The following is a 53,551-nucleotide window of genomic DNA, read 5'->3' on the forward strand; positions in this document are numbered from 1 at the left end:
CATAAACTGCAGGAGGATCAGGGACGCTATCTCAAGCTGTTCAGCGGCGTGGTGATTCTGTTACTCGGACTGATTCTGATCATCAAACCGTCGCTGCTGCTGTGATGCTTGAACGCAGCCAAGCGCTATTTAAGAGCCTGTGTTCTTAGTGATCTCTTTCACGAGTGAGACCGTTTCCGTTTCTGCCGAATGATTGCGGGCAAAGTCCCGCTTCTGAAAGACATTCAGCATGCGGCGGTTATCAGCTGCTGTTTCCGCGACAACCCGTTTGATGCCCCAGCGGCAACAGACTTCGAGACAGTAATCGGTCAGTATTGAGCCGAGACCCTGCCCGTGCCATTCGTCGCTGACGAGTACCGCATACTCGGCTTCCTGATGGTCGGCGTCGGCAATGAGACGCCCCACTCCGAGGATTCGAGATTCGCCTTCTACTTCGAGTTCCGCCACGATGGCGATCTCGCGGTCATAGTCGATAAAGCAGAAGCGGGCCGCCATATCGTGTGTTGTTCCATGAAACGAATAACGGAAGCGGGAACGAATTGTTTCGGGCGAGCAGCTGTTGAGCAGCCCGTGCCACATATCTTCGTCTTCAGGCTTAATTGGTCGGAGCAGCACCTGGGTACCGTCTTTAAGGGTGACAGTTCTGCTGAACTCTTCGGGATAAGGACGAATCGCCAGATGCGAATAAGGACGACTGGTGCCTGGTTGCGTTTCCAGATCGACAATGATGCGGGCATCGAGGGCGACGACCTGATCAGGAGAGACCAGCAGCGGATTGACATCCAGTTCGAGGATCTCGGGAAAATCGGCGACGAAGTAAGAGAGACGAATCAGAACTTCGATCAGTCGGTCCATGTCGACGGGAGCGTGACCCCGATAGCCATTCAACAGGGGCCAGGAACGCAGTGATTCCAAGGCTCTGCGGGCCAGCCGTTCATTGAGGGGCGGCAATTCGAGGGAACGATCCTGGTAAAGTTCGGCGGTGGTCCCCCCTGCACCGATCAGCAGAACGACGCCGAAGACCGGATCCCGCTTGGCACCGACGATCAGTTCGTGGCCTTCGGCTTCGGCGTACATCGGTTGTACGGTGACTCCCTGAACGTGCGCTTCGGGCCGCCGTTCTGCGACGCGCTGCATCATCCGCGCGTAAGCTTCGTGCACTTTCTGATGACTGGCGATCCCAAGTTCTACGCCGCCGACATCGGATTTATGAGTGATATCATCCGAGTAGATTTTGAGCACCACCGGATACCCAAGTTCATCTGCGCGGGCGGCGGCTTCCTCCGGGGAACAGGCAACGACCGTCTGGCTGACAGGGATGCCGTACGCTTCGAGTAGCTGTTTGGACATGCGTTCCGAAAGCGTGGATTTTCCCTGCTGGAGGGCGACCTGGGCGAGTTCCTGCAGACGGGCCCGGTCCAGGGTGAGATTCATGGGCACGGCCCGGGGGGTTTCATTCAGAAACTGCAGGTTGCGGGCGTAGGTGACCAGATACATGAAAGCCCGCACTGCCTGCTCGGGTGTGGTGTAGGTAGGTATTCCGGCCTGATTCAAACGCGCGATCCCTTCCTGGACCTTTCCGCCCCCCATCCAGGCAGTGAGCACCGGTTTGGGAGAGGTCCGGGCCGCTGCGATAACGGCTTCGGCGGCACCGGTGGGATCGGTCATCGCCTGGGGCGAGAGTGCGACCAGCACGCCATCCACCTGGGGATCTTTGAGGACGATCTCGACCGTTCTGCCGAACCGTTCCGGGGTCGCGTCTCCAATGACATCCAGCGGATTACCGTGCGACCAGGCAACGGGGAGGAATTCGTTGAGTTGTTCAATCGTCTCCTGCGAGATCTCGGCCATGACGCCTTTGCGTTCCAGCAGAGCATCGGTTGCCATCACGCCGGGACCGCCGGCATTGGTAACGATGGCCAGTCGATCCCCCTTGGGAGGCTTGTGTCGCGCCAGCAGTTCCGCGCAGTCGAACAGATCATCGAGATCGAAGACGCGGACGATGCCGGCCCGTGCGAAGGCAGCTTCGTATACGGCGTCAACGCCTGCCATCGCGCCGGTATGCGAAGTCGCTGCTTTCGCGGAAGCGGTGAAGCGGCCTGCTTTATAGGCGATGATCGGTTTTTTCTGGGTAAAGGCACGGGCAGCCGACATGAAGAGTCGCGCCTGGGTAATGGATTCCACATACAGAATGATGGAACTCGTATGAGGATCGAGGGCGAAATAATCGATCAGGTCGGCCATGCCGACATCCAGCGTATTGCCGACGGAGACGAAGTGCGAGAAACCAATGCGTTCCTGCAGCGACCAGTCGAGAATGGAGGTGCAAAGCGCCCCGGACTGCGAGATGAAGGCCACATTTCCAGCCAGCGGCATGTCGGTGGCGAAGCTGGCATTCAGTTTCGTATAAGGTGCCATGATGCCCAGGCAGTTCGGACCGATAATCCGCATGCCGGAGTACTGGTGCGCCCGTCTGCGGACTTCGAGTTCCAGTTCTTTCCCTTCGGGTCCGGTCTCCCGGAAACCGGCGGAAAGAATGACAATCCCCCGAATGCCGGCCTGGCCACACTGGTCGATGAGGTCGGGAATCGTGACTGCGGGGGTACAGATCACCGCCAGGTCGACTTTGCCCGGGAGGTCGGCGACCTGGGTGTAACAGGTGTGGTCCCCCAGCCGCTCATGCTTGGGATTGACGGGATAAACGGGTCCCTCGAAACCGCCTGCCAGCAGATTATGAAAGACGGTATGTCCGACACTCAGCGGTCGTTGACTCGCGCCGATAACGGAAACTGAACGGGGATGAAAGATTTTATCGAGATTGCGAATGGGCATGGTTGGGCCTTTGTCGTGCTCCTTTTGACTGCGGCTTCAGTTTGAGACCAGCTCCAGAAGATGATGTTCAATACACTCTGCCAGTGCCTGGGGATTGTAGCCCCCTTCGAGCAGGCTGACGACACGCTGTTCTGCATGAACGTCGGCCAGATCGAGCACCACCCGGGTCAGTCGCGCGAAGTCTTCGCTTTCCAGCCCCAGTGATCCCACCGGGTCATCCTTGTGTGCATCGAATCCCGCACTGATCAGAATTAACTGAGGTCTGATTTTTTCAGCCAGCTGTTCTGCGGCAGCGGTGAACTGGCTGAGATATTCTTCGCGCGAGATACCATATTCTAACGGAAGGTTGACGGTCGTTCCAAGTCCGGCTCCCGCGCCGGTTTCGTCTGCAAAGCCTGACTTCACACAGAACGAAGACCGATGCACGGACAGGAAACCGACCTGCCCGTCTTCCCAGAAGAGTTCCTGGGTGCCATCGCCGTGATGCACGTCCCAGTCGATGATCATGACCCGTTCCAGTCCGAACTCGTCGATGGCCAGCCGCGCCGCGATGGCCACGTTATTAAAGAGGCAAAACCCCATAGCCTGCTCGCGTGATGCGTGATGTCCGGGGGGACGAATCAGACAGAAAGCCCGGTCGGAGTGTCCCTTGAGCACCTGCTCGACGGCATCGCAGGCGGCACCAGCGGCCATGCGGGCGACCTCCCAGGATGCGGGGCAGACGGTGGTATCGGGGCTGATAAAACCGCCCCCCTGTTCACAGAAATTTCGCACATACTTCACATAGTGATCCGAGTGTACGCGTTCGAGTCGTGCCTCACTGACCTCGCTGAAGGATCGCTGACGACAATGTGCGTGAAGTGCAACCTGAGTCGCCCGGCGGACAGCAGGCACGATCCGCGCCGGATTTTCCGGGAGACCGCCTGTTTCATGTTTGAGAAAGATGGGATCCGAATAGAGTAGTGCCATGTTTTGTTCCGCAGGTTAACGCTCCGCGGCGCCAGTCGCGTCGCTGTTGATAAAGAAAGCATACACGATTCGATGAGTGGACGGAATCGACTGAGGACCGGTCCTGTCCGGAGACTTAAGATTCTTTCTAAAGTCCTCGTTTCTGCCGGTGTGGATTGGTAGAATTGAGGACTCATCACGTCGAAGCTGGCCTGTTGTCTTGTGCTCACTGGAAAGGTCTCCCATGGTTCGTTTTCTGTCCGTGCTGTTGTTGCTGGTCGTAACTGGCCTGCCCTCTGTGTCTGCTGCTGAGCAGCGTCCGAATGTCGTGCTGTTCCTGGTGGATGACATGGGCTGGATGGACAGCGAGCCTTATGGTTCTAAGTTCTATGAAACGCCAAACATGACGCGACTGTCTCAGCAGTCAATGCGGTTTACGAATGCCTACGCGGTTCCCCTTTGTTCGCCGACGCGGGCGTCAATTCTAACGGGACAGTATTCGTCCCGGCACGGGATCACCAGTGCCAGCGGCCATCAGCCGCCGCGTCCTGCCGATTTTGAATATCTACCCAAGACGGCGAAGCCGAATCAGAAGCTACGGATGCCGATCAGCAAGAATTACCTCGATCTGGAACAATATACGCTGGCAGAGGCGCTGCGGGACGCCGGTTATCGGACGGGGCACTTCGGAAAATGGCATCTGGGGCTCACGGCGGCGCACCGCCCGGACAAACAGGGATTTGAAACCGTCTGGCATTGTGCTCCTGATCCGGGGCCGCCCAGCTATTTTTCGCCGTATGGTGTATTCCCGGATGGTAAGCCCACGGGTCGACATCATGTGGGGAATATTACCGACGGGCCCGAGGGGGAACACATAACCGACCGACTGACTGATGAAGCGCTGAAGTTCATCGACGCCCACCAGGATGAGCCGTTCTATTTGAATCTCTGGCATTACTCGGTACATGGGCCGTGGCAGCATAAAGAAGCCTATACGGCTGAGTTCGCGAAAAAGAAAGATCCACGCGGTGAGCAGAAGAATCCGGTGATGGCTTCGATGCTGCGTAACGTGGATGAGAGTCTGGGACGGATTCTGGACAAGCTGGACCAGCTCAAGCTGTCTGAGAACACTCTGCTCATCTTCTATTCGGATAATGGCGGAAACGCGCACAGCTGGAGCAGCGAAGATCCCAAGATTCAGAAGATCAATGAAAAGCACCCCAAGTATGCAACGATCAAGAGCTATCGCAAGTGGGCGGGTGGTGAACCGCCGACGAATAACGCCCCTCTGCGGGAAGGGAAAGGCCGGATCTATGAAGGGGGACAGCGGGTGCCCCTGATGGTCCGCTGGCCGGGGCACATTCAACCGGGGAGTACCAGCGACGCAATTGTCGGACCGATCGACGTGTACCCCACGATTCTGGATGCCGTGAAAGTGAAACGGAATCCTGAGCAGATCATCGATGGCGAGTCGATCCTGCCCGTACTGGAGCAGACGGGCGAGATGCAGCGGACCGCCTGGTTCACCTGGTTTCCACATCTGATCCCAGCGGTGTCGGTCCGCCAGGGAGACTGGAAGCTGATCCGCCGGTTTGAGCCCCACCCGAAATATCCCGAAGTCCGCGAACTATATAATCTGAAAGCGGACATCGGTGAGACACAGAATCTGGCGGCGACGCATCCCGAGAAAGTCAAAGCACTCGATGCACTGATTGATGAGTTCGTCAAAGAGACCGGCGCGCTGTATCCACAGCCCAACCCGTCTTACAACCCCCGTTCCCGGGAAGGGGCTCCTCAGCGAGGTCCCCTGCACGGGCTGGTTCCGAAGTTTTCCAAACTGACACTGGTCGATGGGGGCGCCCGGTTGGTAGCCGACGGCCGGTCTCCGTTCCTGGGAACAGCCCAGGTCAAACATCGTGGACCGGTGACACTCAAGTTACGTGTTAAAAGTCCGCAAGGTGGGACTGGAAAGGTCGTCTGGAAGACAGCTGCGCAGGAGGGCTTCCCAAAGTCAGGTCAAACCGTGGAATTCGCATGCAAGGCCAGTCCGAACTGGCAGGAAGTGGAAGTCACGCTGCCTGTGGAAGGCATGAGTGGCATTTTTCGTTTGTACCTGCCGGTCTCTGAGGGAGCTCTGGTGATTGGACTGATAGAATTTCGTTCGGCAAAGACAAACCGCCCGGTGCGTGTGTGGGATTTCAGTAAGGGCAACGGTTGAACGGAATCCGGCCAGGTATAACGGCCAGATCCAGCGATACAGAAGCCATTCTCAGTGGTTCACAATCAGAGGCCGCATGCGCTGGAAGAGGGCTTCGAATGCTGCCTGGTCTGGTGTGGCGAAGGGACAGAGTCGGGTGGTGTTGCGCAGGATTTCGAAGACATCTGCTACAAGTTCCTCATCACCGCCGCGCAGAGTGCAGCCGGCCAGTACCTGAAAGTAGCCGTCACTGTTTTCGATTTCCTCAAAATACTGCGCGGGCCGGTCGTCGGTAATGATGACCAGGATCGACTCATGAATCGGATGCTCTAACTTCACCGCCTGAAATGCTTCCAGTAAAGGCAGGAAGTCAGGGCGAATCCGTCTCATCGCTTTTGAAAATGCCCGATTGCGGGCAGCACTACTGAATCTAAGCTGCATGGCCAGTCCTTGAAATGGCTTCATACAAATTACGTCTCCTGTGATGTAAGCGTGCGAAGATCCTGCTTCGAACTGATTAACGGCCCTTTTCGGCCAGACAGCGGGTGCACTTATGGAGCAGGCGAACTGCCAGGAACGTCATACCCGTTAATGCTAACAGCCAGGGCCAGAAAGATTCCAGTGCAACCTGCCCTTCGACGTGCCAGTGCTCCAGCAGTTCGAGGGTGACAAAGACGAGCATCGCTCCCACAAAGGTCAGATACTCGCGGCGGATCATCGTACGGACCGAGAACCGGAGTTCCGGCTTCTTCCATTTGTGGAGCTGGGGAATGAAGGCCGGCGTCTGCGCGGCCCAGGTGCGGAATACATCGCCGAATTTTTCACGCAGGAAGGATTCTTCGGTCATCATGATCCGTTCGTAATACAGCCAGAAGGCCATACAGAACACGGCGATCAGCCAGCCATCGTGGTAAAACATGGCCCAGCCAAGGGCGACCAGAAAGTTCCCCAGGTAGAGGGGATGTCGGCAGACGGAATAAATGCCCGTGGTATTCAGACTGTCGGCCACCTGTTTCTTTGTGTTACGTCCGGACGTTCCGCCGGGGACAAAACCGGCCACCAGCACGCGGACTGTCAGTCCCAGCAGTGTGACTGCGATGCAGAAGAGTTCCCAGAATTCCTGAACGTCGTGCCTGCCCCAGGGGCGTTCGAAGTTGGACGCCGCGAAGATCAGCGGGAGCAGCAGAACTGCGGGCAGGTAGCTCCGCCAGCGAAACAGCCATTGCCCACTCGTCTCAAAATGATTCTTAAGTTCCATGATCGTATTCCTGCTCCGTGATGTGTCTGGTTTCGTTTTTTGACGTGATAGAGGCTGCCTGCCGGGAACTCCGAAGGCTTTAGTAGTTCACTGCGGCGTTTTTTACTAAGACTCTAGTATTTAGTCAAGAGGTGATCTGGAAAAGAATTAGACGTACTTTTGCGGCCGGCAACCGTGGGATTTTTTGTAAAGAGATATCGAACACAGCCAACATTTTGATTTCGGCTCAATCAGCCTGAGATAGCCGCGAAATGCTCGATCAACAATGGATACGAATCACAACCAGAATGTGGTTTTCCTGCGAGTCCAGCAGTTCGTGCCAGCCGACGCGTTCCGGTTTCTGTCTGGAGGCGGTGTAGAGATCATGAAACTGCCTGTCGGGAGTGATCACCCCTGCCGCCAAATCGGGGTCCGGGAATTCTGAGGGATAGTAAACGCAATCCCGCCAGGAATGAACTTCTTCCCTCATCTGTGGATTCCAGTAGTACCAGAAATCCCAATAGTGCCAGCCCCCCTGCTGTTCCGTATCTTCCTGACGGCGCCAGGGTTCCGGTAGAGACTCAAGCATGAGGTTTATCTCCGGCGTGTCTTCCGGAATCACTAAATAAATCGTGGCTTGCATTTCAATTGACCTACCGGGTCCTCTTCCCCCGTTCGAGTTGGCTTCCTTAGGGTGGTTTTCTGATCGACTGTAAGACCTCTTCACTGGAGAGATCCTGGTGCCACCAGTGCCGACACTGCGCATAACAGAATACCCGGCGACGCTGATCCGCAATTTTGAATAAAGCGATCATCAAACGAAAGAGCTTCAGATACTCGTTTGATGGAAGCTGAAGTGCCTTCGCGCTGGCTTCCCGCAGTTTACTACGCTGTAACATGACACAAGGTGTATAAATCGATTTCAGGCCAGCATGTTCAATGGCTGGTAAGACGTCTGCTGTTGTAGGTCCCGCCTGCTGGCAGATAAAATTCAACAGATAGAGAACGGACTTTTGCTCTGCCGCCTCCAGAGCAGCGAACCACGCCTGGCCCTCGGCGTCAGGAATGACTCCCTGGCGTATCTGGTTGAGCTTGATTTCATTCTCGCGCGTGCTCATAACTGCTCTGTGTTGTACTTCACGATAATTCGAGTTTCATTCACTTTCAGCTTGTTTCGATTCGTTCTCTATCTCCCAAAATGATTACATCCGACTCACCAACTATCTACAACTCTACCACCGTTATTCTTACTCAGTTCCAACATACCATCATGGGTCGATGGGTGACACCTAATCGCAGAAAACCATGATTCCTGCTCCCTGATTCAAAGCATCGCGGAACATCCGCTCCAGCGCAAAGACAGGCAAGCTGCTATTAAAGTTCGGAATCTCGAATCCTGGTACAAGAGCGGGAAGTGATTCCTGGATCAGTTTCAAAGTACGTTCTACCTCAAAAGTATCGAGGTGCGAATCTTCGAAGAAGGGCAGACTGATCCCCTGCTCTTCTAAAATCGTCCACAGCGCAGCAAGTGACTTCCATTCCTGGAGAGACAGAGCCCCCAGTGCCGTTTCCTCCGGAAATTCCGACGGTTCGTCTGCATCAGCAATCAGGTAAAAATCCAGCATTATAAACGCTCCTGCCTGTAATCGTTTCCCCCCGAACTCATCCATTGCACTAATCGCGTTGATCATCCAGTAAATCAATTATGGTTTCGATGATGTTCCGTTGCCCGGTATCCCAGCAGTCCGCAGCGGTATTACCCCACGGATCTTTCCAGGCAGGGTCAATCAACTCATAGAATTAGTAAGTTGCCGCTTCCCACTTGAGCCAGAACCAGAAGATCAGTACTCTTCTGACAACCACTCCTGGTATCCGGATTGATTCAGAATCTCACGCAGCCTGTGTGCTGTGTTATCTGATGCCAGATCGACGGACATTGCCCGATCGACCAGGGGAAGAAAATCAACGGCCGGCCGGTTCTGCCATTCCGCTGCGACTTGAGTTATCGTTCGAATTGACATCTCGCCTTCCTGATACAACAGGGCAAACAATGAGACCAGATCGCCTTCGTCAATCCCGTTGGGGAAAGCGCGTTTCAGTAAACGATACGTCGAATCTAATTCTGGTGGCAACATTATGATACGACCTGTTTCAGGCTTCGATCAATCCCTGCTGAATACCGGGATCTAACGACTCCAGCATTCGCTTCTCACTATATGACAGCTGATAAAAACAGAGATGTTGATCTACATTTGAGGCTGACATCAGAAGTTATTCGCCTCTCGTAAAACCAGTTCGATATCGTCGTAGGACGCATTCATTAGCTAACCTGTTTCAACAGTATTGAGTCCATTTCTTCGATCCTGGTTCGGCGAGACCTCAATAGAACAGAACGCTCTCCCTTGAGGAGGCCTGAACTGGATTGATATGAGTACCAGCATAACGTAATCCAATCGCAGTTGTCAGTTTCTTTTTTTGAAACTAAAACCGGGGTTAACGCCCTGCAGCTGATTTGTCAGGACTGCAGACAGCGTGCCTGAAATCCGGGTCCCCAGACTGTGTGCAAATCGGTACGAACTAGTATTTTGATTTGCGCTCGTACTGACTGGCGTGGGCGTGGCCGTATTTGAGCAGGGAGACAAAGATCACGCCGCCCAAGGCATTTCCGGCAGTGGTCCAGAGCAGAAAGTGACCATAATCCGCCAGAGTCGTACCGGGATCGGCGAAGACTCCCGCCAGCACTTCGACACTGCCGACAATACAGTGATGCAAGTGTCCCAGACCAATGACTGACGTGATCAGAAAGACGATCAGAATCTGGCTGATCGTATCACGACCGGCATAGACCAGCCAGGACAATAAGCCCATCAGCCAGCCGGCGAGCATGCCACTTAACAGGATCACCCAGCCGGGATGGTCGACGATTGAACGGCTTAACTCGCCAAAGACTTTGACATCAATCACGCCCAGGGCTGGCCCGATGATGACAACCAGCACGGCAAACAGCATCGCCCCGATGAGGTTGGCGAGATAGACAATTCCCCACAGCCGGATCACCATTTTGAAAGATGCCTGGCGGGAAAGCAGTGGGAGAATCGCGAGGCTGGTCTGCTCGGTAAACAGTTCCGAACGTCCTACGACGACCAGGATGAAACCGAATGAATACATCATGCCGACCAGAATTTTGAGCACTGGTTCAGAGAGACTCCCCTGCCCCAGGGTTTGCACGACGGCCACCAGAAACAGACTGAAGCCGATATCCAGTCCCGCGGAGAGCCCCGACAGAAACAGACGGAGTGAGGATCGCGTCAGTGCATCCATGGCTTCGACGAGTTCGGCCTGCAGGATCTGCCCGGGGGCTTTCTTCGCCTCTTCGAGGCCATCAGATTGTAAATCGGTTGCAGCGTTCATTATCCTGAATCCAGAGTGAGAGCGCCTCCCTGTCTATCGTGGGCGGTGACGACTGTCTCCGACTGCATGGTCGCACCGCAGTCGGTCACTGTCAATGCCTGTTCTGAGCGTGGAGCGTCAGTCATGGATTCACCTGCACGACCGCTTTTCCCATCTTGTTCCCCTGAAACAGATCGAGAAACGCGGCGGGGGTGTTTTCGAGTCCCGTAGTCACGGTCTCTTCCCAGTGAACTTTGCCGGCTTTAACCCATTCTCCCATCTGCTGCTGGAACTCGGCCTGCATGTCAATGTGATCAAACACGAGAAAACCCTGCATGCGGAGCCGTTTGGTAATGATTTTAAACAGGTTCGCCGGGCCGGGCTGTGGTGTTTTGTCGTTATAGGTTGAGATCATTCCACAGCAGACAATGCGGCCATGGTCATTCATATTATCCAGGGCTGCCTGCAGGTGATCGCCGCCCACATTGTCGAAATAGAGATCAATGCCTTCCGGTGCGTGTTGCTGCAACGCCGCGGAAACATCGTCAACTTCCCGGTAATTGAATGCGGCATCGATACCGGCTTTGTCTTTAAGCCAGTCGATCTTGGCCTGTGAACCGGCACTTCCCACGACATAACAGCCCTTGATTTTCGCGATCTGACAGACGATCGAACCGACGGCACCCGAGGCAGCGGAGACAAACACACGATCTCCGGGCTGGAGTCCGCCGATCTTCAGTGTCCCCACATAAGCGGTCATACCTGTCATTCCCATGATGCTCAGATAAGCCGACAATGGTGCTGCTTGGGGATCGACTTTCGTCACGCCTGTGCCATCCGAAATCCAAGTATCCCGCCAACCCTGGTTGCCTAACACATAATCGCCTGCGGAAAACTCCCCATGCTTTGAAGCGATGACTTTCCCGACACAGGCCCCTTCCATCGGCGCCCCGATCTGAAAAGGTGCGACATAGCTGTCCCCTTCCCGCATGCGTCCCCGCATGTAGGGATCGACGGAGAGCCATTCGTTTTGGACGAGGAATTCATTTTCTCCAGGATCGCTGAGTTCGGTTTCGACCAGTTCGAAATTGTCGAGCGTGGGTTCTCCATCGGGATAGGCTGTTAACTGGAAACGACGTGAGAGCATTGTCATCGGACCTTTTTCATATAAGCGACTGTTATTGTCAGAGAAGCGTCTAATGCAACTGGACGGCCCACCGTTCAAGGCACGGCTGGAGATCCTAATTGCATTGGTACGTAGTATTTATTATCCGCATTTCATATACCAAAGCCGGAGAGAATGATATTTCCTGACCAACAAATCAATGATACCTGATCTGTGGCGTCGTTGGACCTGCTGGAAGGCTCCGATCCGTCAATCAGAATGACTTCAATTTCATTACCGAGGCTCTCCCCTGATGACAGTGTGACTGACATTGGGTGCAGAGCGACCAGGTTGCGCGATTGGGTGTCACCTTCACTGTCCGATTGATCGCTGAACGACCTGCTGAACGGGGCGATCAAACGACAACCTGAGGGATTGCACTGGGAGCCCGATTAATTTCACACATGAAATACCGAGCTTCTGATCTGGTCGGTACTTGTGGTTGAAGTAAAGTCTCAATGCCTGTCACGATCTGGCACAATTCGTGCTAAGAGGGATGGTCTCACCAATCTGATTGGCTACCACTTTTACCCTCACTATGACTCAGGACTACCCCATGCTGAAACTGCAGGAAGCGATACTGCCTGAAGAAGGCCTCACTCACCGCATTAAACATACAATTCATCAACTGGGCTATCCACAGTTGAGACAGATTCGCTGTGAATCAATGGGTTCGACGCTGATCCTGCAGGGAGAGCTCTCTTCCTGGTATGAACTACAGTTGATTCTGAAAATTGCCGTCAACGAGCCGGAGGTGGAGCGGGTGGAGAATCAGATTCGGGTCCACTCAGGGAATCAGTTCTCCCTGGTGGCTGACTGATGCGTCAGACTGTCGGGACAGCTGCGGATTAAAGTAACTGGAATTCAATCTACACACTCTCACTGATACCCTAGGGATACTTCTCTGTCGATTGTTCAGCTGCGCGGTCTGCTGGCATTCTGGTATGATCGTGTTTTGTGAGATTCATCCTGTGATTTCCCTGTCTCCGGAGATGACCTGGATTCCTGCAAGCGAACACCGACATCGTTCAGGGACATCATGCTCAGTGGCGCCGGGGTGTCAAGTGCGATGCAGGGATGAAATCTTCTGAATGTGCAGTGAAAGGGGTGTGAGTATGCGACGAAATACGTTGAGTGTGCTGCGAAATGATTTGAAATCTTACGAGACAGAGGGAACCAATGCCTGTTGTTCCGGTGAAAAGCGGGAAAATTCGACGTGGATTCAGGTGAACCTGGCGCGGCTGTGGTCGCTGTTCCGGTGCACGCATCGCTCGCCTCGCGCGCGAAGCACAATTTCACAAGATATGATTCCGCCAGGTGCGGATCAAGTTCGGTTTGTGCAGTGAATTCAGGTGAAGATCAGTGCTGATAATAATGAAGTCGGATCTGGTCAGGAGCGGCACCGGAATCGGGAACAGAAAATGCTGCAGCGGAGCGCAACAAAAAACGCTGAACCGGCGAAAGCGATTCAGCGTTTTAAAGATTCAGATGCAAAGCGGAGAGGGAGGGATTCGAACCCTCGGTACCTTGCGGCACGCCGGTTTTCAAGACCGGTGCATTCGGCCACTCTGCCACCTCTCCAGAAGCCCGAAATAGCTGTAAGGCATGGGCTTCGGTCGAAGTATATATTGTGTAAGTCTGCTTGTAAAGTCACATTTATCGCCCCGAGACGGGATGCAGGCGGGATGAGGAACATTGATTCCTGCTGTAACGGTTTTTTCAATTCTGTTTTGGTGATCCTGAGGTGAAAACCCTGTTTTCAAGCTGTTCTGACTCTCTGTTCCGACTAAAACGGGCTATGATCTTCCCAGAAAATCAGTACGCTGGAGCGTGTTTTTCCCAAGACCATCAACAGAAATTAAGGATTACTACCATGGCGGCACGCGGTAAAGTGCACCTGAATATGATCGTCACCAAAACGGGGGACGCGGGAGAAACGTATATCAACGATGGCTCGCGGGTGCCCAAGACATCGAAGCGGATCCAGGCACTGGCGGTGGTGGAACAGATTGCTGTTAAACTGGGTTATTTCATTTTCGCCTGCGACCAGGATGTGCTGCATCTTCCATTGGCGGAAGATGTGACGTGTCAGCTGAACCTGACTGAACTGGCACACTCATTTCAACAGGAGATGTATGATCTGGGTTCGGATTTGAGCACTCCGTTCAAGGAGGGCGAGACCGCAGGCCGCTTTCCACAGGCGAAGGTAGAAGAAATCACCGCGCTGATCGGAGAACTGACGCCGATTCTGGAACCGCTGGATTCATTTATTCTGCCACAGGGAAGCCTGCGGGTGTTGATCTCGCATGATATCCGCACCATGGTCCGAGAAGCGGAGCTCAAAGTCTGGGAAATCGAAGAGCCCGTGAACCCGGCTGTGTGTCAGTACCTGAATCGACTCTCCGATTTCTGGTTTGTGTTCAGCCGAATTCTGCAGTACGAAGAACAGCGGTCAGACGAGATTGAAATCAAGCTCTGGGAACCGAATCAGCAGCATCCACGCGGCGTGACGATTCGCAAAGCGTGATCAGTTTCCGTTCTCATCCAAGAGGACGGGACGCAGCCAGCGGGAGAGTTCGTCGTGAGACATCTGCTTCCGTTCGGCCAGCGATTCCAGCTGGTCCCTGTCGATCTTGCCGACATGGAAATAGCGTGATTCCGGATAAGAGAGATACCAGCCCGAAACCGCGGCAGCCGGGCTCATCGCGAAGTGATCTGTGAGGCTCACGCCGATTTCAGGTGTGGCATTGAGCATCTTGAACAGCGTGTCCTTTTCGGTATGATCGGGACAGGCCGGATAGCCGGGAGCGGGACGGATCCCCGTGTACTGCTCCTTGATCAACGCTTCATTGTCGAGCGTTTCTGAAGCGGCATAACCCCAGAACTCTTTGCGGACCCGTTCGTGCAGATGCTCTGCAAACGCTTCTGCCAGACGGTCAGCGAGGGCCTTGACCATGATGCTGTTGTAGTCATCGTGGTCTTCCTGATACTTCCGGGCGATTTCTTCGGCCCCGATACCGGCGGTGACGACGAAGCCGCCGATATAGTCGATTTTCCCACTCTCTTTCGGGGCGACGAAGTCCGCGAGCGACATCAGCGGTGCTTCTTCCTGTCCCCGCTTGCGGATCTGCTGGCGGATGTGATGCAGGCGGGCAACCGTGTGCTCGCGGTCGGTGTTATCGTAGACTTCGATGTCATCGCCGTTGACGCGGTTGGCGGGCCAGAAGCCGATAACGGCGCGCGCGGTGAGCAGTTTTTCGTCGATAATCTTCTGCAGCATCGCCTGTGCGTTCTTAAACAGGTCGCGGGCAGCTTCGCCGATGATTTCGTCTTCCAGAATCCGCGGATACTTGCCGACCAGATCCCAGCTGATGAAGAAAGGAGTCCAGTCGATGTATTTCACCAGATCTTCCAGCGGGTAATTGTCGAGCACCTGAGTGCCTGTAAAGCCGGGGGTGGGTGGCATGTAGTTATCCCAGTCGATCTGGAGGCCCTGTTTAACGGCTTCCGCATAAGGGACGGGTGCGCCCTGCGGTTTACGATTGGCGACCCGCTCGCGAACCACAGCATACTCCTCTTTAATCCCTTTGACATACTTGGCGTGATGTTCATCCGAGAGAAGCGAACTGGCGACACCGACGGCCCGGGAAGCGTCAGGCACGTAGACCACCTGATTGCGTTTGTACTGCGGTTCAATCTTGACCGCGGTATGTGCCTTGGACGTGGTGGCACCACCGATCAGCAGGGGGAGATCCATCTCCAGACGTTCCATTTCACAGGCCACGGTGACCATTTCGTCGAGAGACGGAGTAATCAGGCCGGACAGGCCGATGATGTCACACTCTTTTTCACGGGCCGTCTGCAGAATTTTTTCACAGGGGACCATCACGCCGAGATCGATGACTTCGAAGTTATTGCACTGCAGTACCACGCCGACGATATTCTTGCCGATATCGTGGACGTCCCCCTTCACGGTTGCCATCAGGATGCGACCGTTGGTCTTACTGGATTCCGTTTTTTCCTCTTCGATGTAAGGCTGCAGATAGGCGACGGCCTGCTTCATCACACGGGCCGATTTCACCACCTGCGGGAGAAACATCTTCCCTGCCCCGAAGAGATCGCCGACGACATTCATGCCATCCATCAGCGGACCTTCGATGACATCCAGCGGACGGGGCAACTGCTGACGGGCTTCTTCGGAATCTTCGATGATGTAGGTCGAGATCCCCTTCACCAGTGCATGCGCGATGCGCTCGGTCACGGGCAGTTCGCGCCAGGTAAGGTCTTCAGTGGATGTCCCCCCTGTTTTCCCATCACCACGGTATTTTTCGGCGATTTCCAGCAGGGCCTCGGTGGCGTTGGAATTCCGGTTCAGGATCACATCCTCAACCTTCTCCTTGAGCTCCGCGGGCAGATCGTCGTAAACGGCCAGCTGGCTGGCATTCACGATCCCCATATTCATGCCGACCTGAATGGCGTGATAGAGAAAGACCGAGTGAATGGCTTCACGAACCGGGTTATTTCCCCGGAAAGAGAATGAAACGTTGGAAACACCTCCGGAGATACTCACGTGAGGCAGGTTTTTATGAATCCAGTCGGTCGCTTCGATGAAGTCGACGGCGTAGTTATTGTGCTCATCGATCCCGGTGGCCACGGCGAAGATATTCGGGTCGAAAATGATGTCTTGCGGTGCGAAATCGAGCTTGTCCAACAACAGGCGATACGAGCGTTCGCAGATTTCAATCTTACGCTGTTTTGTATCGGCCTGCCCGTCTTCGTCGAAGGCCATGATAACCACGGCGGCCCCGTAGCGCTGACAGAGGCGCGCCTTGTCCAGAAACTCTGCTTCCCCTTCTTTGAGGCTGATCGAGTTGACAATCGGTTTACCCTGAATGCATTTCAGACCGGCTTCGATGACTTCCCACTTGGAAGAGTCGACCATGACGGGAACCCGGGCGATTTCCGGTTCGGTCGCGACCAGATTCAGAAAGGAGGTCATCGCAGCCACGGCATCAAGCATGCCTTCGTCCATGTTGACATCCATGATGTCAGCGCCGTTCTGAACCTGCTGCAGAGCGACTTCCAAAGCCGTATCGTAATCAGACTCCTTGATCAGTCGCTTGAACCGGGCCGAACCGGTGACGTTGCAGCGTTCGCCCACATTTGTGAACAGACTCTCTTTGGTGATGTTCAACGGCTCCAGTCCGGAAAGCCGGAGTGCAGGTTCGATTTCGGGAATCTTGCGAGGCGGTTTACCTTCCATCGCCTGCGCAATGGCTTTGATGTGAGCCGGCGTCGTACCACAACAACCACCGAGAATGTTCAGGAAGCCGCTGGTAGCGAATTCGTCGACAATGGCAGCCATCTCGGAGGCGCTCTGATCGTACTCACCGAATTCATTCGGCAAACCGGCATTGGGGTGCGCTGAAACGTAAGTATCCGCGACGCGCGACAGCTCTTTCACGTACTGCCTGAGCTCCTGTGCTCCCAGCGCACAGTTCAGACCGATCGAGAACGGGCGGGCATGTGCCAGCGAGTTCCAGAAGGCTTCGGTCGTCTGCCCCGATAATGTCCGTCCTGAGGCATCCGTGATTGTCCCGGAAATCATGATGGGGAGTTCAATGTTTTCCCGCTCGAAGTAAGTGTGAACGGCAAAGACGGCGGCTTTCGCATTCAGTGTATCGAAGATGGTCTCGATGAGGAGCAGGTCGGTGCCCCCTTTGACCAGCCCATCGATTGATTCAAGGTAGTTCTCGACCAGTTCATCGTAGGTGACATTGCGGGCGCCTGGATCGTTCACATCGGGAGAAATCGAACAGGTGCGGCTGGTGGGTCCCAGAATACCCGCGACCCAGCGTGGTTTCTCCGGATTGGCGGCTGTGAATTCGTCAGCCACTTCGCGGGCCAGTTTCGCTGATTCATAGTTCAGCTCGTAGACCAGTTCCTCCATCTCGTAGTCGCTCTGCGAGAGACGGGTCGCGTTAAATGTATTGGCCTCAATGATGTCCGCGCCGGCCTCAAGGTATTCACGGTGGATTTCACGGATGATGTCCGGCTGAGTCAACGAGAGCAGGTCGTTGTTTCCCGCGATATCCATGTGGTAATCAGCAAACCGTTTGCCCCGATAATCGGCTTCCTTGAGCTTATGGTTCTGGATCATCGTCCCCATCGCCCCGTCCAGAATCAGAATTCGTTGCTGGACAGCGGCATAAAGGGCTTCGATACGAGCGGCACGGTCGGACATACTTCTAAAAACCTGTACTTTTCACTGATGTTGGGAATGCGACGTGAGAGATCGCGGTTTCCGGCAGCATCCATCGCCGGAATACGCTGTAAATTACGACACCCCGCACCTCATTGACACAAAATCAGGGGTTCAGGGTGCGCAATGACAGCCGGCATTCTAACAGATCAGTACAAAAGAAATACAGCAGGCCCGCGGCTTATTTCGCGGTCCCTTTTAAATCTTTTGTCGGCTCGGCACCAATCGTACCTTTCAGCTCTTCGAGGTAAGCAGGGGAACTGACGTGAGCCAGTTGCTCCTCGACCCACTTACGCCGTTCAGGGATCTGCAAACGCACGAGTTCCCGGTCGTAACCAGGCTGCACGCTGAACTGATCCAGGTATTCCAAGTGCCGTTTGAGCAAGTCAGATTCCCGCTCCTGGCGCGCGGCCAGTCGCTCCTGGTACCAGTCGCTCTGCAGCAGGTTCTCCCGGGTAAACAGATCGCGGACTTCCTTATCATGGATGGTATGCCCCTGCCAGTTGCCGTGCGCCATGATTGACAGAATCGCCTGCAACGGAGGACAGGCCTCTTCGTAGCCACCATCTTCGAAGTACTGCAGAGCCACACGCTGCTGGGCTTCGGCGATGTGCTGGATACCATCGACGAAGGATTCCAGATCCTGCTTTTCCGGTTTGAGAATCGTTTCATCAAATACGGAGGCAGGGTTGTCAAAGACACGACCAAAGAAGCGGAGCAGGAACTTGTAAGTAATGCGGTAGCCAAGCCGGCTGGCAGGGATCTGCACACCTTCATGTTCAAAGTCTTTAATCGGTTCCAGCAGTCCTTCCCGAATGAGGAATTCAGGCGAACGTTCTTCTGGTGACATGCGACACCAGATTTCCGGAATAAGCAGACTGATGTCATGGTCGACCCGCACATTGGGACCGATGTGACCTGCTGCCGTAGAGAAGCCGGAATAGCCCGTCAGGATGTAGCCCACCAGGGCACTGTTGAGGTCTGCGGAAGGACGCAGTGCATTGAACGGCCCCTTGGTTAATGCCCCTTCACTACCTGCTCCGGTTGTGGAAGGACTCTTTCCGGTCAGAGAGCAGACAAAGTCCATGAACAGTTCAGGAAGTTCCTGATAATGAATGGGCGAGTAAACGGCCAGACTGCGAATGCCCTTCTCTTTTTCCGGAGGATTATTCCGGCGACCGACCATGACCGCATTTACCGGGTTATGTACCGGCTGATCTGCCGGGATCGCGCGGAAGAGGCGTGTTGCCATTTTGGCCACGTAGGTATTGAACGGTTTGACCAGGTCGGGACGCGTCTGCAGATACCGTGGGTTTTTGGTCGGCTTACCATCGATCTGTCGCGGATTGGCCGAACAGACGACGTAACTGCTGTTGGATTCTTCCGCGGAACGCAACATGTCCTGCATGGGCGGGCTGAACGCGTCAAAATCGACGACGTACTTGCTCATCTCACGAACCTGGTCGATACTCAGCGGTTCGAAGTTGGAGATGAAATTCCCTGGCTTGCTGAGATCCAGTTCGGTCTGTTTGTCGAGACCACGCACAATCGCGTCGTCGGGCCGCTGGAACAGTCGGTATTCACTGTTGATCACAAACTTGCAGCTCTCGCTGTTCTCCCCTTCCGCCAGATAAGGTAGATCGCGTGACGGTACAATGACCGAAGCACTGATATCGTCTTCCGTCTGAATTTTGAGAGATGCGATAAAGTCCTGGCGTACCTTGAATGTCCGCCAGCCTGTCAGCGAAAACAGACCGACGCGCAGATAAGTTCCGACCAGTTTTCGCTCGCGGTATTTCAGTTCATGACCGTGAGAGCCGTTGACAATGTCCACGCCGAAGTGGTTGTCCCAGTCTTCTCCCCAACTGGACCAGTAAATTCGCTTGATGATGAAGACCAAAGCCAGAATATGATCGGGAATGGAATTCAGCCACTCGTTGAATTCGGGAGTATAAGCTGGCGAAGGAGTGAGCAGTTTGATCACACTTCCCAGAGAGCGATTCAGATCGAGGATGCCCCGGCTCGGCTTCAAATCAGGATGTCCTTCCGGTAGTGGCTCGAGCCAGCGATCAGAATAATCCTTCTCAATGATTTCGCGAACGGCTTCCATGTCTTTCTCGTAATTAGAGACAAACACGGGACCATAGAGCATGTAATCCTGAATCGATTTACTGATTTCACTTTTTCCACCGCCGGACACCGTACACGGTTTGTGACAGAAGATCCCTTCCCCGGTGGTTCCCACGATTCTCCAGGAGGGAGCCGCAGGGTGCTTTTCCATCCGCAGGTGATAGCCGGATGGCGCCATATAGACCTGACCGGGCAGCAGCGGAATGGAATGTTCTTTTCCTCCCCGGGTCCAGCGAATGCACTGTTCCGGCAGACTGGCGTAGGCATCTTCCGGGATGTAGACCAGTTCCGGATAGACACTGTCAATGCCGTATCCCTCAGGCTGTCCTTCGATATGATCGCCGTAATCCTGGATGACATCGTCAAAAGTGCGACCATTGTAGCGTACGCTGTTAACCTGGAAGCCTTCACCCAGGTTGTAGCTGGGATACGCCATGGTTCCGCCCGCGTGTTCTTCCTCAGCATTCCCGAACAGATTGGCCGAGTAGCTGATCTGTGTTTTGACCTCTTTCTTACAGTAACCAAAATAGTTATCTGCAATCAGAGTTACGATCACGCCTTCTTCGGTACGGCAGGTCAGTTTAAACGCCATGCCGTCATTGTAGAATTCGTCTTCGGTTTTCCAGCACATACTGTCGCGCTGCTGTCGCTCAGTAGCTTCGTCCCAGTGAGGCAGACCGAGCTCTTTCTTGGTGAGTGTAATCAGATGCGGAGCAAGAATCACGGCACCGGTATGTCCGGTCCAGTGCATCACATCCAGTCCCGAGTCGTTGATGGGGACGAACGGATCGCCGGCGTTTCCGAAGATTGATTCCACAAAATCCAGATTGCTGACCAGTGTCCCGGGAGCAAAGAACCGGACTTCCATCCGTTTTTCAGGGGTGACACCTTTGACCTCAGGGCAGACAATCGGACGCAGCAGCAGCGATGCCCAGCCCGAAGCCGGCTCTGCCTGCTCGGAAGTAAACGGGAACAGTTTCAGATCGTCCGGGGGATTCATTGCATGCTGAAACATTTTGACGAAAGTTTCCCGCGGAACGGACCGTTTATCCCCAGGTACCGGTAAGCCCCCCTCGGTCACATGAAACGTCCCTACCGTTGTGCGTCGGTCATGTTTGGGATTATGCAGCACGCCGTTCTTGACCCGGTACGACTGCACCAGGTCGCTATGGTATTCATCGCCTTCAATGGGAATCGACAATTCCCGTGCGAGACCGAAACGATCCAGAATCAGCGTACGCGCAGGAAGCTTCAGCTCGGCTCCTTCCGGTACATCGCTGAAATGTGACTGTAGAAAGTTCTCAATGCGCTGATCGACCGGACAGCGTTGATTGACCAGCAGGCGATTTTTCTGTCGATGATTTTCCAGTAGTCCCTGCGCAATATCTGCAAAGTTGCGATCCGCGTCTGTCAGGGCAGCAGGATAACCGTTGGCGATGAGTTGCAGATTCAGATACCGAAGAATTTCATCGCGATCCTCATTGCAGGTGGCGTTGCCCTCGTGATCGAGGCCCAATGCCTGCCGAAACTGTTCGCTGGAATCTTGCGTACCGACTTTGAGAGACCTGGGTGGTTTATCCCAGGATACATCGCTATTTAACATATTGAATTTGCTTCTGGTAAAATGAAGAAATGTCGAAAAATCGCTGATCTTCTTTTGAGCGCACTGAGGGCGGGTGATAATTGATTTGGGCGCGAGATCATGAACCTCAGTCAGGGAACCAGTATATTCTAATTTACTGAAAGGTCAACGGTTCAGATTCACAGTGCTTCCGATCTTGAGCGATCACCAGGATTCGCTAAGTGACTTAAAATAGAATACTTAGATATCCTGTTAGAACCAGACCAGGAAGGGAAACAGGCCGACTGAATTGTATACAGAACTCAGTCGCATCTGTTATCAATACAGTTCCGGAATCGGAAATCGATTGTCGTCAACCAGATAACGAGGGCGTCCCGAGAGATCGGTAATCTGGGCCGTCGCCAGATCAACGCCCACATTCCGATAGAGGGTCGCAAAGATCTCCTGAACATGCACCGGACGGTCTGCGGGAACACCTCCCACCCGATCGGTTTGCCCGATGATACGGCCTCCCTGAATTCCACCTCCCGCCATGAGAACGGACTGTGTCCCGGGCCAGTGGTCGCGGCCCCCTTTGGCGTTGATACGGGGAGTCCGCCCGAATTCTCCCCAGACGATGACCGTCGTCTGTTCCAGCAAACCACGTTCATCCAGGTCCTGCAGGAAGACCGCCAGTGACTGATCAAACAGCGGCAGGTATTTCTTCGACAGGTATTCAATAGAACCTTCGCGGTTGGCATGCCAGTCCCAGGCACCAAAAGCGACGGTCACGCAGCGGACACCGGCCTCGACCAGTCGACGCGCCAGTAACAGATGCTGTGGACTCTGTGGTGCGCCACCAAAGCTGGGATCGGTTTTCTGCAAGGCACCGTAACGCTCGCGGACTGACTGTGGTTCCCGCTCAAGATCCATGGCTTCAGCAAAGCGACCGGAGGTCAACATTTCAAAAGCCTGATTCTGAAAATTGTCCAAACCTTCTCCGTCGATCTGCTGCTGACTGCGCTTCACAGACTGCAACAGGGATTTCCGCTGGTTCAAGCGTGTCAGGTCGATCCCATGCAGCACCAGGTCTGATTTCACTTCCCCTTCCAGCGTAAACGGAATGTGTTTGAAGCCGGTGAATCCAGGCCAGGAAGGATTCCCCTGCAGATGACTCCCGTTATTGTTATACGGTCCATAGCTCATTTTCGGAGCCGCATCGACATAGGGAATCATCCCGTTTGCGCCGGGGCCCAGCAGTTGAGAGATCACCGAACCAAAGGCTGGCCAGCCGCCTGCAGGCTCACCATCTTCTGTTCTCCCCCCAGCGCGACCGGTGTAGCACTGAAACGATTCATGCCGGTTTTCCATGCCAACCAGAGTCCGGATCACAGAAAAACGATCAGCAATTGAGGAGAGGCGAGGCAGGAGTTCACAGAACTGAACTCCCGGTACTTTGGTCTGGGTCGGGAGAAAGGAGCCCCTGATCTCAACAGGAGACTCGGGCTTGGGATCAAACGTTTCAAACTGGGTCGGCCCACCGGGAAGGTAGATCATCACCACTGATTTCTGCCCCGGATTCAGTTTCAAGCCCGCACCCGCATTGATCCCCCGTCCCGATACCCAGCCGGCAGAGATACCCAGAGCGCTGGACTTCAGGAAAGTCCGTCGAGAAACAGATTTGCTCATGCGGCCAGTACTCATAAAACCTCTCCTATGTGTTTTTCAAAAAGTACCAGACACGTGCGCAATCCACAACCCCAGAACGGCTTAGGGATGAATCAACCATCGACGCCAGAATCAGCGCTGCGCTGATGTGGCGATTCAGACCCTCATGTGAATTTCACGAAATTAATATGGTTTATCCGGGAGTGAGTTTTCATTTGTCTAGTGGAATCATAAAATTCAGGCAGCAGACGGGAGCAGTCTCACTCATTTCCGGGCCCTGTTAAATCTCAGGATTAGATTTAATGATTCATCACGAGTACGTGGAGCGACTTGTTAACTTACTCGCTCCAGAGGCAAACCTGCTTTTCAATATGACTTTTGAAGAAGCCACGCAACGTGTGGGCAGTGGTTCTCCTGAACAGATCAGGGAGATCGATGGGCAGTTTGCCCTGGTCCACAAGGAGGGAACACGTGTCCGCATGGCACGCTCCATCGGCAGACCCATGCGTTTCTTCCTGGCTAAACGGGCGGAAGGCCCCTGTCTGGTAATCGCCGAACGTATTGATGAGATCTATGAATTCCTCAAGAGTGAAGGCCTCGACAACCAGTTCCATCCCTCCTACACACGGATGGTTCCCGCTCACTATCTGATCGAATTACAGTTGATCGGCTGTCCGGACCCGAATCCACAGGCAACACGCTACTTTACTCCCGAGCGAAACCGACTGTCGAATAAGCTGGATGATATCGGCAAAGCGTATATCAGCGCCGTCTCGCAGGAAATACATCGCTGGCTGGACACCATTCCTCAGCAGGAGCCAATCGGAGTTCTATTCTCGGGAGGAATTGACAGTGGTGCGATCTTCCTGCTGCTGTATCACGCATTGATCGCGCGGGGGGAATCCCCGTCCCGCCTCAAAGCGTTTTCACTTTCCATTGATGGTGAGGGCAGTGACTGCAGACAGGCTTTCGAATTTCTGGACCAGTTAAATTTGAGCCTGTTCCTGGAAATCATGCAGGTCCCAGTAGATGCGCTGAACTATAAAGAAACAATCAAAGTTGTCGAAGACTATAAAGAGTTGGACGTGCAGGCGGCGATGATGACGCATGCCCTGTGCAAAAAGATTCGTGAGCAGTATCCCCACTGGAAGCACCTCATCGACGGCGATGGCGGCGATGAAAACCTGAAGGACTATCCGATCGAAGCCAATCCGGAACTGACGATTCGCAGCGTGCTGAATAACCTGATGCTCTACCAGGAGGGCTGGGGAGTGGAAGCCGTCAAGCACTCATTGACCTATTCGGGCGGACAGAGTCGCGGTCATGTCCGCACGTATGCCCCTGCCCGCTCGCTGGGCTTCCAGGGTTTCAGTCCCTATGCACTGCCGAACGTAATCGAAGTCGCTGAGGGGATTCCCTTTATCGAACTGACCGACTGGGATCCCCGTAAACTGTATGCTCTCAAAGGGGACATCGTTTGCCGGGGAATCAAACAGGTCACCGGACTCTCCATGCCCGTTTATCCGAAACGGCGTTTTCAGGAAGGGAGCCTGAATGGCGACTCTTATGAAAATGTCTTTGCTGAATCAGAGACCGTCTATCGTGAGACGCTGCTTTCGCTGTTCCAGCAGCCTTCCTGATTCTGAGGATCGCCGCCGCATACCATGAGTTTGCCTGTTCGACAATTTCACGATCAGGAGATCCTGCAGGCCCGGGGTCCGAAAAACGAACTCTCGCAGTCCCGCCCCTATGCATTTTTGAATGAACGAGAGGCGTCCGCTGCTGGTTATCCGGTAGAGATTTCGACGATCTTCCTGACGAACCGTGAATGTCCTTTTCGCTGCCTGATGTGCGACCTCTGGAAAAACACGACAGATGATCGCGTTTCCCCGGGCGCCATTCCTGAGCAGATCCGCTATGCCCTGAAACGGCTTCCCCCAGCCAGCCAGATCAAGCTTTACAACAGTGGTAATTTCTTCGACGCCAAAGCGATTCCCCCTGAGGACCTGCCTGAAATCGCGAAACTGATTCAGCCCTTTGAACGTGTGATCGTCGAGAATCATCCCCTGCTCTGCAATCAGGCCTGCCCGGAGTTCCAACAACAGATCCCCGGTCAACTGGAAATCGCGCTGGGACTGGAGACGATTCATCCCGAAGTACTGCCGGCTCTCAACAAACGCATGACATTAGACGACTATGCCCGAGCTGTTTCTTTCCTGAGAGAGCACGCTATTGAAGTCCGCGCGTTCATTCTGCTGAAACCTCCGTTTCTGGAGGAGGCGGAGGGTGTTGAATGGGCGATTCGCTCTGTCGAGTATGCGTTTTCACTCGGCGTCGATTGTTGTGCCATCATTCCCACTCGACCGGGGAACGGCATGCTTGAGCGCCTGCAGTCCACAGGCGAGTTCTCTATTCCTCAACTTTCTTCAGTTGAAAGTGTGCTGGAACACTGCCTGCAATTACGTCAGGGGCGGGTGCTGATGGATCTCTGGGATCTGGAGTCACTATATGCTGATGAATTCAATCTAACGCAACGGCTGGATCGATTGTCTCAGATGAATCTGACGCAGACTGTCGTGCCTTCAGTCTGACACCTTAGTCCTCACCCAGTAGCGTCAGAAATTCATCTTCCGAAAGAACAGGCACTTCCAGCGACTGTGCTTTCGTCAGCTTACTGCCGGCATTCTCCCCCGCCACCAGGTAATCAGTTTTCGAAGATACCGATCCCGAGGCCTTACCACCGTGCTTCTCGATGAACTCCTTAGCTTGATCACGGGTAAATCGCGATAGGGTGCCGGTGACGACCACCGTTTTACCTTCAAGCGCGCCTGAGGGCTTTTCCTTTTTGGAAACCGGAGTCCCCATATTCAGCCCCTCTTCCTTAAGATCTGCAATCAGCTTTTGACCGAAATCGGAGTGGAAGAAGTTATACACAGAGGCTGCAATCACGGGACCAATCTCATTCACATCCGCCAGGTCGTCCTCGCTCTGTTTCGCAATCTCGTCGATGGTTCCGAATTCCCGTTCGAGAATCCGGGCATTACTGGCCCCCACATGCCTGATGTTCAGCCCCGTGAGTAACCGCCAGAGCGGCTGCTGCTTGGAACTCTCGATGCCTGACAGCAGATTATCGATCGACTTTTCTCCCTGGCGTTCGAGGTTAATCAGATCTTCGTAATGTTCGTCGAGACGATAGATGTCAGCCAGCCCCTTGAGTAATCCGGATTCCAGCAACTGTTCGATCATCTTGATGCCCATGCCTTCGATGTCCATCGCCTGGCGCGAAGCGTAATAGCGGAGGGTCTCGCGAACCGTAGCGGGGCATTCCGGATTAGGACAGCGAATGTAAACGCCCCCTTCATCCTGAACCAGTTCCGTATTACATTCAGGGCAATGCGTGGGGAATTCGAGTTCCTGCTGAGAGCCATCCCGGCGATGCTCTTCCACACGCACCATGTGTGGAATGATTTTTCCTGCTTTTTCTACGACGACCCAGTCGCCGATCTGAATCCCCAGCCGCTGCATTTCATCTCGATTGTGCAGGCTGGTTCGGGAAACCGTGGTACCTGCGATCTGGACCGGTTCCAGGTTAGCTACCGGAGTCACCGTCCCGGTTTTACCGACCTGGAAGACGATCGACTCCGCCCGGGTGACCGCTTCATATCGCTCCCATTTATACGCCACGACCCACCGGGGGCTCTTGGACGTATTACCCAGTTGATCGCGTTGATCAAAGCGATTGACCTTGAGCACAATCCCGTCAACCTCGAAGTCGAGCGAGTGCAGGTCATCCATCATGGTCTGGGCGTGTTCCATAGTCTTTTCCAGGTTCGGAAAAGACTTAACATTGGGTGTCGCCGGGATCCCCATCTCTTGAATCGCATCGAGATATTTAACGTGTGACTGAAAATCGACACCCTCGACTGCTCCGATGCCGTGAGCAAAGAAACGGATTTTCCGTTTTGCACACAGTTTCGGGTCCAGCAGTTTCAAACCGCCTGCTGTCGTGTTGCGCGGGTTGGCAAACGGCTCTTTCCCCTGCTCCTGCATTTCAACATTGAGCACCTGGAAATCGGAATTACTAATGTAGGCTTCGCCCCGAATTTCCAGCAGTGCGGGAGGCTTCTTTGCATTCAGGCGCAGAGGAACTCCACCAATGGTGCGGACGTTGTGGGTGATGTCATCCCCAGACTGGCCATCGCCGCGGGTCACCCCCTGTACAAGGTGCCCGTTTTCATAGACCAGGGAGACTGCGACACCATCAATTTTATACTCGGCTGTCAGTTCGACCTGCTCTTCCCCAAGCAGTTTGCAGATGCGGGTTTCAAAATCCTTGAGGCCATCCAGTTCAAAGATGTTATCGATCGAGAGCATCGGCAGACGATGCGCGATCGTCTGGAACCCCTCTATCGGTGCCCCACCCACTTTTTTAGTAGGGCTGTCGGGGGAGTCATACTCCGGATGCGCTTCCTCCAACTGCTCCAGCCGCTTCATCATCTTATCGAATTCGCGGTCGGATATTTCCGGCTTCGCCTGAATGTAATACAGCCGGTTATGATGCTCGAGCTGCTGGCGCAGTTCTTCGATTTCTTTTTGAACGCTCATGGAAATATCCGCAATGAATCAGGGAAAGCGCAGGCAGGTCAGGAGTCAGATTCTTTGAGCAGTTTTTCCTGTTCCGCCTGTTTGAGGTCGGCTTCGACCATCAGGCGTGCGAGTTCTTCAAAGGTGACTTTGGGTTCCCATTTAAGCTTTTCACGGGCTTTGGTGGGGTCCGCACAGAGCAGCTCGACTTCTGCAGGTCGATAAAACTGCGGATCGATTTCAACATATTTTCGCCAGTCGAGTCCGACAGAACCGAAGGCGGCTTCCAGAAATTCACGAACCGAATGCGTTTCGCCGGTTCCGATCACAAAGTCATCAGGTTTCTCCTGCTGGAGAATCAGCCACATCGCTTCGACATAATCGCCGGCGAAACCCCAGTCCCGCTTCGCGTCGATATTTCCCAGATAAAGTTTGTCCTGCATCCCGAGTTTGATACGTGCGATCGCCTTGGTAATCTTGCGGGTTACGAAGGCTTCCCCCCGTCGCGGCGATTCGTGATTAAACAGGATGCCGTTACAGGCAAACATGTTGTACGATTCGCGATAGTTAATCGTCAACCAGTAGGAGAAGACCTTGGCACAGGCGTACGGGCTGCGGGGATGGAACGGCGTGGTCTCGCTCTGAGGGGTCTCAACGACCTTACCGAACATCTCGCTGGAAGATGCCTGGTAGAAACGAACCTGCTTGCCCTTCTGCTGTTCATAATACCGGATTGCATCCAGCAGACGCAGAGTGCCGACACCTGTGACTTCCGCGGTGTATACTGGAATGTCAAACGAGAGACGAACGTGACTCTGAGCGGCCAGGTGATAGACTTCGTCGGGCTTGACCCGATCCAGAATTTCATTCAGATTCGAGCCTTCTGCGAAATCACAGTAATAGCAATTATGAGGGGGTTCACCGATCCCCGGCTTACTGCAGGATGTGATTCCATGGACTTCATAGTCTTTACTTTCCAGGAACCGGGAAAGGTAATATCCATCCTGGCCATTAATTCCAGTGATCAGGGCAACTCGACTCACGACACGAATCCTCTATGTAAACACTTTGATGGTAGTAAAAAAGGCTGGATCTTCCGCCAGCATCTGCAAGTTTAGTGGTTTTCCCCCAAATCGCAACGGTTGAATGACAGCCTGATGAAAGCGATCTATTTACCATCCTGATTCTGGGCCGACCGGTGCCCCTTGATGTAGTATTTCAGAATTTCCCACCGTCTGATGACCCCCAGCATACGATGCGGCTGTTCGCGTGAAACGACCGGCAGACAATCGTAGGAACCTTCGCGAAATTTGCTCCAGACCCGTGCCAGGGAATCGTCGGGATAAACAACGGTTTCCAGATTATTCGCCAGGTCAGCCGCGCGGACCAGGGAACCAATCTTGGGGTCAAACAGGGTATTACTCAGATCCTGATAGCGAATGACGCCCACGACCTCTTCATTTGGACCAATCACGGGGAATGTATTGTCGTGGCTGTGTTCGATAAACGATATCACTTCATTGAACGTCGCTGTCTGGGCAATGCCCTTGACGTTCTTACGATATAGCTGTTCGACCAGAATCTGATCGGGAGGTTGATCGATTTCGGACAACAGGCCGAAGGAGACCAGAAAGCGGCGGATCATCGACTGGAATTCGCTGATCGGATCGCCGGCGGTATGATGAATCGCATGGATCAGCGGGACTTCCCCTGCCCGCAGGACAGACTGGCGAATCATGATGGGACCGACAATTTCGAAGAAGACCACCGATCCCAGAATGATGGTCTGCAGGTGACCGCCCAGCACGGGATCCCGGCTGACGGCGATTGCCGATAGTGCGATCGCAGCACCCGCCTGGGCAAACAGGGCTGTTCCCAGCCAGAGTGAGACTTCGGGTTCTTCTCCCCGCATCCGGGCCGGTATGAAAATACCGATGTATTTTCCGACCAGACGCAGCACGATGTAGCTGCCCCCAATCAAACCGGCTTCAATAAACTGCTGTGGTTTGAGTTCCGCTCCGTGAATGATAAAAAACAGTACACAGAGGAAACCGGTCAGCGGGTACAGCTCGGCTTCGACCTTCGGGACATCCTCTTCAGCCAGCGAGTTCGCGACTGTGAAACCCATCGCCAGAAACGTCAGCATATAGGGTACGCCAGTTGTCCGACATAAGCCGAGTGCCAGCGCAATCAGACCGACAAACATGATCAGACGACGGCTGCCTTTGATGATGGAGCTACCGTAGCTGATCATCAGGCCGCCGAAGACGCCGATGAAGACGGACCCGAAAATATCAAGCAGCAGGTGCCCCAGTTGAGGCAGAACAGAGGCATGCGCACTGTCCCCCTGCAGAAAGAAGACTGCGACAAATATGACTTCGAATGCGATGATGGAAATCAGGTTGTTGAGGGCCACCAGGATACCGGTGTATTCTGAGATCGGCCCCTCGGACTGCATTTCTTTCAACACGAGAATCGTCGTCGCCGGTGCAGTGGCGATCGCGAGCGCCCCGAGCAGGATCGCCGCTCCTGGAGATTCCCCCACCAGCAGCAAACCCACGAATACTATGAAAAAAGTGCCGAGGACCTCTCCGACCGAAAGCGGTAAGACTCGTTTAAACAGGCGACGCAGACGAGAGAGTGTGAAGTGATTCCCCAACCCAAACAGAACCAGTGCCATAGCCAGGTCTGTCAGCGGCTTGAGCTCTTCCAGGTGTTCATGGGGAATCAAATCCAGAATCGCTGGCCCCAGAATCACTCCGATCAACAGATAGGCGGTCACTTTGGGCAGGCGAAAGAGCTCTCCCAGGGTACCTGCCAGCAAGCCAGCTGCTAGAAAGATTCCCAGAGTAAAGATGATATGCCATGAGCCCATTCGAACGTCCTGTTCTGGAGGTGATGAAATTGATTACGGGCCGATTATAGCAGATCAAGGTGAGCGGTCGATCCTGAACCCGGCTCTCCGGCCTTAAAAAAATGATAGTAAAGTATTATCAGATATCAAGTTCGAGCTAACGCTATTTCACCCCTTATTCATCGAGACGTCGTCCGGGCCTGAAGAGACGATCAGTCCAGATTCATGGTCACCGTCTTCAATTCCGTATAGTTGGCAAGTCCGGCCGCACCCAACTCACGACCGATGCCACTCCGTTTGAATCCACCAAAGGGAGCGGCGGCATCAAATACATCGTAGCAGTTCACCCAGACGGTTCCGGCCTTGATACTCTGGGCCATAAGATGTGCTTTCTTTACATCACTGGTCCAGACTGCAGCCGCCAGTCCAAACTGAGTGTTGTTGGCTCGCGTAACGACTTCATCCAGGCTTTTAAATGGAAGAATGCTCAATACAGGTCCGAATATTTCATCGGTGGCAATCGGCATATCATCGGTCACCTGATCGAAGACCGTCGGTTCTACGAAGTAGCCTTTCTCGCCAAACCGGGATCCACCGGTTACGCATTTTGCCCCGGCTTCAGTCCCTTTTTGGATGTAGCTCAGAATCTTCTCCATCTGTGCCTGATCTACCTGTGGCCCCTGAGTGGTCTCGGGATTGAGAGGATCTCCCAGCTTACGGGCCGAGGCTCTCTCGACAATCTTAGCCACGAATTCCTCATGAACGGCTTCTTCTACGAACAGTCGACTGCCGGCACAACAGCACTGCCCCTGGTTAAAGAACAAACCAAACTCAGCTCCCGCGACAGCAGCGTCCAGATCGCAGTCGGCGAATACGACATTCGGACTTTTTCCCCCCAGTTCAAATGTCAGGCGCTTGAGGGTCTGGGCTGCATCAGCCATGATGATTTTGGCGGTCGCATCTTCCCCTGTGAAGGCAATCTTATCGACATCCGGATGTTTGACTAAAGCGGCCCCTGCGGTGGGACCATAACCTGGCACTACGTTGATGACCCCGGGTGGATAACCGGCTTCCATCGCCAGTTCCGCCAGACGCAGGCAGGAAAGCGGTGTCTGTTCTGCCGGTTTCATGACGATTGTGCAACCGGCCGCCAGTGCAGGTGCCCATTTCCAGGCAACCATCAGCAAGGGAAAGTTCCAGGGAATGATCTGACCGGCGACACCGATGGGTTCACGTCGGGTGTAGCAGAAATGGTTTCCGCGGATCGGTATCGTCGTGCCTTCAATCTTGTCTGCCCAGCCGGCATAGTACCGCAGGCAGTCAATCACCAGAGGCAGGTCTGCAGCACGACTGTCACGAATCGGTTTGCCGTTATCCAGAGACTCCAGTGCAGACAGCTCTTCAATGTTTTCTTCAATCAGGTCGGCCAGACGATACATCAGCCGCCCGCGATCCCGGGCATCCATCTTCGACCAGGGGCCTGTTTCAAAAGCAGCCCTGGCAGCTTTAACGGCCAGATCGATGTCAGCTGCATCCCCTTCCGCTACTTCTGCGATGATTTCTTCTGTAGCCGGATTGACTGTCGCAAAGGTTTTCCCGCTGACCGCATCACACCATTCACCATCAATCAATAACTGAGTTCTGCGAATCTGGGGAGCAACTGCTACGGTATCTAAAGCGTCTGTGGCCATGACGTGATCTCCTGAGGTTCTAGCGCGCGAAATTGGATCAGGAACAAAGGTTGTCCATCAACAGACACTAAATACAGGTCTGCTCTACCCTTTCATTCTGATGTTTTTTGCTCTGCTTCTCAAGAGGGATGTGGGACTGCGCGCAGAATTCACGCAGTGGGAGTCATTTTTAGCAGAAGTGACTGGCTTAGATGGCCCGCAGAATCGCAGCTGCACTCTGACCAAAGGCGGTTCGGCTGACCGACATCGTCGTTGGTGTAATGAGCGGCCGCACTTCACCGTGCACGATATCCAGGTTACACATTGGATCCGGCGTTTCGTAGTTCAACGTGGCTGGAGTCGCACCATGCCGCAGCGACAGAATACTGGCTGCGAGTTCAACAGCTCCAGAGCCGGCATCGAAGTGACCGAAGTAGCTCTTCAGTGCTGTAATCGGGATCTTAACCGCATCATCACCGAACAGACGGTGGTAAGCACGTGCTTCGACCTGATCATCGATTTTCGTGCTCTTACCGTGGGCATTGATGTGGCCCAGTTCGGAAGGTCTGATTCCTGCCTGACGGACAGCCGATTCAACAGCCCGCATCAGGCCGGTATCGTTCTGCTCATCGGAGCTGCCATCACAGCCGGCACCGAGTCCGATCACTTCCGCATAGATCTCCGCACCACGGCGAACAGCGTGATCGTAGTTTTCGACAACGAAAGCTGCAGCACCTTCACCCAGAATTGTACCGTTGCGGTCACGATCGAATGGACGACAGGCACGTTTGGGATCTTCATCGCGTGAAAGCAGGTCGATGAGGTTTTTGCGGGACAGATCGACGGGGTTGATGTTGGAAGTACAGGCTCCGACAACCATGCAGTCGACTGCACCACGCTTGATCCAACGCATCGCTTCAGCCAGAGCCAGTAAGGCAGAAGAGTCCTGGCTGGTAATCGTGTTATTCGGTCCCTGAGCGTTATGCTCAATCGAAATATGGCAGGCTGGCATGTTGGGGAGCTGTCGCAGCATCCACAGGGGGGTAATCTGTCCCAGAACGTCTTCACCCCAGCGGGTAATTTCGAAGGAATCATCGGCAGCACAGCGGTTGACGGCTTCGACCAGTTCATCGGGAGTCGTCGGAATGTGACCGGCACCAAAGGAGACACCAAAACGCTCAGGATCGACGGTTCCCCGCTTGATACCCGCGTTTTTCACAGCATCTGAAGCAGCAGACACCCCAAGCTGAATGTCGCGTGACATAACTTTGATGAATTTTTTGTTGTAGAGGTGTTCGTCCGGATTGAAGTCTTTGACCTCTGCAGCCAGTTTGGACGGAAGATTCTCGATCGGGATTGATTGCAGACGATCAATCCCCGAAACACCTGAACTTATATTGCGCCAAAAACTGTCTATACCGATACCAATTGGAGATACAACTCCAATTCCGGAAATGACCACGCGCGTTTGATTTGACCCAGCCATCTTAGCCTGACCCTTAATTTCCTACAGAGAAACAGCTCCAGTCCCTTTTGCGAACTGTTTCAGCCTATAGTTATAAGATCTACGTAACTCTCGACTTAACACATTCTGTGTCAAGCAAGTGGAGAATTACCACTGCAGCTTATCTCGAGTTCCTTCTCCTGTATTTATTATCGGAAAAAGGCAACCCAAAATCTGAGAGTGATCTCAAACCCTGCTTAATATCCCTTAAAGTAGTCAGATTTAACAAGTTATATCGCTATAACCGGTTAGCAGGCCAGTTGGCAAAAAGGTGAGACTTAATTCCGGACTGCGCCCGCAGAACTCAAGGAAGGTGCTGTAAAAGCAAGGTGGAATGAGAGATAAAACTCCCGTTTCAGGTTGGAAATCCTTTTCACAGTTTTGAGTGAAATCCAGCCAGAACTAATAATATAATTGAGGTCCCCTTCAATCATACCTGGTTTCTGGTAGATACCAATCAAGGTGCATTACACACTTACCAGACGAATTTGTCAAGCGAATTCACAGAAAAGCTGCCCTGAACGGTACTTTCAGCCTGACTGCCAGAGTTTGACACTTGAGCAGCCAGGCCGTCTATTAGGCATCGATAATTTCGAAAATCGCTTCCACTTCAACTGCCACACCCGTAGGCAGCGCTGCAAAACCGAGTGCACTGCGGGCATGATAGCCATCGCCGGCCTTGCCGTAGAGTTCGTGGAACAGATCAGAAGCACCATTAATCACCAGGTGCTGATCGGTAAAATCAGGAGTGGAATTGACACAGCCGAGCAGCTTGATGACCCGCAGTCCATCGAGTGTTCCGTGCTCATCGCGAACTGACCGCAGAATCTTGACGGCACAATCGCGGGCCGCAGCAATCCCTTCTTCGAGGCTTACGTTTTCACCCAGACGTCCCTTCTGATCACTCACATGACCTGAAGTCATCAACAGGTTACCGGTACGAATACAGAGATTGAGATACCCAGGTTCAATGGGCTCAAAATTCAGCCCCAGTTCAGCAGCTTTCTGCTCAGCGGACATAGTCGACTCCTCCAGGAAAGAACATTTAGTAATTCATTCCGCGTACTTTAGAAGGATTGCCACCGATTTACAATCGAGGTGACTCAGATAAAGAACTGGAAGTCCCCCGCCGAAGGGAAGGCATTTTGAAAATGCTGAATTTCTGGCCGCTTCTGCTCTGCCTGCCAGAGAATGGAGATCACATCGAACCGTGCGGAATGCTTCAGCAGGCCATGCTTTTTAAGAAAGACGCCTGCCAGACGGGTCAGCTGTTTCTGCTTCTGTCCTGTTACGGACTCGAAGGGCTGACCTTTCGCTGTCGATTTCCTGGTTTTGACTTCGACAAAGACGACCGTTCCCTGATCGAGGGCGATAATGTCGATTTCGCCGAGTTCAGTGCGATACTGGCGAGCAAGGATCTGATAACGGTGTCGTTTCAGATAACGGACGGCGGCACGCTCACCCCGATCACCTAGAAATCTGCCAAACCAGTTTCCAGCCATAAGCAGCCTCTTCGACAAGGGGCAGGCTCAATCGTAAGTGCGCACCAGAACGTCTAACAGCAGCACTGCTGCAGTGACAGTGCTGCTGTTTCTGTTTCGATCGATTACTCGCCGTCTCTTTTGGCGCGACGCTCGGTCAGACGGGTTGCTTTACCAACGCGATCGCGGAGGTAGTACAGTTTGGCGCGCCGAACGCGACCGTGCCGTTTGACGTCCAGCTTGGCGATTTTGGGAGAGTGTACAGGGAAAATTCGCTCTACACCTTCACCGGCTACGATGCGACGAACGGTGAAGTTTTCACGGGTTCCGCTGCCGCGACGGGCAATCACAACACCGGTGAAAACCTGGATGCGTTCCTTGCTACCTTCCTTGATACGGGTATGCACGTCGACGGTATCGCCGATTTCGAACTCAAGCGGCTCTTCACGAAGGCTTGATTCTTCTACTTTTTTCAATAATTCCTGCATGACTTCAAGTCCTCTTGGCACGCCTGGCTGACTCCGAAAGAGCCCCTGAGAACGTGCTGTTTACATAAAAAATCAGGTTGAATTTGATTCCGACTCAGTGAGAAGATCATTTCGTCGCTCGCGAGTTCGCTGCAGACTCTGCTCATGCCGCCAGCGCGCAATCTCCTGATGATTTCCACTTAATAAGACTTCCGGAACTTCCATTCCACGAAAGTTTTGAGGCCGTGTGTACTGCGGATATTCGAGCAGTCCCGATTCCGAAAAGGAATCATATTTGGCACTGCTCTCGTCTCCGAGTACTCCGGGTATCAACCGGATCACAGTCTCGATAATCAACATGGCCGGGACTTCCCCTCCGTTGGTGATGAAGTCGCCTGCCGAAATTTCCATTGGCTCCAGACCAATGCGGATTCGTTCGTCGAACCCCTCGTATCTTCCACACAATAAGGTGAGCTGACGTTCTTGGGATAACTCCTGGGCCAGTTTCTGATTCAGTGTTTTCCCCTGGGGGGTCAACATGATCAGCTTACCGGGTTCCGGAACCACCTGTTGAACATGCTCTACACATTGATAGACCGTGTCACAGCCGATCAGCATCCCTGGTCCACCGCCGTAAGGGCGATCATCTACCGAGGCATGCTTGTCTGTTGCCCAGTCCCTGAAATTCCAACGCTGAATCTCGACCAGTTGATTTTGAATCGCCCGCTTGAGCAATCCCTGCTCAAGATAGCTGTCAAACAGTTCGGGAAACAAAGTCAGAATATCAAATCGCATAATGCTCACTCACAGAGCAAAACGTCAGGGTTGACGCAGACCTTACTCTTCTGTCGGGGTTTCTTCAACAGCGGTCTCTTCTGCAGATGCTTCAGCTGTTTCAGCTGATTCGCCAGCTTCTGCTTCCGGTTCGGGAGCAGGAGGTTCTTTGGGAGCCTGCATGGGAGCCGGTGCCGCAGCGGAACCGAATTTGTTTTTCTTGACCTTCTTGATCAGTGTTGCCACGTTTTCGGAAGGTTTAGCACCAACTGACATCCAGTAATCAACACGTTCCATGTCAATCACGACGCGCTGTGCTTTGTCAGCGACGGAAGTGTCATAGGTACCAATTTCTTCGATCGCTTCACCGTCACGTTGTTTGCGTGAATCCATTACACAAATACGATAGAACGGGCGATGTGTCCGGCCCATTCTTTTCATACGAATTCGAACTGCCACAAATTTCTCCTTTAGGATACTAACTCTAAACTTTGGAAGATACAAAAATTGAATTCAATTGAGATCGCCTCTGAATCAGCGATTCTTTTTTCGCTGTTTCTTTTTGGCTTTTTTGTCTTTTTTTCGTTTCTCACGCAGCTTGCTGATATCACCACCACGCTTGCTGCGTTCTTTTTTCTTCGTCATGCCTCCCATGGGGTCCATCATGCCCCCGGAAGAGAGCTCGCGCATCGCTTTCATCTTGTCACGCATGCCCATGCCGGCCATTTTCTGCATCATGCCGGCCATGTTATTGAAATCCTTGACCAGACGACTGATGTCCGATGGATCAGAGCCACTTCCCATGGCAATCCGGCGGCGACGGCTGTGATCGATCAGTTCGGGATTTTCCCGTTCTGCGGGAGTCATCGAACCGATGATCGCATCAATCCGCTTCATTTCCGCACCAGGGTCGACATCCGGATTTGTATCCAGTAGTCCCCCCACTCCGGGAATCATTTTCATGATTTCCCGCATGGGACCCATTTTGCGGATGGTCGCCATCTGCTTCTGGAAATCAGTCAGGGTAAATTTACCCTGCGCCATCCGGTTCTGGAGGTCGGCTGCTTCTTCTTCATTGAATTGCTGCTGCGCCTTCTCCACCAGGGAGACGACGTCGCCCATACCCAGAATACGTCCCGCCATCCGGTCTGGATGGAATGTTTCCAGGCGATCGAGGGCTTCTCCGACACCGATAAACTTGATGGGAACTCCGGTGACTTCCTTCACACTCAGAGCGGCACCACCACGGGTATCACCATCCAGTTTGGTCAGAATGACGCCATCCAGTTCCAGCGCTTCGTTGAACGCTTTGGCACTGTTGACAGCGTCCTGACCTGTCATCGCGTCGCAAGCGAAAATGACCTGGTCGGGCTGGAGCTTACGTTCGATCTGCTCCAGTTCCTTCATCAACTCATCGTCAATGTGCAGACGACCGGCGGTGTCGAGAATGACCGTATCGACATTTCCGAATTTCTTCGCCTGACTCAGACCATTCTGACAGACTTTGACGGCGTTGTTTCCGTCCGGAGCCTCTGCATGAACCGGCACTTCTACCTGACCGGCAATGACTTTCAACTGTTCGATCGCCGCAGGACGCTGCAAGTCGGCAGCGACGAGCATCGGCTTTCGCCCCTGCTCTTTCAGCAGGCGGGCCAGCTTACCACAGGTTGTGGTTTTACCACTCCCCTGCAGACCACACATCATAATGACGGTGATGCCTGACTTTTTGAATTCGAAACCGGGTTCGACCGGGCCCATCAGGTTGATCAGTTCCTGGTGGACGATCCCGATGATCTGCTCATCAGGGCGAACGGCTTTCAGAACTTTCTCACCAACTGCCTGCTCGGTCACCCGATCAATAAAGCTGGTGGCTATTTCATAATTAACGTCTGCTTCCAGCAACGCCTGTCTGACCTGGCGCAACCCGTCCCTGATATTGCCTTCGGTGAGCTTTCCCCCCTTGGCAAGACCGGTGAGTGCATCTTTCAGATTGGCAGTTAATCCTTCAAACACTTTAGATAACCAGACCGTTAAATGTTAATCGTGGGTGCATTTATCGCTTGGAAAAGGGATAAAAACAGTGCCTCAAATCAGCTCGTCCTCAATGGAAACTGAGCGCCAACACGCAACGTAAGCCAAGCAATAACCGCAGGTTAAGACTCGCGGAGACTGTCGATTTCGCTGTTGGTATTCATGAAGTTATGATGAGGCAATAACTTGCATCAAGCCGTGGAGTTTAAAAACTGACTGAACAATACACAACGGTTCCAGCCCACCTTTTTAAAATTCTTACCCCTTTTGGTCCACAGATTTCCTACAATGTCATACACAAGCCGCAACATTCTGCAATAATGTCATCAGGCAGCGGACTCTGAGTCAGCCGATTATCTGCCCCTGATGGGGCTGCAGCTGTTTTTTTGGATTTGTTGATCCCGGAAACCTTATAATCAGGCACCAGATCGTGTATGGTTCGTGATTGCGAAAGACTGCTCCCGCCTTAACTGGCCACCAGTACACAAGGACCGTCCAGCCTGCTATCGTGTCACGTATTATTAGAGTGTCACCACAATTCATCACAGGCAAGACCTGGTCAAACGATTCTGTCAGAGAACCATCCAAGTTGGAACGAAGAAAACGAAAATGAGTAACACACAAAACCTGTTTAACAAAGTCTGGGATTTACACGCCGTCAAAACTCTGGAATCCGGTCAGGATCAGCTGCTGATCGGCCTGCACTTGATTCACGAAGTAACCAGTCCTCAAGCTTTCGAAATGTTACGCGACCGTGATCTTAAAGTTTTGTTCCCTGAACGGACCATTGCCACAGTCGACCACATCGTCCCCACTGAGAATCAGGCACGCCCCTTCGAAGACAACCTGGCAGAACAGATGATGTCTGCGATCGAGAAGAACTGTGCGGAATTTGGCGTCACGCTGCTAGATGTCTCCGATGACCGTCAGGGTATTGTGCACGTCGTTGGGCCGGAACAGGGACTGACACAACCCGGCATGACAATTGTCTGTGGTGACAGCCATACGAGTACTCACGGCGCTTTTGGTTCGATCGCACTGGGAATTGGGACCAGCCAGGTTGCCCATGTGCTGGCCACCCAAACCATGGCACTGGGACGTCCTAAAGTCCGCCAGGTTAAGGTGAACGGTGAACTTGGACCAGGCGTAACCGCAAAGGATGTCACCCTTTACATCATCCGCAAACTGGGTGTTCAAGGTGGCGTTGGATACGCCTACGAATATGCCGGCGATGTCTTCGACCGAATGACAATGGAAGAGCGGATGACGGTCTGCAACATGAGCATCGAAGGTGGTGCCCGCTGTGGATATATCAATCCCGACCAGACCACTATCGATTATCTCCGGGGGCGCCCGCATGCTCCCCAGGGAGAGGCTTTCGAGAAAGCAGCCGAATGGTGGCTCAGTCTGGCCTCTGGCCCGGATGCCGAGTTTGACGATGTTGTTGAATTCGATGCAGCTGATATCGAACCTACTGTGACCTGGGGTATCACCCCCGCACAATCCGTTGGCGTTTCCGAGTCACTGCCCACTGTCTCCAGCTATCCTGCAGACGAGCAGACGCTGATCAAAGAAGCCTATCGGTACATGGAACTCGAAGAGAACCAGCCGATCAAAGGCCAGAAGATCGACGTCGCTTTCATCGGCTCATGTACCAACTCGCGAATTTCCGACCTGCGTGAAGCAGCGAAAGTCGTCGAGGGACGGCATGTTGCAGAACACGTTAAAGCCCTCGTTGTTCCCGGCTCTCAGCTGGTTCGTAAACAGGCCATCGAAGAAGGACTGGATAAAATCTTCATCGAAGCTGGCTTTGAATGGCGTGAAGCCGGTTGTTCCATGTGTCTGGCCATGAACCCGGATAAACTGGTGGGCAACCAGCTGTGTGCTTCTTCCAGCAACCGTAATTTCAAAGGACGACAGGGAAGCCCCACAGGCCGTACCCTGCTGATGAGCCCGACCATGGTTGCCGCTGCTGCCGTCAGTGGCTGCGTCACCGATGTCCGCGAGCTGTCAGGTGCCGCTACCGCGTAATCTGTCAGACTCACAGGACCGTCCAACCTTACGAACAGCCAATTCCATTTAAGATATATTTGAAGACCGAATCATGACTAAAATTGAATCCGTAACCGGAACAGGTATCCCTCTGCTGCTGGATGACATCGATACAGACCGCATCATTCCCGCCCGCTTTTTGCGGTGCGTAACCTTTGAAGGTCTGGGAGAGCATGCATTCGAAGACGATCGCCTGCAGGACCCGGACCATCCGTTCGATAAACCCCAATACCAGAACGCGTCCATCCTGATCGGCGGACGAAATTTCGGCTGTGGCTCTTCACGTGAACACGCCCCCCAGTCATTGATTCGCTGGGGAATCCAGGCGATTATCGCTGAATCCTATGCGGAAATTTTCTTCGGCAACTGCACCTCACTGGGTGTACCCGCCGTCTGTGCTTCGCGTAAATCTCTGGAACAACTGGATCAGGCTGTGAAGGCCAATCCCGACCAGGAAATCACTGTCGACCTGTTGACAATGAAGGTTCGTTGTGGTGATCAGGAGTTCGATTGCACGCTGCCTGATAATGCACGCTCCGCCTTGACCACAGGTACCTATGACTTCCTGGCACAGCTGCTCAAGAGTACTGACGAAATCAAAGACCGGGCCGCTGATGTGCCTTACTTTACTTCGTTTGCCTGAGTCAACGAGTTCAGAACTCCGCCTGTTTGAGTACAGGCGGAGGTTTCGGCGTCTGTCAGGCAAGCGCACGACTTGACATACCCAAGATGTCCCCATGTCAGAAAAAAAATCGAGAAGTAATCGGCGAGACTTTCTGACCGGCCGCGTCCTGAAACAGGCTGCGGAGCGGGTTGGAAACGATATTGCTGATTACCTGAATGACGCGACGGAAGATTTTGCCGCCCCCTCCGGTGGCTCAACAATCCGTCTGAGCACACGGGCCATGGCAACTGAGTTTGCAGTTGTCATGAACCCCGGCCCCAGTCAACAGGTGATGCACGCCTCCGATGCTCTGGACCTGATCCATGAGCTCGAACATCTGATGACAGTCTACAAGCCCACCAGTGAGATGTCGCGCGTCAATGCACAGGCCGCAAATGGTGCCATCTCCATGGATCCGCGACTATTTGAAATCCTGGACCGCTCACGCGAAATCAGCGTTGATACGAAAGGTGGCTTTGATCCCTCCTCCGGTCCCTTGATTGCTCTCTGGCGTGAATGCCGCCTGCAGGGACGGATTCCCACTGAAAACGAGATTTCAGACTGCCTGTCTCATACCGGCATCGATCAGTTTGAATTTGACAATCTGGCCCACACCATCCGCTATTGCTCGCCCCAAAATGAACTCAATCTGGGAGGCATCGGCAAAGGCTATGCCCTTGACCAGGCAGGACGGTTTCTACAAGATCAGGAACTGGAAGACTGGCTCTTCTACGGCGGCTTTAGCAGTATTCTGGCCCGGGGCACACACAATCAACTGCCAGGCTGGCCTGTGGGAATTAAAAACCCACTGTTTACCAGCCAGCGACTGGGGACGATACTGCTCAAGGACTGCTCGATGTCGACCAGCGGTTCTTCCGTGCAGCATTTTCGGCATCAAGGGAAGCGTTACGGGCATATTCTCGACCCCAGAACAGGCTGGCCGGTCTCAGAATTACTGTCTGTAACGGTTATTGCCCCTGATGCAGCCCTGGCAGACGCACTTTCCACCGCTTTTTACGTAATCGGCATCGAAAAGGCTCTGGAGTATTGCGATAATCATACAGAAATCGGTACGATCTTAATTCCCCCGCCTGCGCATGGCAGAAAACTCTCTCCGGTGATTCGTGGAATCCCCAATGAGTTTCTGTTCCTGGACCGCGACCAATTGTTGTCATAACTGTTTGTCGCTATAAGGGAATCTTCAACAGAACAGACTGATTTCCGGCAATTGTTATCTCTTCACCAGAGAGACCTGCCTGCCCTGTTCTGATGAATGCTGATCTCAGACAAGACAGACAATGTCCTGTCGTCTTCAGCGTCGTCCGCCTGTCAAAATTCAGCACAGATTGTCTCTGCTGATCACACAGCGTCGCGACCACCATTACGGAAACACAAGCCAAACCCATAGAAATCCCCTAAAATCAAGAGGATTGACGAGTGCAAGATTTAAAGAAAATTACAGGGATTGCCATCCTGTTCATCGTTGTCTTACGCCTTTCCATCGGCTGGCAGCTGCTGTACGAAGGCATGTGGAAAATTGAAACGCTCAGCTCAACCAGACCCTGGACTGCTGCAGGCTATCTGAACAATGCCAAAGGCCCCTTCCGCGATCAGTTCCGCGGTATGACAGGTGACCCTAATGACCTGAACTGGCTGGATGCAGACAAAGTCAAAGCCAAGTGGACTGCCTGGGAACAGCGTTTCCTGAACCACTACCCAAACCTGACCGACGAACAGAAATCGCGCCTGCATCAGATGATTCATGGCAACAAATATTTTGCTGCCAAATTGAGCGCCTTACCTCCCGAAGTCACAATTGACGGCAGCCTGGGAAGCGTGGTCAGTTACGACTCCGAACGTAAATTGCTGCTCATTGATGGTGAAAAGCACATTACACCTCGCGAAAAGCAGCGACTGCAGTCGATGGTGCCCGTGAAAAAAGGAGCAGATGGTAAACTGACCGGCGGTACCGAACTCGATCGCGAATTTTACGACGCCGTTGATAAGGCCTATGCTCGCTCTTCCCGTCTGAGCTACATCGAAAAAATGCAGGCTTCACTGCGGGGTAACCCGGAACTGGCAGGGGAGATTGATGTCGAGCAGAAAGGGACGATCGACGGAAAACGGATTGGTAAGATCGAACAGTACCAGATCGCCCTGGATCGATATGAACAGAAACTGGCCAAGGCGGACCAGGATTACAAAGTGGATCATCTCAACAAAATCTGGTCTGAAATCCAGCAGATGAAAGGCGAACTGGTCAACCCGATTCGCGCCATGGAAGATGAAATGGAGTCGGAAGCCCGGGAGCTTCTGACTGCCGAGCAACTCGCAGCCGGACCGGTTCCACCGGAAAACACACAGATCCATCGAGTCAACATGATAACCATCGCCAGCCTGACGGTTCTGGGAATCCTGTTGCTGATTGGCTTGGGAACCCGCGTCGCAGCCATCGCTGCAGCCGGCATGCTGCTTTCCTTCTATCTGGTCATGCCGCCCTGGCCGGGAGTTCCTGAAGCACCAGGTCCGGAACACAGCTTCATCGTCAACAAGAACCTGATCGAAGTCATCGCCCTCCTGGCGATCGCCGCACTGCCCACAGGATCGTGGTTTGGTATTGATGGACTGTTTTACCGATTTTTCCAGAAACGGAAAAAAACAGCGAATAAAGCCAGTTAAATCAGGACCAAGTAACGTAATAAGTAAAGGTACAGCTTACAAACGCCTTATTTCCCACCTATAATAACCACTAAACCTTAAATTTCCTCCAATAAGGTAACACTTACGCGTTGCGTACCAGGGAGAACCAATATGAATTTGACACCTGAACAGGAACAAATCGGTAAAGACAACTTCAACGAAGCAGTTTCGTTCACACGACGTGATTTCATCACGACCGCTGCAGCTGCGACAACCGGCCTGGGAGCTGCCTACTTCGGCTATGAAAAGCTCAAAGGTAAGCCGGTGAAAGTTGGTTTTATCGGCACCGGTGATGAAGGCAGCGTGCTCATCACACAGCACCCGCCCGAATACATGGAGATCGTGGCGATTGCCGACCTGCGGCCTTCCAACCGTAAAAAAGCCATGCACGGTCACGGTAACGAACACCGCGTGGGTCTGATCAATAAACTGGGTGATGAAAAAGCAGCCAAGATCAAACAGTTTGATGATCATAAGAAGCTGATCGCCGCCAAGGACCAGCTGGGTCTGGAAGCAGTCGTCATCGCCGTTCCGCTGAGCCAGCATGCTCCGATCGCCATGGCAGCTCTGGATGCAGGACTACATGTCCTCTCTGAAAAGCTGATGGCTCACAATATTACCGAGTGTAAAGAGCTCATCAAAAAAGCCCGTGAGAAAAATCTGCTGCTGGCTGTAGGTCACCAGCGTCATTACAGCGTTCTGTACGATAACGCCAACCAGCTGGTCAAAACCGGTCTGCTGGGCGATATTCGCCACATCCGCGCTCAATGGCACCGCAACAACAGCTTCCCCGGTCGTGACAGCTGGCGGAAGGGTGTTCCCAAAGAGGACAAAGCAGCCTTGGAGAAAGTAGTCCAGGAATACGGCTACGACAATATGGACGAGCTCATCAACTGGCGTCTGTACAATAAGACCGGTGGTGGCCTGATGGCAGAGCTGGGTAGTCACCAGTTGGACGCCTGCAGTATCTTCCTGGGTAAAGTTCATCCGCTGGCCGTTCAGGGTTACGGCGGGAAAAACTTCTACGGTGTCAAAGGCATCGGATCCAAGGACAAACAGGAAGATGATCGCGAGATCGACGATCACGTCTACGTGACCTTCGAATTCCCCGGTCCTCACTATGATCCGGAAACGAATCCGCGTGACATCTGCATCGTGACTTACTCCTCGATCAACACCAACCGCTGGGAACCTTACGGTGAAACCGTCCTCGGTAGCCGGGGAACCCTGATCATGAAAACCGAAAAAGAAGCGCTGCTATTTAAAGAAGCCAGCCCTTCTACCGGTGGCGGTGGTCCTGACCAGCGTCTGTGGGTCATCAAGTCCAGCGATGGAAGTGGCCCGGTTCTCGATGCATACGAAACGACAGCACCTTCGGCTGCTGCTTCAGACACGACCAAAGCCATGGGCGATGAAATCAGCCGCGGTTACACGGAAGAGATGGAACACTTCTGTCACTGTATTCGTACCGACAACCACAAAGGTCCTCTTGAAGGCGGCCTGAAGTGTAACGGTACGGTCGCGATGGCAGATGCGATCATGGCACTCACAGCAAACCTGGCCATGAAGCACAAAGTCCGCATCGAGTTCAAACCGGAATGGTTCGATCCCGAGAACCCGGCCACCCCGGAAGCCGACTTTGCAGATAAAACTGCCTGAGTGCGGTCTATTGAATTCCAACTCGAATTCGACAATGATTCAACAATGCCGAGGAGTCCTTTCCTCGGCATTGTTTCTTTTTAAACCGTACTGACTTCTGCTTCAAAGGGGATCCACGTGTCGGAAGGACGCAAGGCAGGCCTGTTTCTCATCTTCGTAACTGTTTTTATTGATCTGCTCGGTTTTGGAATCGTACTCCCCCTGCTCCCGCGATATGGAGAGCATTTTGAAGCAGGCGGTACCACGCTCGGACTGTTAATGGCATCCTTTTCCGCCATGCAGTTTCTGTTCGCCCCGATCTGGGGGCGCCTGTCAGACCGTGTGGGACGTCGTCCGATATTGATTCTGGGACTCGTGGGCTCCACCTTCTTCTACGGCCTGTTCGGTTTCGCGACCTCGCTGGGGAACACGGGAACATTTCTGGGGATCGGCGCTTTAACCTGGCTCTTTATCACACGCATCGGAGCCGGCATCGCCGGAGCCACGATTCCGACAGCGCAAGCATACATCGCCGACATTACCGGTCCCAAAGAGCGCGGTAAAGGCATGGCCCTGATCGGTGCCGCCTTCGGTATCGGATTTACGTTCGGTCCACTCATCGGTGCTGCTTTTGTTTCTGCAGAAGCGGGAGCGACTCCCAGTGCTGCTCCCGGCTATGTGGCCAGCGTGCTCTCCGGCATCGCTGCGCTGCTGTCCATTTTCAAATTACCGGAATCACTCCAGCAGAAAACGACAGAGTCACAGACGCGCCGCCACCACTGGTTTGATATCGCCAGCTTCAGGCATGCACTCTCGAAACCACGGATCGGCCTGATTCTGTTGACGATCTTTTTAACCACCTTCGCTTTTGCCCAGTTCGAATCCACCCTCTCACTGCTCACGCAGGAACTCGGATTCGCTGCCCGCAGCAACTTCTTCATCTTTGCTTACATTGGTCTGATCCTGACGCTCAGCCAGGGAATTCTTGTGCGACGCCTGATCCCCAAGCTGGGGGAGTTTCGTATGGGCCTCATCGGAATCATCTTGATGGTCATCGGCCTGGTATTGATCGGAGTCGCCGGCAATTCCGGCTCCTATCCCCTGCTCTACGCGGTTCTCCCCATCTCGGTGATCGGCTTTTCTGCAACCACCCCTTCCCTGCAGTCTCTGCTTTCGCTGAATACTTCAGAGGATGAACAGGGAGGAATCCTGGGAGTCGGTCAGAGTATCTCAGCTCTGGCTCGAATCCTGGGGCCGCTGGCAGGAATCATTCTATTCAAGGGGACCAGTAATGGACTGGTCGCCGGCAGCATTACCGCTCCCTACTGGGCGGGAGCAGGGATCATGGTATTGGGGCTGCTGTTGATGAGCGGTCTTAGATCAGGCAATTCAGAATCGAATGTTTCTACACAAGTCGAAACTTAAGTCTAGAGAGCGGCTTTCGAACCTAGGCTTGTCCTAACTGCCGGAATTTGATAAAGATACCGCAGATTTGGTACAGATCTTTTCCGGTAATCATTCAGACAGGCACGGATGCCATGCTCAATCGAATCTTACAGTCAAAATGGACCAGACGCAGCTTACTCACTCTGGCCACTTTACCATTCGTCCTTTCCAGTATCGCTTACTGGAATGGTTCTACCGTGCAGAAATCGATGGCAGGAGCCCCTCGCCCTGCCCTGGCATTTGAAACATTTCTAGTTGACCGGGGAATGATCAAAGAGACCGAACGTGTCGTCGGTGCCCGATTTCGCTTCAAAAACCTGAGCGATCAGACCGTCACCGTCAAAGAACTCATTCCCAGTTGTGGCTGTCTGCAACCTCATCTGGAGAAACGGGTCTATGAACCTCATGAATCAGGCGAGTTCATCCTGAAAATGGAAACGGCGGGTGAATCTCCCGGACAGAAGGAGCTCTTCGTCGACTTCAAATACGAAGATACGATGGAACGCGTGGCCCGCCTGACCTTCAAAGTGGAACTGCCCGTACGCAGACTGGTTGTTAAACCGAAAGCACTGGTGATCTACCAGTTCACCCCCGGTCGCACCGTCCACCCCGTGACAGTCTCCGATTATCGTGGCGGTAAAGATTTTGAAATCACCGGCGTCAAAAGCACATCCAAATATGCCAAGGTGGAACTCGGTGCACTGGAAAACAATGATGGACTCCGACAACAAAAAGTGGATGTGATCGTAGAAGATCTTGTCCCCCCGGGAAAACATGACGGCCTGGTTGTGATTAAAACCAACGACACTGATTTCCCGGAACTCTACGTGCCTTTAATAATCCAGGGCCCCGATCAGAAAACCGTTCTCAGGCCCGAAGTCGCTTCGCCTCAGGCTAATTGAGGCGTCCTCAAAACCTGCGATCAGCAGTTTTTGTGACTTCTAAGACTTTTTTCTGACTATTTTTGTACGAAATCTCGACGCCTGCACCACTAATAATGATAGAGAACCCCGATTTCTCTTTAAATTATTAACTCCTTTCAGCTCAACAATGGTGCAGCATGCGTTTAACACTCAGAACTCTGATCGCTTATCTGGATGATGTTTTAGAGCCGGCCCAGATTAAAGAAATCGGCAAAAAACTGGAGGAAAGCAGCTACGCATCTTCTCTAGTGGAACGAATCAAAGATGTGTTACGCAGACGCCGCCTGACTGCTCCAGAAGTCGAAGGCCCCGGCTCTAACCTCGACCCGAATACGGTCTCAGAGTATCTAGACAACACGCTCCCCCCGGAAAGTGTGGCCGATGTCGAAAAGATCTGCCTGAACTCGGATGTCAATCTGGTGGAAGTCGCCGCTTCACATCAGATCCTGACCCTGGTACTGGGGGAACCAGCCACCGTTAACCCCGACACCAGAGAACGGATTTACGCCTTGGGGCCAGCCCTGCGCAGCGACCAGACAGAAGCGGCCCCTCAGACTCAGACGGCAGTTGCTGAACCTCCCGCCGCACCTCAGCCAGTTGCCGCAACGGCTCCCGTCAGAACCAGTACTCCGCCTCAACAACAGTCTATTCCCGCTCGAGAACCGGAGCCCTTTTCCTCGCGGATTCCAGACTACCTGAAAACCAAACCGCTCTGGAAGCGTTTTACGCCTTACGTTCTGATTCTGCTCACCGCAGTCGTCTGGGCTGGACTGTTCTTCAACGATCCGACCTTTTTCCCCTCATTCTTCTCACGGAATGATGCCACGCCGCAAGTGGCTGGCAATCCGGTTGACAACGAAGAAGTCGATTTATCTAAACCCCAGGAGCCAACACCAGATAAATCGACGCCCGCTCCAGCAGAGCCGGGAACTGACGTCGCAGCGACGACTCCTGAAAAACAGCCAGCCAAAACGACACCGCTTCCCCCCAAACCGGAGCCTGTCGGTGACACCGTGGCTATGAATACCAAGCCCCCCGCATTTGATGCTCCTCCGCCCGCTGATGCAGAAACAGCTGCTCCAACCGCAGTTCCCGCTAAGCCCCCCGTGGAGAACCTGCTGCCAGCCACTCCCGGCACGACAACACCTGCTGAATCTCCGACAACGCCTCCGGCTACTCCAGCAAAACCAGCAGACAATACCGTGGCCATGAACAGTCAGACTCCTGCAAATGCCGCTCCTGCAGCACCAGCGAAAATTGAAATGGCGGATGCCGCCCAGAAAGCACCGGCTGCACAAATTGAATCAGAAGATGGATTTTTCCTGGCCAAAGTCGATCAGAAACGTGAACTGGCAGATAAAAACGACTGGTTAATTCTTTCGAAGGTAATGCCAATCCACGCCGGTTCCGCAGTCGCGTCACCTGCACCGTTCACCGCTCGAATCAACATCCCCGAAGCCCTGTGCAAAGTGGTTCTGCTGCCCGGAACTGAAGTTACTTATCAAGGAAAAAACAAAGCCGCCGAGATGGGTTTCAAGATTCAGGAAGGCCGCCTGAGAATCGAAGCCTCTCGCGGGCTGAATGATGCCCGGGACGCAGCAGGACCAACTCTGTCGATCAAAGTCAACGATCAGCTGTGGCGTATCGAACTGGTCACACGCGACAGTGTCTGTGGCATTGAAATCGATCCCGTACAACCTACACATCCCGACCAGAAACCTGGCCCTGACAACTACACAGGTATTCTGTATGCCTATTCGGGGATGATCCGCTTCTCAGATGGATCCGGTAAGGTGCACACCATCGATGCCGGTCACTGGATGTCACTCTCCGCCAAAGACCGTAAGGCCGGACGAATCAACCCCTCCGACGGCGATAAACCCCTGCGAGTTCCGCATTGGGTCGAACCTAACTACAAAGACAATTCCTATCTGGCCCGTCGTCAAATCGCGGCTTTCGCCAAAGAGCTGAAAGACGACCAGCTGGTCTCTCTTACCATGCCCGCAATCACCAAGGATCTGAAACCCAACATATCGGATCTGGCAACCAAATCCCTGGCATTAACCAACCGTTACCAGGAACTGGTGAAGGTACTGAATGAAGTAGACCATCACGAGTCCCGAATGGAAGCTGTAAACGGCATTCGAAACTGGCTTTTACGTGATCCGGAAAACGGAGAGTTACTCACAGCGGCACTCCAGAAACAGTTTTCCCCCGAGATGGCAGAAACGATGGAACGCCTGCTCTGGGGATTCCAGAAACAGGATGCTCAGGATCGCTTCATCTCAGGCAGACTTGTGGAATGGCTGGAACATCCACATGTTGCTGTCCGGGAACAGGCTTTCAATTATATTCACGAATTGACAGATCGTCCCATCGACTACTCTGACATTGCAACTCCCACACAACGACGGTCAACGGCTCGACGCTGGTTCTCTCACATTGAAAAGCATGGCTCGCTGGTTGAACCTCAGGCTGCTCCTGTGAATCCACCTGAGAAGTCATTTAATCCCATCAACTGAGATCAAAATACCAAACCAGATCCAAGTCCGCCCCGATTCGGATCTGGTTCTATCACAAGATTAATTATGGACTTAGCTTCGCAATTAATTCCCGATATCAAATCAAAAAACGTGAAAAAATCAACGAACTCCTCTTGCTCGATTTTTTAACGACTGTTATCTTTCGGCCACCTCTCTCCCAGTCATATCCCGATGCGTTGCAAATCGTCAATATAAACTATTCCCTCCCGAACTAAACCATTTTCCGACAGTATGACACTCAGAAATGAGTTCTGAGCCATGCTTACAAATGATGGAGCTGTGCACGATGCACTCAACTCGAAACAGATTTTCGGTTCTCTGCAATCTGGCAATCTTATTATCACTGGGAACATTGACGTTATCCGGCTGTAATACCATGCATGGTGTGGCCAGTAACGAAATGGGAAATGGTTACTATCAACGCGGGGACTATGCACAGGCTCATGCAGCTTTCACCCGAGCAATCGCCAATAATCCTACGAATCCTGACTATGTCCATAATCTGGCAGTCGTAATGGAGAAAGAAGGAGATCTGGCCGGTGCGGAACAGACTTACCGCAACGCCCTGCGAGTTGATCCGACTCACCAGCCTTCACATCACGGACTGGCGGAACTGATGATCAGCCAGGGACGTCAACAGGAAGCCGCTCAGCACATTACCGCCTGGCGGGACACTCAGCCTTACATTGCCGAGTCTCACCTGGAAATGGCCTGGCTGCTTCAACAAAATGGTGACATGGTGGGAGCAGAACAGTCTCTGAAAGCTGCTTCAAACATTGACCCTAACCATCCCAAAGTGTTAGCACACATGGGACAGGTTTATCAGCAAAGTGGCCGTAATGAAGAAGCCCTGGCGATGTACGAACAGTCCCTGCAGTCTGAATGGTATCAGCCACAGGTTCAGTCCCGGATCGCTTCATTGAAAAAACCATATGCCCCCGCCAGCCCACAGGACCGGATTGTCGCGAAGGGATGGGAACATGGCCCCCTGGGCAATGGCAGCATGTTCCGTTACCAGACACGCACCGCTCAAGCCAGCCACACACACCCTCTTCCCACCTACACCGGCGGTGCTTCCAGCGGGACAGTGGCTATGATGAACTCACCACAGATCAGCCACGCAAATGCCTACTCCACAGGCAGCGTCGCCTCACAGCCGATGCTGGTGGCGCCCGGAACCGCAGGTCAGCCTGTCCCCTACGGTGTGGCAACCGCACCTGAACCGATCAACGTTGATCCAGCTCACTACCCGACAGAACCAGCCACCGCCGGTGCAGCCCCCGTTGTCCAACCCTATTGATTTTCATGATTTCGGTCAAAAAGTCGTGAGACTTTGCATCCGACTGCGTTGACCAGACATGGCGTCATGATAGAATAAGACTCCCACGGGATGTGGCTCAGCCTGGTAGAGCGCTGCGTTCGGGACGCAGAGGTCGCAAGTTCAAATCTTGTCATCCCGACTTTCAAGTCGTTAAACAGAAGCCACTTACAAACACGCACGCTGGTCCGTTATCCACCAAATCACCTTGGTCCGTTATTCTGTAATTTTTTGTGTAAAATTACAACGCTCCAGGCCTCTCAGAATCGCTTTTCTTGGCCTCAAAACTCCTTACGAGAGTTATCTATTCTAACTCCCACTCTAAAAGCAGAGAGCCTCTCTGACAGTAAGATGGCATCAATTTCCGGTGCCCATCATGGTGTGCGGGATGCTTAAGTAATCGCGGCGAGCTGATTGACATCCTGGCTGAATTAGGATGCCGCCCGCAACAAGTGGCGGGTCGTCTATTTCGGTAAGAAGTACCGCTTCGATGGCGGTAGCGGGAAGAGCGATCGCGAGGCCAGGAAGCAGGCAGAAGCCGCCTGGCGAGCAACTAAAGCCCAGTTAGACCTCGAAGCCGAAGAAGCCAAACCCCACCGGACCGAGTATAAAAATGTTATCGCAGAGTGGGAGAGTGTGCTCAGATGGTCCATCGACCATGGCGAAGGAATGACTGCCACTGTCGCGAGAGACAGAATCAAGGCTCTGGAAGAGCGACTGGCTATGCAGACTCCCCCACCGCTCGGGTGGTCAGATCGGCCCTTCAACGGCCCCGCCCCGCTTACTGCGATCAATGAGCGAATGAAGCCGGTGTATCAAGAAGCTGGCCGCGAGCCGGTCATCGAAGTCAGCGGCCCGCCCCCCTATGAGCATACTCAGTGGCAAGACCGGTTGGAGACCCAGCATCGTCGCCTGGGCGAGGCGAGCACCGAGGACACGTTCACAGCGAACGTCGAGAAATACCTGCTCCAGAAACGTGCCAAAGTCGCTGCGGGGCAACTCTCGGCTGCGTGGGCTGAGACGTCGAGGTCGCAACTTGAGTTCATCATGGAGTTCGCTGGAAGCGGCACATCCGTCTCACGAATCGACCACAATACCGTCCAGGGTCTTTATAACCATCTGCTGGGGCGAGTCGCGGCCAATCAAATGAGCGATCATTACGCTCATAACATATTTGCTGTTTTTAAGCAGTTCGTCCGCTGGCTCGTTAAGAATACCTCGCATCTGGAAATGCTGCCCAAAAATATAGACGATCAGGACCTGCGGATCGCGGTCAGCCCACGTGAAGTGAAGGTCCTCACCCGCGAGCAAATCAAGACCCTGATGGAAAAAGCCAACCCACGGACAAAGCTCTATCTTCTGTTAGGCTTAAACTCGGCCATGACGCAGATCGATATGGCCGAACTCCATCCCAATGAAGTTGACTGGAAGCAGGGGATCATCACACGCAAACGGAGCAAAACTGGGAACTGCGAAAACGTGCCCGTGGTATCGTATCCGCTTTGGCCGGAG

Annotated in this window: 40 protein-coding genes, 2 tRNA genes and 1 pseudogene (1 of these 43 only partly in view); 17 read left to right on the top strand and 26 right to left on the bottom strand. The window is 53.4% G+C overall.

The genetic code is table 11. From position 1 onward, the window contains the following. A protein-coding gene (locus RID21_RS17085; RefSeq protein ID WP_350190876.1) for a hypothetical protein crosses the window boundary here: on the top strand, nucleotides 1–105 show its 3' end. 1,635 nt of this gene lie to the left of the window's left edge; the window shows 105 of its 1,740 coding nt (coding positions 1,636–1,740); the start codon falls outside the window, past its left edge; the stop codon is at nucleotides 103–105. Nucleotides 106–129: 24 nt separating this feature from the next. Here the strand turns inward: RID21_RS17085 and RID21_RS17090 are convergent, their stop codons facing one another. Beyond that, on the bottom strand, nucleotides 130–2,832 hold the full coding sequence (locus tag RID21_RS17090) for a bifunctional acetate--CoA ligase family protein/GNAT family N-acetyltransferase (protein WP_350190878.1): 2,703 nt from the start codon (nucleotides 2,830–2,832) through the stop codon (nucleotides 130–132). Between the two features lie 36 nt (nucleotides 2,833–2,868). Continuing rightward, nucleotides 2,869–3,801 (bottom strand): histone deacetylase family protein, encoded by a 933-nt coding sequence (locus tag RID21_RS17095; protein ID WP_350190880.1) that lies wholly within the window; start codon nucleotides 3,799–3,801, stop codon nucleotides 2,869–2,871. Nucleotides 3,802–4,024: 223 nt separating this feature from the next. Between RID21_RS17095 and RID21_RS17100 the strand changes: the two genes are divergently transcribed. Further along, nucleotides 4,025–5,998, top strand: coding sequence for a sulfatase (locus RID21_RS17100; protein WP_350190882.1), 1,974 nt, complete (start codon nucleotides 4,025–4,027; stop codon nucleotides 5,996–5,998). 51 nt (nucleotides 5,999–6,049) lie between these two features. Here RID21_RS17100 and RID21_RS17105 read toward each other — a convergent pair whose 3' ends face one another. The 9 genes and pseudogenes from RID21_RS17105 to RID21_RS17145 form a co-directional block, all read right to left on the bottom strand. Further along, nucleotides 6,050–6,442 carry a hypothetical protein gene (locus RID21_RS17105; protein WP_350190884.1) on the bottom strand — a complete coding sequence of 131 codons (393 nt, stop codon included), beginning with the start codon at nucleotides 6,440–6,442 and terminating at the stop codon, nucleotides 6,050–6,052. A gap of 52 nt (nucleotides 6,443–6,494) precedes the next feature. Then, nucleotides 6,495–7,241 (bottom strand): annotated as a pseudogene (locus RID21_RS17110) (methyltransferase family protein); the annotation flags it as partial. A gap of 253 nt (nucleotides 7,242–7,494) precedes the next feature. Next, the gene (locus RID21_RS17115) at nucleotides 7,495–7,803 is read right to left on the bottom strand and encodes a hypothetical protein (RefSeq protein WP_350190886.1); all 309 of its coding nucleotides are present in this window, start codon (nucleotides 7,801–7,803) and stop codon (nucleotides 7,495–7,497) included. Nucleotides 7,804–7,903: 100 nt separating this feature from the next. Continuing rightward, complete coding sequence (locus tag RID21_RS17120) at nucleotides 7,904–8,332, bottom strand: DUF5958 family protein (protein WP_350190888.1); 429 nt, start codon at nucleotides 8,330–8,332, stop codon at nucleotides 7,904–7,906. Nucleotides 8,333–8,503: 171 nt separating this feature from the next. Further along, complete coding sequence (locus RID21_RS17125) at nucleotides 8,504–8,839, bottom strand: hypothetical protein (protein ID WP_350190890.1); 336 nt, start codon at nucleotides 8,837–8,839, stop codon at nucleotides 8,504–8,506. A 216-nt stretch (nucleotides 8,840–9,055) separates the two neighbouring features. Beyond that, complete coding sequence (locus RID21_RS17130; protein WP_350190892.1) at nucleotides 9,056–9,349, bottom strand: hypothetical protein; 294 nt, start codon at nucleotides 9,347–9,349, stop codon at nucleotides 9,056–9,058. 442 nt (nucleotides 9,350–9,791) lie between these two features. After that, a complete protein-coding gene (locus RID21_RS17135) occupies nucleotides 9,792–10,625 on the bottom strand; it encodes a formate/nitrite transporter family protein (protein ID WP_350190894.1) in 834 nt (277 codons plus the stop codon). Continuing rightward, nucleotides 10,625–10,750: a hypothetical protein gene (locus tag RID21_RS17140; RefSeq protein WP_350190896.1), complete on the bottom strand. Its 126-nt coding sequence runs from the start codon at nucleotides 10,748–10,750 to the stop codon at nucleotides 10,625–10,627. Before RID21_RS17140 ends, RID21_RS17135 begins: the two co-directional genes overlap by 1 nt. Beyond that, nucleotides 10,747–11,751, bottom strand: a complete 1,005-nt coding sequence (locus RID21_RS17145) for an NADP-dependent oxidoreductase (protein ID WP_350190898.1) — start codon at nucleotides 11,749–11,751, stop codon at nucleotides 10,747–10,749. The genes RID21_RS17140 and RID21_RS17145 overlap by 4 nt, the downstream gene beginning before the upstream one ends. A 574-nt stretch (nucleotides 11,752–12,325) precedes the next feature. On the opposite strand from RID21_RS17145, the gene RID21_RS17150 reads away from it, so the two are divergent. Then, the gene (locus RID21_RS17150) at nucleotides 12,326–12,589 is read left to right on the top strand and encodes a BON domain-containing protein (protein WP_350190900.1); all 264 of its coding nucleotides are present in this window, start codon (nucleotides 12,326–12,328) and stop codon (nucleotides 12,587–12,589) included. A 676-nt stretch (nucleotides 12,590–13,265) separates the two neighbouring features. Here the strand turns inward: RID21_RS17150 and RID21_RS17155 are convergent. Next, nucleotides 13,266–13,350: transfer RNA gene (locus RID21_RS17155), tRNA-Ser, on the bottom strand. A gap of 292 nt (nucleotides 13,351–13,642) precedes the next feature. On the opposite strand from RID21_RS17155, the gene RID21_RS17160 reads away from it, so the two are divergent. Continuing rightward, nucleotides 13,643–14,296 (top strand): ATP:cob(I)alamin adenosyltransferase, encoded by a 654-nt coding sequence (locus tag RID21_RS17160; protein ID WP_350190902.1) that lies wholly within the window; start codon nucleotides 13,643–13,645, stop codon nucleotides 14,294–14,296. On the opposite strand, the gene metH is transcribed toward RID21_RS17160, so the two are convergent. The 3 genes from metH to RID21_RS17175 form a co-directional block, all read right to left on the bottom strand. Next, complete coding sequence (gene metH / locus RID21_RS17165) at nucleotides 14,297–18,013, bottom strand: methionine synthase (protein ID WP_350190904.1); 3,717 nt, start codon at nucleotides 18,011–18,013, stop codon at nucleotides 14,297–14,299. A 199-nt stretch (nucleotides 18,014–18,212) separates the two neighbouring features. Next, the gene (locus RID21_RS17170; protein WP_350190906.1) at nucleotides 18,213–21,764 is read right to left on the bottom strand and encodes a PPi-type phosphoenolpyruvate carboxykinase family protein; all 3,552 of its coding nucleotides are present in this window, start codon (nucleotides 21,762–21,764) and stop codon (nucleotides 18,213–18,215) included. Between the two features lie 297 nt (nucleotides 21,765–22,061). Next, on the bottom strand, nucleotides 22,062–23,426 hold the full coding sequence (locus RID21_RS17175; protein WP_350190908.1) for a DUF1501 domain-containing protein: 1,365 nt from the start codon (nucleotides 23,424–23,426) through the stop codon (nucleotides 22,062–22,064). 266 nt (nucleotides 23,427–23,692) lie between these two features. Between RID21_RS17175 and RID21_RS17180 the strand changes: the two genes are divergently transcribed. Both RID21_RS17180 and RID21_RS17185 read left to right on the top strand, forming a co-directional pair. Next, nucleotides 23,693–25,030 carry an asparagine synthase-related protein gene (locus tag RID21_RS17180; RefSeq protein WP_350190910.1) on the top strand — a complete coding sequence of 446 codons (1,338 nt, stop codon included), beginning with the start codon at nucleotides 23,693–23,695 and terminating at the stop codon, nucleotides 25,028–25,030. Nucleotides 25,031–25,054: 24 nt separating this feature from the next. Continuing rightward, a complete protein-coding gene (locus tag RID21_RS17185; protein ID WP_350190912.1) occupies nucleotides 25,055–25,981 on the top strand; it encodes an archaeosine biosynthesis radical SAM protein RaSEA in 927 nt (308 codons plus the stop codon). Between the two features lie 4 nt (nucleotides 25,982–25,985). Here RID21_RS17185 and ligA read toward each other — a convergent pair whose 3' ends face one another. The 11 genes from ligA to ffh all read right to left on the bottom strand — a co-directional run bounded on the left by ligA (nucleotide 25,986) and on the right by ffh (nucleotide 38,737). After that, nucleotides 25,986–27,995 carry an NAD-dependent DNA ligase LigA gene (gene ligA / locus RID21_RS17190; protein WP_350190914.1) on the bottom strand — a complete coding sequence of 670 codons (2,010 nt, stop codon included), beginning with the start codon at nucleotides 27,993–27,995 and terminating at the stop codon, nucleotides 25,986–25,988. Nucleotides 27,996–28,033: 38 nt separating this feature from the next. Further along, nucleotides 28,034–29,017 carry a GDP-mannose 4,6-dehydratase gene (gene gmd / locus RID21_RS17195; protein WP_145041355.1) on the bottom strand — a complete coding sequence of 328 codons (984 nt, stop codon included), beginning with the start codon at nucleotides 29,015–29,017 and terminating at the stop codon, nucleotides 28,034–28,036. A gap of 125 nt (nucleotides 29,018–29,142) precedes the next feature. Continuing rightward, nucleotides 29,143–30,849: a cation:proton antiporter domain-containing protein gene (locus RID21_RS17200; RefSeq protein WP_350190916.1), complete on the bottom strand. Its 1,707-nt coding sequence runs from the start codon at nucleotides 30,847–30,849 to the stop codon at nucleotides 29,143–29,145. A gap of 191 nt (nucleotides 30,850–31,040) precedes the next feature. Further along, on the bottom strand, nucleotides 31,041–32,519 hold the full coding sequence (locus tag RID21_RS17205) for an aldehyde dehydrogenase family protein (protein WP_350190918.1): 1,479 nt from the start codon (nucleotides 32,517–32,519) through the stop codon (nucleotides 31,041–31,043). Between the two features lie 187 nt (nucleotides 32,520–32,706). Continuing rightward, on the bottom strand, nucleotides 32,707–33,984 hold the full coding sequence (locus RID21_RS17210) for a beta-ketoacyl-[acyl-carrier-protein] synthase family protein (RefSeq protein WP_350190920.1): 1,278 nt from the start codon (nucleotides 33,982–33,984) through the stop codon (nucleotides 32,707–32,709). A gap of 594 nt (nucleotides 33,985–34,578) precedes the next feature. Further along, nucleotides 34,579–35,022 carry a RidA family protein gene (locus RID21_RS17215; protein WP_350190922.1) on the bottom strand — a complete coding sequence of 148 codons (444 nt, stop codon included), beginning with the start codon at nucleotides 35,020–35,022 and terminating at the stop codon, nucleotides 34,579–34,581. 83 nt (nucleotides 35,023–35,105) lie between these two features. Beyond that, the gene (locus RID21_RS17220; protein WP_350190924.1) at nucleotides 35,106–35,504 is read right to left on the bottom strand and encodes a YraN family protein; all 399 of its coding nucleotides are present in this window, start codon (nucleotides 35,502–35,504) and stop codon (nucleotides 35,106–35,108) included. A 104-nt stretch (nucleotides 35,505–35,608) separates the two neighbouring features. Then, nucleotides 35,609–35,971 carry a 50S ribosomal protein L19 gene (gene rplS, locus RID21_RS17225; RefSeq protein ID WP_350190964.1) on the bottom strand — a complete coding sequence of 121 codons (363 nt, stop codon included), beginning with the start codon at nucleotides 35,969–35,971 and terminating at the stop codon, nucleotides 35,609–35,611. 72 nt (nucleotides 35,972–36,043) lie between these two features. Beyond that, a complete protein-coding gene (gene trmD, locus RID21_RS17230) occupies nucleotides 36,044–36,745 on the bottom strand; it encodes a tRNA (guanosine(37)-N1)-methyltransferase TrmD (protein ID WP_145041362.1) in 702 nt (233 codons plus the stop codon). 42 nt (nucleotides 36,746–36,787) lie between these two features. Then, nucleotides 36,788–37,183, bottom strand: coding sequence for a 30S ribosomal protein S16 (rpsP, locus tag RID21_RS17235; RefSeq protein ID WP_350190926.1), 396 nt, complete (start codon nucleotides 37,181–37,183; stop codon nucleotides 36,788–36,790). 75 nt (nucleotides 37,184–37,258) lie between these two features. After that, a complete protein-coding gene (ffh, locus tag RID21_RS17240; RefSeq protein ID WP_350190928.1) occupies nucleotides 37,259–38,737 on the bottom strand; it encodes a signal recognition particle protein in 1,479 nt (492 codons plus the stop codon). Between the two features lie 627 nt (nucleotides 38,738–39,364). Between ffh and leuC the strand changes: the two genes are divergently transcribed. From leuC to RID21_RS17295, 11 genes are all read left to right on the top strand, one after another. Further along, nucleotides 39,365–40,786 carry a 3-isopropylmalate dehydratase large subunit gene (gene leuC / locus RID21_RS17245; protein WP_350190930.1) on the top strand — a complete coding sequence of 474 codons (1,422 nt, stop codon included), beginning with the start codon at nucleotides 39,365–39,367 and terminating at the stop codon, nucleotides 40,784–40,786. Between the two features lie 73 nt (nucleotides 40,787–40,859). After that, nucleotides 40,860–41,450, top strand: a complete 591-nt coding sequence (gene leuD, locus RID21_RS17250; RefSeq protein ID WP_350190932.1) for a 3-isopropylmalate dehydratase small subunit — start codon at nucleotides 40,860–40,862, stop codon at nucleotides 41,448–41,450. A 94-nt stretch (nucleotides 41,451–41,544) separates the two neighbouring features. Continuing rightward, entirely contained in the window at nucleotides 41,545–42,648 is a 1,104-nt protein-coding gene (locus tag RID21_RS17255; RefSeq protein ID WP_350190934.1) for an FAD:protein FMN transferase, read from the top strand. A gap of 260 nt (nucleotides 42,649–42,908) precedes the next feature. After that, nucleotides 42,909–44,150: a hypothetical protein gene (locus tag RID21_RS17260; RefSeq protein WP_350190936.1), complete on the top strand. Its 1,242-nt coding sequence runs from the start codon at nucleotides 42,909–42,911 to the stop codon at nucleotides 44,148–44,150. A gap of 132 nt (nucleotides 44,151–44,282) precedes the next feature. Further along, nucleotides 44,283–45,830 carry a Gfo/Idh/MocA family protein gene (locus RID21_RS17265; protein WP_350190938.1) on the top strand — a complete coding sequence of 516 codons (1,548 nt, stop codon included), beginning with the start codon at nucleotides 44,283–44,285 and terminating at the stop codon, nucleotides 45,828–45,830. Between the two features lie 117 nt (nucleotides 45,831–45,947). Then, on the top strand, nucleotides 45,948–47,234 hold the full coding sequence (locus tag RID21_RS17270; RefSeq protein WP_350190940.1) for an MFS transporter: 1,287 nt from the start codon (nucleotides 45,948–45,950) through the stop codon (nucleotides 47,232–47,234). 113 nt (nucleotides 47,235–47,347) lie between these two features. Continuing rightward, nucleotides 47,348–48,157: a DUF1573 domain-containing protein gene (locus tag RID21_RS17275; RefSeq protein ID WP_350190942.1), complete on the top strand. Its 810-nt coding sequence runs from the start codon at nucleotides 47,348–47,350 to the stop codon at nucleotides 48,155–48,157. A gap of 158 nt (nucleotides 48,158–48,315) precedes the next feature. After that, a complete protein-coding gene (locus tag RID21_RS17280) occupies nucleotides 48,316–50,700 on the top strand; it encodes a hypothetical protein (protein ID WP_350190944.1) in 2,385 nt (794 codons plus the stop codon). A gap of 307 nt (nucleotides 50,701–51,007) precedes the next feature. Beyond that, entirely contained in the window at nucleotides 51,008–52,021 is a 1,014-nt protein-coding gene (locus RID21_RS17285; RefSeq protein ID WP_350190946.1) for a tetratricopeptide repeat protein, read from the top strand. Between the two features lie 86 nt (nucleotides 52,022–52,107). Beyond that, a tRNA-Pro gene (locus tag RID21_RS17290) sits at nucleotides 52,108–52,181 on the top strand. A gap of 527 nt (nucleotides 52,182–52,708) precedes the next feature. After that, nucleotides 52,709–53,551 (top strand): site-specific integrase (locus tag RID21_RS17295; RefSeq protein WP_350190948.1); only part of this gene is annotated, 843 nt, incomplete at its 3' end.

The sequence above is a fragment of the Gimesia sp. genome (assembly GCF_040219335.1).
Lineage (GTDB): Bacteria > Planctomycetota > Planctomycetia > Planctomycetales > Planctomycetaceae > Gimesia.

Excerpts from the sequence above, each read along its gene's own strand:
- RID21_RS17090 (WP_350190878.1), bottom strand. The coding sequence starts at position 2,832 with ATGCCCATTCGCAATCTCGATAAAATCTTTCATCCCCGTTCAGTTTCC.
- RID21_RS17095 (WP_350190880.1), bottom strand. The coding sequence starts at position 3,801 with ATGGCACTACTCTATTCGGATCCCATCTTTCTCAAACATGAAACAGGC.
- RID21_RS17100 (WP_350190882.1), top strand. The coding sequence starts at position 4,025 with ATGGTTCGTTTTCTGTCCGTGCTGTTGTTGCTGGTCGTAACTGGCCTG.
- RID21_RS17105 (WP_350190884.1), bottom strand. The coding sequence starts at position 6,442 with ATGAAGCCATTTCAAGGACTGGCCATGCAGCTTAGATTCAGTAGTGCT.
- RID21_RS17115 (WP_350190886.1), bottom strand. The coding sequence starts at position 7,803 with ATGCTTGAGTCTCTACCGGAACCCTGGCGCCGTCAGGAAGATACGGAA.
- RID21_RS17120 (WP_350190888.1), bottom strand. The coding sequence starts at position 8,332 with ATGAGCACGCGCGAGAATGAAATCAAGCTCAACCAGATACGCCAGGGA.
- RID21_RS17125 (WP_350190890.1), bottom strand. The coding sequence starts at position 8,839 with ATGCTGGATTTTTACCTGATTGCTGATGCAGACGAACCGTCGGAATTT.
- RID21_RS17130 (WP_350190892.1), bottom strand. The coding sequence starts at position 9,349 with ATGTTGCCACCAGAATTAGATTCGACGTATCGTTTACTGAAACGCGCT.
- RID21_RS17135 (WP_350190894.1), bottom strand. The coding sequence starts at position 10,625 with ATGAACGCTGCAACCGATTTACAATCTGATGGCCTCGAAGAGGCGAAG.
- RID21_RS17140 (WP_350190896.1), bottom strand. The coding sequence starts at position 10,750 with ATGACTGACGCTCCACGCTCAGAACAGGCATTGACAGTGACCGACTGC.
- RID21_RS17145 (WP_350190898.1), bottom strand. The coding sequence starts at position 11,751 with ATGCTCTCACGTCGTTTCCAGTTAACAGCCTATCCCGATGGAGAACCC.
- RID21_RS17150 (WP_350190900.1), top strand. The coding sequence starts at position 12,326 with ATGCTGAAACTGCAGGAAGCGATACTGCCTGAAGAAGGCCTCACTCAC.
- RID21_RS17160 (WP_350190902.1), top strand. The coding sequence starts at position 13,643 with ATGGCGGCACGCGGTAAAGTGCACCTGAATATGATCGTCACCAAAACG.
- metH (WP_350190904.1), bottom strand. The coding sequence starts at position 18,013 with ATGTCCGACCGTGCCGCTCGTATCGAAGCCCTTTATGCCGCTGTCCAG.
- RID21_RS17170 (WP_350190906.1), bottom strand. The coding sequence starts at position 21,764 with ATGTTAAATAGCGATGTATCCTGGGATAAACCACCCAGGTCTCTCAAA.
- RID21_RS17175 (WP_350190908.1), bottom strand. The coding sequence starts at position 23,426 with ATGAGTACTGGCCGCATGAGCAAATCTGTTTCTCGACGGACTTTCCTG.
- RID21_RS17180 (WP_350190910.1), top strand. The coding sequence starts at position 23,693 with ATGATTCATCACGAGTACGTGGAGCGACTTGTTAACTTACTCGCTCCA.
- RID21_RS17185 (WP_350190912.1), top strand. The coding sequence starts at position 25,055 with ATGAGTTTGCCTGTTCGACAATTTCACGATCAGGAGATCCTGCAGGCC.
- ligA (WP_350190914.1), bottom strand. The coding sequence starts at position 27,995 with ATGAGCGTTCAAAAAGAAATCGAAGAACTGCGCCAGCAGCTCGAGCAT.
- RID21_RS17200 (WP_350190916.1), bottom strand. The coding sequence starts at position 30,849 with ATGGGCTCATGGCATATCATCTTTACTCTGGGAATCTTTCTAGCAGCT.
- RID21_RS17205 (WP_350190918.1), bottom strand. The coding sequence starts at position 32,519 with ATGGCCACAGACGCTTTAGATACCGTAGCAGTTGCTCCCCAGATTCGC.
- RID21_RS17210 (WP_350190920.1), bottom strand. The coding sequence starts at position 33,984 with ATGGCTGGGTCAAATCAAACGCGCGTGGTCATTTCCGGAATTGGAGTT.
- RID21_RS17215 (WP_350190922.1), bottom strand. The coding sequence starts at position 35,022 with ATGTCCGCTGAGCAGAAAGCTGCTGAACTGGGGCTGAATTTTGAGCCC.
- RID21_RS17220 (WP_350190924.1), bottom strand. The coding sequence starts at position 35,504 with ATGGCTGGAAACTGGTTTGGCAGATTTCTAGGTGATCGGGGTGAGCGT.
- rplS (WP_350190964.1), bottom strand. The coding sequence starts at position 35,971 with ATGCAGGAATTATTGAAAAAAGTAGAAGAATCAAGCCTTCGTGAAGAG.
- trmD (WP_145041362.1), bottom strand. The coding sequence starts at position 36,745 with ATGCGATTTGATATTCTGACTTTGTTTCCCGAACTGTTTGACAGCTAT.
- leuC (WP_350190930.1), top strand. The coding sequence starts at position 39,365 with ATGAGTAACACACAAAACCTGTTTAACAAAGTCTGGGATTTACACGCC.
- leuD (WP_350190932.1), top strand. The coding sequence starts at position 40,860 with ATGACTAAAATTGAATCCGTAACCGGAACAGGTATCCCTCTGCTGCTG.
- RID21_RS17255 (WP_350190934.1), top strand. The coding sequence starts at position 41,545 with ATGTCAGAAAAAAAATCGAGAAGTAATCGGCGAGACTTTCTGACCGGC.
- RID21_RS17265 (WP_350190938.1), top strand. The coding sequence starts at position 44,283 with ATGAATTTGACACCTGAACAGGAACAAATCGGTAAAGACAACTTCAAC.
- RID21_RS17275 (WP_350190942.1), top strand. The coding sequence starts at position 47,348 with ATGCTCAATCGAATCTTACAGTCAAAATGGACCAGACGCAGCTTACTC.
- RID21_RS17280 (WP_350190944.1), top strand. The coding sequence starts at position 48,316 with ATGCGTTTAACACTCAGAACTCTGATCGCTTATCTGGATGATGTTTTA.
- RID21_RS17285 (WP_350190946.1), top strand. The coding sequence starts at position 51,008 with ATGCACTCAACTCGAAACAGATTTTCGGTTCTCTGCAATCTGGCAATC.